General features: G+C 71.5%; 60 protein-coding genes and 1 pseudogene (1 of these 61 only partly in view). 44 read left to right on the top strand and 17 right to left on the bottom strand.

Annotation, left to right across the window (positions count from 1 at the left end; translation table 11 throughout):
- On the top strand, positions 1-537 hold the 3' portion of the coding sequence (locus F9C41_RS38875; protein ID WP_155391852.1) for a maleylpyruvate isomerase family mycothiol-dependent enzyme. 258 nt of this gene lie to the left of the window's left edge; only the last 537 of its 795 coding nucleotides appear in the window; its start codon lies beyond the left edge, outside the window; it ends in the stop codon at positions 535-537.
- 5 nt (positions 538-542) lie between these two features.
- On the opposite strand, the gene F9C41_RS38870 is transcribed toward F9C41_RS38875, so the two are convergent.
- Positions 543-917: an Mth938-like domain-containing protein gene (locus F9C41_RS38870; RefSeq protein WP_230690344.1), complete on the bottom strand. Its 375-nt coding sequence runs from the start codon at positions 915-917 to the stop codon at positions 543-545.
- A 55-nt stretch (positions 918-972) separates the two neighbouring features.
- Here F9C41_RS38870 and F9C41_RS38865 point away from each other — a divergent pair, with 55 nt between their 5' ends.
- Positions 973-1,761, top strand: a complete 789-nt coding sequence (locus F9C41_RS38865; protein WP_230690343.1) for an enoyl-CoA hydratase/isomerase family protein — start codon at positions 973-975, stop codon at positions 1,759-1,761.
- Positions 1,762-1,781: 20 nt separating this feature from the next.
- Here the strand turns inward: F9C41_RS38865 and F9C41_RS38860 are convergent, their stop codons facing one another.
- On the bottom strand, positions 1,782-2,966 hold the full coding sequence (locus F9C41_RS38860; protein ID WP_155391850.1) for a low temperature requirement protein A: 1,185 nt from the start codon (positions 2,964-2,966) through the stop codon (positions 1,782-1,784).
- A gap of 260 nt (positions 2,967-3,226) precedes the next feature.
- Between F9C41_RS38860 and F9C41_RS38855 the strand changes: the two genes are divergently transcribed.
- On the top strand, positions 3,227-3,862 hold the full coding sequence (locus F9C41_RS38855; RefSeq protein WP_155391849.1) for a DUF305 domain-containing protein: 636 nt from the start codon (positions 3,227-3,229) through the stop codon (positions 3,860-3,862).
- Positions 3,863-3,911: 49 nt separating this feature from the next.
- Here F9C41_RS38855 and F9C41_RS38850 read toward each other — a convergent pair whose 3' ends face one another.
- Genes F9C41_RS38850 through F9C41_RS38840 form a run of 3 tightly spaced genes read right to left on the bottom strand, consistent with a single transcriptional unit; the run spans position 3,912 to position 7,730 of the window.
- A complete protein-coding gene (locus F9C41_RS38850; RefSeq protein WP_230690356.1) occupies positions 3,912-5,159 on the bottom strand; it encodes an MFS transporter in 1,248 nt (415 codons plus the stop codon).
- A 41-nt stretch (positions 5,160-5,200) separates the two neighbouring features.
- The gene (locus F9C41_RS38845) at positions 5,201-6,487 is read right to left on the bottom strand and encodes a multidrug effflux MFS transporter (protein ID WP_155391847.1); all 1,287 of its coding nucleotides are present in this window, start codon (positions 6,485-6,487) and stop codon (positions 5,201-5,203) included.
- Positions 6,450-7,730: a CynX/NimT family MFS transporter gene (locus F9C41_RS38840; protein ID WP_230690355.1), complete on the bottom strand. Its 1,281-nt coding sequence runs from the start codon at positions 7,728-7,730 to the stop codon at positions 6,450-6,452. The genes F9C41_RS38845 and F9C41_RS38840 overlap by 38 nt, the downstream gene beginning before the upstream one ends.
- Positions 7,731-7,828: 98 nt before the next feature.
- On the opposite strand from F9C41_RS38840, the gene F9C41_RS38835 reads away from it, so the two are divergent.
- A complete protein-coding gene (locus tag F9C41_RS38835) occupies positions 7,829-8,488 on the top strand; it encodes a FadR/GntR family transcriptional regulator (protein WP_155391845.1) in 660 nt (219 codons plus the stop codon).
- A gap of 10 nt (positions 8,489-8,498) precedes the next feature.
- On the opposite strand, the gene F9C41_RS38830 is transcribed toward F9C41_RS38835, so the two are convergent.
- Positions 8,499-9,446, bottom strand: coding sequence for an aminoglycoside phosphotransferase family protein (locus F9C41_RS38830; protein ID WP_230690342.1), 948 nt, complete (start codon positions 9,444-9,446; stop codon positions 8,499-8,501).
- 240 nt (positions 9,447-9,686) lie between these two features.
- Between F9C41_RS38830 and F9C41_RS38825 the strand changes: the two genes are divergently transcribed.
- A complete protein-coding gene (locus F9C41_RS38825) occupies positions 9,687-10,481 on the top strand; it encodes a class I SAM-dependent methyltransferase (protein ID WP_155391844.1) in 795 nt (264 codons plus the stop codon).
- Positions 10,482-10,622: 141 nt separating this feature from the next.
- Here F9C41_RS38825 and F9C41_RS38820 read toward each other — a convergent pair whose 3' ends face one another.
- Together F9C41_RS38820 and F9C41_RS38815 are read right to left on the bottom strand one after the other, a co-directional pair.
- Positions 10,623-11,054, bottom strand: coding sequence for an OsmC family protein (locus tag F9C41_RS38820; RefSeq protein WP_120315538.1), 432 nt, complete (start codon positions 11,052-11,054; stop codon positions 10,623-10,625).
- A gap of 15 nt (positions 11,055-11,069) precedes the next feature.
- Positions 11,070-11,588 carry a P-loop nucleotide/nucleoside kinase family protein gene (locus F9C41_RS38815; RefSeq protein WP_155391843.1) on the bottom strand — a complete coding sequence of 173 codons (519 nt, stop codon included), beginning with the start codon at positions 11,586-11,588 and terminating at the stop codon, positions 11,070-11,072.
- A gap of 78 nt (positions 11,589-11,666) precedes the next feature.
- Between F9C41_RS38815 and F9C41_RS38810 the strand changes: the two genes are divergently transcribed.
- Positions 11,667-12,581, top strand: coding sequence for an SDR family oxidoreductase (locus tag F9C41_RS38810; RefSeq protein ID WP_155391842.1), 915 nt, complete (start codon positions 11,667-11,669; stop codon positions 12,579-12,581).
- 6 nt (positions 12,582-12,587) lie between these two features.
- On the opposite strand, the gene F9C41_RS38805 is transcribed toward F9C41_RS38810, so the two are convergent.
- Complete coding sequence (locus F9C41_RS38805) at positions 12,588-13,556, bottom strand: helix-turn-helix transcriptional regulator (protein ID WP_155391841.1); 969 nt, start codon at positions 13,554-13,556, stop codon at positions 12,588-12,590.
- Positions 13,557-13,569: 13 nt separating this feature from the next.
- Positions 13,570-14,157 carry an alpha/beta hydrolase gene (locus F9C41_RS38800; protein WP_155391840.1) on the bottom strand — a complete coding sequence of 196 codons (588 nt, stop codon included), beginning with the start codon at positions 14,155-14,157 and terminating at the stop codon, positions 13,570-13,572.
- Positions 14,158-14,396: 239 nt separating this feature from the next.
- On the opposite strand from F9C41_RS38800, the gene F9C41_RS38795 reads away from it, so the two are divergent.
- From F9C41_RS38795 to F9C41_RS38730, 14 genes are all read left to right on the top strand, one after another.
- Positions 14,397-14,867, top strand: coding sequence for a YybH family protein (locus tag F9C41_RS38795; RefSeq protein ID WP_196280151.1), 471 nt, complete (start codon positions 14,397-14,399; stop codon positions 14,865-14,867).
- A 149-nt stretch (positions 14,868-15,016) separates the two neighbouring features.
- Positions 15,017-16,141, top strand: coding sequence for a hypothetical protein (locus F9C41_RS38790; RefSeq protein ID WP_155391838.1), 1,125 nt, complete (start codon positions 15,017-15,019; stop codon positions 16,139-16,141).
- Between the two features lie 169 nt (positions 16,142-16,310).
- Positions 16,311-17,468, top strand: a complete 1,158-nt coding sequence (locus F9C41_RS38785) for a cellulose binding domain-containing protein (protein WP_155391837.1) — start codon at positions 16,311-16,313, stop codon at positions 17,466-17,468.
- 208 nt (positions 17,469-17,676) lie between these two features.
- Complete coding sequence (locus F9C41_RS38780) at positions 17,677-18,291, top strand: CDP-alcohol phosphatidyltransferase family protein (protein WP_407924780.1); 615 nt, start codon at positions 17,677-17,679, stop codon at positions 18,289-18,291.
- 64 nt (positions 18,292-18,355) lie between these two features.
- Complete coding sequence (locus F9C41_RS38775; RefSeq protein ID WP_155391835.1) at positions 18,356-19,267, top strand: DUF881 domain-containing protein; 912 nt, start codon at positions 18,356-18,358, stop codon at positions 19,265-19,267.
- Positions 19,264-19,596, top strand: a complete 333-nt coding sequence (locus tag F9C41_RS38770) for a small basic family protein (RefSeq protein WP_155391834.1) — start codon at positions 19,264-19,266, stop codon at positions 19,594-19,596. The genes F9C41_RS38775 and F9C41_RS38770 overlap by 4 nt, the downstream gene beginning before the upstream one ends.
- A gap of 8 nt (positions 19,597-19,604) precedes the next feature.
- A complete protein-coding gene (locus F9C41_RS38765) occupies positions 19,605-20,615 on the top strand; it encodes a DUF881 domain-containing protein (RefSeq protein WP_155391833.1) in 1,011 nt (336 codons plus the stop codon).
- A 43-nt stretch (positions 20,616-20,658) separates the two neighbouring features.
- Complete coding sequence (gcvH, locus tag F9C41_RS38760) at positions 20,659-21,036, top strand: glycine cleavage system protein GcvH (RefSeq protein WP_120315526.1); 378 nt, start codon at positions 20,659-20,661, stop codon at positions 21,034-21,036.
- A gap of 166 nt (positions 21,037-21,202) precedes the next feature.
- Positions 21,203-21,643 carry an FHA domain-containing protein gene (locus F9C41_RS38755; protein ID WP_120315525.1) on the top strand — a complete coding sequence of 147 codons (441 nt, stop codon included), beginning with the start codon at positions 21,203-21,205 and terminating at the stop codon, positions 21,641-21,643.
- On the top strand, positions 21,640-22,377 hold the full coding sequence (gene ftsR / locus F9C41_RS38750) for a transcriptional regulator FtsR (protein ID WP_230690341.1): 738 nt from the start codon (positions 21,640-21,642) through the stop codon (positions 22,375-22,377). The genes F9C41_RS38755 and ftsR overlap by 4 nt, the downstream gene beginning before the upstream one ends.
- Positions 22,378-22,513: 136 nt before the next feature.
- Positions 22,514-22,978: a bifunctional nuclease family protein gene (locus tag F9C41_RS38745; protein WP_120315524.1), complete on the top strand. Its 465-nt coding sequence runs from the start codon at positions 22,514-22,516 to the stop codon at positions 22,976-22,978.
- Between the two features lie 137 nt (positions 22,979-23,115).
- Positions 23,116-23,751: a MerR family transcriptional regulator gene (locus tag F9C41_RS38740; RefSeq protein ID WP_230690340.1), complete on the top strand. Its 636-nt coding sequence runs from the start codon at positions 23,116-23,118 to the stop codon at positions 23,749-23,751.
- Between the two features lie 63 nt (positions 23,752-23,814).
- Complete coding sequence (locus tag F9C41_RS38735) at positions 23,815-24,465, top strand: phosphatase PAP2 family protein (protein WP_155391832.1); 651 nt, start codon at positions 23,815-23,817, stop codon at positions 24,463-24,465.
- A gap of 88 nt (positions 24,466-24,553) precedes the next feature.
- On the top strand, positions 24,554-25,387 hold the full coding sequence (locus F9C41_RS38730; RefSeq protein ID WP_155391831.1) for an SDR family NAD(P)-dependent oxidoreductase: 834 nt from the start codon (positions 24,554-24,556) through the stop codon (positions 25,385-25,387).
- A 52-nt stretch (positions 25,388-25,439) separates the two neighbouring features.
- On the opposite strand, the gene F9C41_RS38725 is transcribed toward F9C41_RS38730, so the two are convergent.
- Entirely contained in the window at positions 25,440-26,366 is a 927-nt protein-coding gene (locus tag F9C41_RS38725) for a phosphotransferase enzyme family protein (RefSeq protein WP_155391830.1), read from the bottom strand.
- A gap of 171 nt (positions 26,367-26,537) precedes the next feature.
- A complete protein-coding gene (locus tag F9C41_RS38720) occupies positions 26,538-27,290 on the bottom strand; it encodes a SanA/YdcF family protein (RefSeq protein ID WP_155391829.1) in 753 nt (250 codons plus the stop codon).
- Between the two features lie 130 nt (positions 27,291-27,420).
- Here F9C41_RS38720 and F9C41_RS38715 point away from each other — a divergent pair, with 130 nt between their 5' ends.
- The 12 genes from F9C41_RS38715 to F9C41_RS38665 all read left to right on the top strand — a co-directional run bounded on the left by F9C41_RS38715 (position 27,421) and on the right by F9C41_RS38665 (position 37,056).
- The gene (locus tag F9C41_RS38715; protein WP_155391828.1) at positions 27,421-28,101 is read left to right on the top strand and encodes a phosphoheptose isomerase family protein; all 681 of its coding nucleotides are present in this window, start codon (positions 27,421-27,423) and stop codon (positions 28,099-28,101) included.
- On the top strand, positions 28,098-28,343 hold the full coding sequence (locus F9C41_RS38710; RefSeq protein ID WP_155391827.1) for a HypC/HybG/HupF family hydrogenase formation chaperone: 246 nt from the start codon (positions 28,098-28,100) through the stop codon (positions 28,341-28,343). The genes F9C41_RS38715 and F9C41_RS38710 overlap by 4 nt, the downstream gene beginning before the upstream one ends.
- Complete coding sequence (locus F9C41_RS38705) at positions 28,340-29,098, top strand: D-sedoheptulose-7-phosphate isomerase (protein ID WP_230690339.1); 759 nt, start codon at positions 28,340-28,342, stop codon at positions 29,096-29,098. The genes F9C41_RS38710 and F9C41_RS38705 overlap by 4 nt, the downstream gene beginning before the upstream one ends.
- Positions 29,061-30,116, top strand: coding sequence for an NADH-quinone oxidoreductase subunit B family protein (locus F9C41_RS38700; RefSeq protein ID WP_155391826.1), 1,056 nt, complete (start codon positions 29,061-29,063; stop codon positions 30,114-30,116). The genes F9C41_RS38705 and F9C41_RS38700 overlap by 38 nt, the downstream gene beginning before the upstream one ends.
- A gap of 70 nt (positions 30,117-30,186) precedes the next feature.
- Positions 30,187-31,959: a nickel-dependent hydrogenase large subunit gene (locus F9C41_RS38695; RefSeq protein ID WP_155391825.1), complete on the top strand. Its 1,773-nt coding sequence runs from the start codon at positions 30,187-30,189 to the stop codon at positions 31,957-31,959.
- 70 nt (positions 31,960-32,029) lie between these two features.
- Positions 32,030-32,599 (top strand): hypothetical protein, encoded by a 570-nt coding sequence (locus F9C41_RS38690; protein ID WP_155391824.1) that lies wholly within the window; start codon positions 32,030-32,032, stop codon positions 32,597-32,599.
- A gap of 67 nt (positions 32,600-32,666) precedes the next feature.
- Entirely contained in the window at positions 32,667-33,362 is a 696-nt protein-coding gene (locus tag F9C41_RS38685; protein WP_155391823.1) for a DUF5947 family protein, read from the top strand.
- Positions 33,355-34,041, top strand: coding sequence for a DUF6084 family protein (locus tag F9C41_RS38680; protein ID WP_155391822.1), 687 nt, complete (start codon positions 33,355-33,357; stop codon positions 34,039-34,041). The genes F9C41_RS38685 and F9C41_RS38680 overlap by 8 nt, the downstream gene beginning before the upstream one ends.
- A complete protein-coding gene (locus F9C41_RS38675) occupies positions 34,023-35,471 on the top strand; it encodes a hypothetical protein (RefSeq protein WP_230690338.1) in 1,449 nt (482 codons plus the stop codon). Before F9C41_RS38680 ends, F9C41_RS38675 begins: the two co-directional genes overlap by 19 nt.
- Positions 35,468-36,043, top strand: a complete 576-nt coding sequence (locus tag F9C41_RS38670; RefSeq protein ID WP_155391821.1) for a hydrogenase maturation protease — start codon at positions 35,468-35,470, stop codon at positions 36,041-36,043. Before F9C41_RS38675 ends, F9C41_RS38670 begins: the two co-directional genes overlap by 4 nt.
- A complete protein-coding gene (locus F9C41_RS42255; RefSeq protein WP_407924779.1) occupies positions 36,040-36,147 on the top strand; it encodes a DUF6893 family small protein in 108 nt (35 codons plus the stop codon). Before F9C41_RS38670 ends, F9C41_RS42255 begins: the two co-directional genes overlap by 4 nt.
- Positions 36,148-36,174: 27 nt before the next feature.
- The gene (locus F9C41_RS38665; RefSeq protein ID WP_155391820.1) at positions 36,175-37,056 is read left to right on the top strand and encodes an LLM class F420-dependent oxidoreductase; all 882 of its coding nucleotides are present in this window, start codon (positions 36,175-36,177) and stop codon (positions 37,054-37,056) included.
- 142 nt (positions 37,057-37,198) lie between these two features.
- Here F9C41_RS38665 and F9C41_RS38660 read toward each other — a convergent pair whose 3' ends face one another.
- Together F9C41_RS38660 and F9C41_RS38655 are read right to left on the bottom strand one after the other, a co-directional pair.
- Positions 37,199-37,513, bottom strand: coding sequence for a winged helix-turn-helix domain-containing protein (locus F9C41_RS38660; protein ID WP_155391819.1), 315 nt, complete (start codon positions 37,511-37,513; stop codon positions 37,199-37,201).
- Complete coding sequence (locus F9C41_RS38655; RefSeq protein ID WP_155391818.1) at positions 37,510-37,989, bottom strand: hypothetical protein; 480 nt, start codon at positions 37,987-37,989, stop codon at positions 37,510-37,512. The genes F9C41_RS38660 and F9C41_RS38655 overlap by 4 nt, the downstream gene beginning before the upstream one ends.
- A gap of 221 nt (positions 37,990-38,210) precedes the next feature.
- On the opposite strand from F9C41_RS38655, the gene F9C41_RS38650 reads away from it, so the two are divergent.
- From F9C41_RS38650 to hypE, 4 genes are read left to right on the top strand one after another with little or no spacing between them, the layout of a single operon-like run.
- Positions 38,211-38,555, top strand: coding sequence for a hydrogenase maturation nickel metallochaperone HypA (locus tag F9C41_RS38650; RefSeq protein WP_196280150.1), 345 nt, complete (start codon positions 38,211-38,213; stop codon positions 38,553-38,555).
- Positions 38,556-38,559: 4 nt separating this feature from the next.
- On the top strand, positions 38,560-38,832 hold the full coding sequence (locus tag F9C41_RS38645) for a HypC/HybG/HupF family hydrogenase formation chaperone (protein WP_155391816.1): 273 nt from the start codon (positions 38,560-38,562) through the stop codon (positions 38,830-38,832).
- An 11-nt stretch (positions 38,833-38,843) separates the two neighbouring features.
- Positions 38,844-39,971, top strand: coding sequence for a hydrogenase formation protein HypD (gene hypD / locus F9C41_RS38640; protein WP_155391815.1), 1,128 nt, complete (start codon positions 38,844-38,846; stop codon positions 39,969-39,971).
- Positions 39,968-41,101 carry a hydrogenase expression/formation protein HypE gene (gene hypE, locus F9C41_RS38635; RefSeq protein ID WP_330164810.1) on the top strand — a complete coding sequence of 378 codons (1,134 nt, stop codon included), beginning with the start codon at positions 39,968-39,970 and terminating at the stop codon, positions 41,099-41,101. The genes hypD and hypE overlap by 4 nt, the downstream gene beginning before the upstream one ends.
- Before the next feature lie 197 nt (positions 41,102-41,298).
- Here the strand turns inward: hypE and F9C41_RS38630 are convergent, their stop codons facing one another.
- From F9C41_RS38630 to F9C41_RS38620, 3 genes are all read right to left on the bottom strand, one after another.
- On the bottom strand, positions 41,299-41,964 hold the full coding sequence (locus tag F9C41_RS38630; protein ID WP_155391814.1) for a vitamin K epoxide reductase family protein: 666 nt from the start codon (positions 41,962-41,964) through the stop codon (positions 41,299-41,301).
- Positions 41,965-41,966: 2 nt separating this feature from the next.
- Positions 41,967-42,701 carry a DsbA family protein gene (locus F9C41_RS38625; RefSeq protein WP_230690337.1) on the bottom strand — a complete coding sequence of 245 codons (735 nt, stop codon included), beginning with the start codon at positions 42,699-42,701 and terminating at the stop codon, positions 41,967-41,969.
- 194 nt (positions 42,702-42,895) lie between these two features.
- On the bottom strand, positions 42,896-43,735 hold the full coding sequence (locus F9C41_RS38620; protein ID WP_155391813.1) for a carbohydrate kinase family protein: 840 nt from the start codon (positions 43,733-43,735) through the stop codon (positions 42,896-42,898).
- 374 nt (positions 43,736-44,109) lie between these two features.
- Between F9C41_RS38620 and F9C41_RS38615 the strand changes: the two genes are divergently transcribed.
- From F9C41_RS38615 to F9C41_RS38580, 8 genes and pseudogenes are all read left to right on the top strand, one after another.
- Positions 44,110-44,919, top strand: coding sequence for a hypothetical protein (locus tag F9C41_RS38615; protein ID WP_155391812.1), 810 nt, complete (start codon positions 44,110-44,112; stop codon positions 44,917-44,919).
- A 35-nt stretch (positions 44,920-44,954) separates the two neighbouring features.
- On the top strand, positions 44,955-46,031 hold the full coding sequence (locus F9C41_RS38610) for a thiamine-phosphate kinase (RefSeq protein WP_196280149.1): 1,077 nt from the start codon (positions 44,955-44,957) through the stop codon (positions 46,029-46,031).
- Entirely contained in the window at positions 46,028-46,876 is an 849-nt protein-coding gene (locus F9C41_RS38605; RefSeq protein WP_155391810.1) for a viperin family antiviral radical SAM protein, read from the top strand. Before F9C41_RS38610 ends, F9C41_RS38605 begins: the two co-directional genes overlap by 4 nt.
- Before the next feature lie 32 nt (positions 46,877-46,908).
- Complete coding sequence (locus tag F9C41_RS38600; RefSeq protein WP_155391809.1) at positions 46,909-47,937, top strand: LacI family DNA-binding transcriptional regulator; 1,029 nt, start codon at positions 46,909-46,911, stop codon at positions 47,935-47,937.
- A gap of 458 nt (positions 47,938-48,395) precedes the next feature.
- Entirely contained in the window at positions 48,396-50,207 is a 1,812-nt protein-coding gene (locus tag F9C41_RS38595) for an RICIN domain-containing protein (protein ID WP_155391923.1), read from the top strand.
- Positions 50,204-52,417, top strand: coding sequence for an RICIN domain-containing protein (locus F9C41_RS38590; RefSeq protein WP_155391808.1), 2,214 nt, complete (start codon positions 50,204-50,206; stop codon positions 52,415-52,417). The genes F9C41_RS38595 and F9C41_RS38590 overlap by 4 nt, the downstream gene beginning before the upstream one ends.
- 112 nt (positions 52,418-52,529) lie before the next feature.
- Positions 52,530-53,822 carry an ABC transporter substrate-binding protein gene (locus tag F9C41_RS38585; protein ID WP_155391807.1) on the top strand — a complete coding sequence of 431 codons (1,293 nt, stop codon included), beginning with the start codon at positions 52,530-52,532 and terminating at the stop codon, positions 53,820-53,822.
- An 81-nt stretch (positions 53,823-53,903) separates the two neighbouring features.
- A pseudogene (locus F9C41_RS38580) lies at positions 53,904-54,150 on the top strand (sugar ABC transporter permease); the annotation flags it as partial.

The following is a 54,150-nucleotide window of genomic DNA, read 5'->3' as shown; positions in this document are numbered from 1 at the left end:
ACCACGTGGATGCAGGACGGCGCGGATGCGTACACCCGGACCCTGCGGGAACGCGATGCGCAGGACGTCGCCGAGATCTTCGGTCTGCTGCAGACGCTGACCTTCTGGGCCCGCCGGGCCGCGTGCGACATCCTCGTGCACCGCGCGGACGCGGCGCTGACCACCGGCGCGGGCTACACCATCGCGCCCGACCTGGCCGCCGACGCCGTCGACGAGCTCCTGGAGATGGCCACCGATCCGCAGGTGGGCACGCGGGTGTTCACGAAGCTGCCCGAGCTGTTCGGCCCGCCGCGCACCATCCACCTGCACGCCACCGACACCGTCGAGGGCCTGGACGCCGAATGGCTCATCGAGCTCGGTCCGGACGGCGTCACCTGGCGGCACGGCCACGAGAAGGCGGACGTCGCGCTGCAGGCGCCGCTGACCGAGCTGCTACTGATCCTCTACCGCCGGCTGCCGCTCGACTTCGCGCAGGTCCACGTGCACGGCGACCGCGACCTGCTGGCAGGCTGGCTGGCGCGCGTCTCGATGGGCTGAGCGGGTCAGCAGGTTGAGTGCAGTAGCGCGGCCACCCGTACGCCCGCGTCGGCCAGCAGGTTGTAGACGCGCACCGCCTCCCGGGTCTCGGCGATGTGCACGTCGACGCCGCGTTCGGTCAGATAGGCCTCGGTCTCCGGCATCACCTGCAGCACCAGTTGCTGGCCCCGTGACAGCACCACCGAGGTCGCGCCCGCCGCGAGCAGCGGCTCGACGTCGGCGGGCTGGATGCCGGGGGAGTGCCGGGTGCCGGTGACGTTCCAGTCCCACGCGCCGCCGCCGCCGGGGTGCAGCGCCGCGTCCTTGACCCGGCCCACGCCCTCGATCTCGATCTCGCCCCACGTCAGCGACAGCACCTTCGGCGATCTCCGCTCATCCACGTTCGGCATTGTGGCACGATGCACCCGCCCGCCCTACCCGCAGAAAGGCCGCCAGGTGACCGAGCCGCCCGCCGCCGTACCGCCTCGTCTGGACCTTGAGCTGGCGGGGCACGTCGCGACGATCCGGATCGTCAACCCGGCCCGGCGCAACGCCATGACCAACGACATGTGGGCCCGGCTGCCGGAGCTGCTCGACGACCTGGCCGGCGACGCGGTCGTGCGGGTGCTGGTGCTCACCGGCGCGGGCGGCGCCTTCTGCGCCGGAGCCGACATCACCGAGGTCGACCGGCTGATCGCCGACGGCGACCGCAACCTGGCGGTGCTGGCCGAGGAGCGGCTGGCCCGGTTTCCGAAACCGACGCTGGCCTGGATCGAAGGCGACTGCGTCGGCGGCGGCTGCCAGCTCGCGGTCGCCTGCGACCTGCGTTTCGCCGCCGAAGGCAGCCGCTTCGGGGTCACCCCGGCGCGGCTGGGCATCGTCTACCCCGCGCCGACCACCCGGCGGCTGGTCGCGCTGATCGGCCCTGCCGCGGCCAAGCACCTGCTGTACTCCGCCGAGCTGATCGACGCCGACCGGGCGCTGCGGGTGGGCCTGGTCGACGAACTGCACCCGGCGGACCGGCTGGCCGACCGGGTCGCCTCGTTCGCCGCGACGCTGGCCGGCCGTTCGCTGCTGACCCAGGTCGCCGCGAAGGAGATCGTGACGATGGCCGGCGACGGCCACCACGACGACACCCGGGTGTCCTACTGGCACCGCCAGATGGCCGAGTCCGGCGAGGCCGCCGAGGGCATCGCCGCCTTCGTCGAGCGCCGCCGCCCCGCCTTCGGCTGGTCCCCGCACTGACGGCCACCGCGCGCCGCGCGTCAGTGCTCGGTGGGGACCGGGCGGGGCGATCGCTGTCGGCCGGGCCCCGCGAGCACCACGATGGACACCAGCGCCGCCAGCAGCACGGCGATCACCTGGATCGGCGCGGGCGTGAAGGGTGCCAGCAGCACCAGGGCCACGGTGACCGGGAACGCGTACACGACCAGCCCGCGGTGGTGCGGGCAGATCTGCAGCAGCCACAGGCTGAGCAGGTACACGGCGACCGGCACGGCGACGGCGTACGCCGCGACCACTCCCGACACGTGCGCGGTGTGGGTGTCGTAGTCGGCGACGACCGCCAGCCCCGCCCCGACCGCTGCGGCCGAGGCCAGGATGAAGTAGTGGCCGTACCCCCAGCGGAAGGCCGTGGCGAACGAGGTCAGCAGGTCGTGTGCGGAGCGGTCGAAGTAGAGCCACCACATCGCGAACACGATGACCAGCCCGGCCGCGGCCAGCCAGATCAGCGCAGCGGTGTAGCCGGTGCCGGACGCGGCCTCGATGGCCACCGTCGCGGCGAGCACGGATTCGCCGAGCACGATCAGTGTGAACAGGCTGTAGCGCTCGGCGATGTGGTGCGGGTGCCACTGGGTCGGCCTGCCGCGCTCGGCCCACAGCGGCACCAGCATCTCGCACACGACCAGCACGAAGAACGAAATCAGGCCCCACTCCGGCGGCAGCAGCAGCCGCAGCACCCAGCCGACCTGGACGAGCAGGATGCCGACGGCGAATCGCGTCGCGGTGGCGCGCCGGGGCGGGTCGTCGCGCCGTACACGCAGCCACTGGGTGACCATGGCCAGCCGCATCACCACGTAGCCGAGGGTGATGAGCTTCCAGTCGTCGTGCTCGAAGGCGCGGGGCACACCCGCGGCGAGGATCAGCGCGCCCGCGATCTGCACCAGGGTGGTCAGCCGGTATGCCACGTCGTCGTTGTCGTACGCGGAGGCGAACCAGCTGAAGTTGACCCAGGCCCACCAGATCGCGAAGAACACGGTCAGGAAGCCGAGCACCCCGTGCCCGACATGGTTCTCGGCGATCGCGTGGTGCAGTCCGGCGGCTGCCTGGGCGACCGCGACCACGAAACACAGGTCGAAGAACAGCTCCAGTGGGGTGGCGGCCCGATGCGGCTCGGCGGGCGAGCGCGAGATCATCGGTCGGTACAGCGCACTGCGTGTCGCGTCGGCCATGTTCGCAGGCTACCGCCGGTGGATCACGCGGCGCGGGCGGGACTGGCGAAGCCCTCGGGGCCCGGCGTTGTGCGGCGCCGGGCCCCGGTCCACACCGGAGGGGTGATGTCTATCGCATAGACATCAGAAGATGGAAGCGCTCCCATGATGCCTTACCCGCGGCGACCGGTCAAGAGGGCGAGGTTTGCGAAACGTCCAATAAGCACCTCTTGCCGGACTTAAGGTACTGAAGGGCTTTCGCTGCTGAAACGGAGAACCACATGAATCCCGCTCGTACCCTGGTTGTCGTCACCGCGGTCCTGGCTGCCGGCGTCGCGCTCGGCGGCTGCGCGACGACGCAGACGCAGACGCCGCCCGCCGCTCCGGTCGCGCCGGTCGTGCAGGCCAGCCCGACGGCCCAGTTCAACAACAGCGACATCATGTTCGCCCAGCAGTTGATCGCGCTGCGCCAGCAGGCGTTGTGGCTGGCCCAGCAGGGGGTGGAACGGGCTCAGGCGGTCGGCGTCAAGCAGCTGGCCACGCAGATCGAGGCCGAGCAGGGGCCGCAGATCCAGCAGCTGACCACCTGGCTGACCCAGTGGGGCGTGCCGGTCCCGGCGATGCCGTCCGGCACGGCGCTGCCGCCGCTGCCGTCCATGGGGCCCGGCATGCCGTCCATGCCGCCCGCACAGGAGCTGAGCCAGCTGCAGAGCCTGAGCGGCGAGCAGTTCGACCAGAAGTTCGTGGAACTGCTGATCCCCAACCACGAGGGTGCGGTCGCCTCGGCGACGGCAGAGCTCGCCAACGGCGTCAACCCGTCGGCCAAGCAGCTCGCCGAGCAGGTCAAGACCAGCCAGACGGCGGAGCTCGCGCAGCTGCGCCAGATGCTGGGGGCCACCCCGAGCCCCACCGAGTGAATCCGTGCCGCCGGGTGGCCCGCCCTCGGGGCAGGGTCACCCGGCGCGGTTAGCCTCCCGTGACGGCGTGACCGACGGGCACTGCCGGTGCCGCGCGTTCGGGGGTGCGCAGCCGGTCGACGCCCGGGACGGCGAACACCGCGTATGTCGACACCAGCAGGGCGACCACGGCGACCGCCGCGAACACGGGCATGCCGACGCCGAGCGCGAGCAGCGGCGCGACCGCGATCGCCACCGGTTGCAGCGCGAAGTTGCCGAGCGACTCCAGGGCGAAGACACGTCCCTGCACCTCGGCGGGGAACTCGCCCTGCAGGGCCGTGAACCACAGCACGAAGAAGACGCCGATCCCGGCCCACGCCACGACCTGCACCGCGCACCAGAGCGCCAGCGGCACGGGCACGGCCAGGCAGACCGGCAGCAGGGCGCAAGGGAGCAGGGCGTTCATCGCCCAGAGCCCCGGTCGCGCGGTGCGGATCCGGCCCGCCGCGGCCGACCCGACGATCATGCCGACGGAGGTGGCGGCGCTGAGCCAGCCGAAGGCGGCCGGCCCGAACCGTTCCAGGCTGACGATCGGCAGCAGCGCGAAGTTGGGGCCGAATAGGAAGAACACCTGCACGGTGCCCTGCACCATGATGACCAGCGCCCAGGGGCGCAGGCGCACCTCGCGTACGCCCGCCGCGGCCTCGCCCAGCATGGCCCGCACGCCGCGCGCGGGCTCGCCGCCGCCGCTGACCCGGGGCAGCCGCACCCACAGCAGCGTGCCCAGGCTGACCGCGAACGTGGCCAGGTCGATGAGCAGCGCGCCGCGCGGACCGACCGCGGTGACCAGCGCCGCGCCGAGCAGCGCGCCGCCCGCCGCGCCGAAGCGCTTGGTCGCGGAGTCGAGCGCGTTGGCCTTCTGCCGCAGCTCGTCGGGGATCAGCTGGGGCAGGGCCGCGCGGTGCGCCGGGTCGTACAGAGCGGAGCCGATGCCCAGCAGGCACGCCGCGACCAGCGGGAGCCACAGCGGGCCGCGCGCGCCGAAGGCGAGCAGACCGGCGACCCCGGCCACGCGCACCACGTCGGACACCGCCATCACCGCGGTGCGCGAGTAGCGGTCGGCGACGACCCCGCCGGCCAGCAGGAGCAGCACGCCGGCCACCGCCTCGGCGGCCAGGATCAGGGCGAACACCTGCGGCCCGCGGGCGGGCAGGATGAGCGCCGGCAGCGCCACGAACGACAGGGCGGTGCCCACGACGCTGGTCACCTGGCCGAGCCAGAACGCCAGGTATCGGTTGTCGCGCAGCAGCTGGGCCATGGTCGTCACCGGCGTATGGTGGCCAGCCCGACCTGCCCGGATCAAGCGAGTTTCGGCTGTCCGGGGCGGGTCAGCACGGTCGCGGTGACGACCGACAGGGCGGCGAAGCCGAACATGGCCGCGGCCATGGGCACGCCGCTGGACGCGCCGAGCGCGGCCACGATCGGTCCGGCGATCGCGCCGATCGCCGACTGCACCGCGCCCATCAGCGCGGCGGCGGTGCCCGCCATCTGCGCGTGGCCGTCCAGTGCCAGCGCGGTGCTGTTCGGGGCGACCATGCCGAGGCTGGCGATGTAGACGAACAGCATGGCGACCACGATGGTGAGGCTGTGCAGCCCCGCGCCGCCGATCATGAGAATCCCGGCGGCGACCGCGCCCGCCAGCGCCGCGAACAGCAGCGCCCGCGGCGTGCGCCGGCCGACGAGGCGGGCGTTGAGCTGCCCGACCGCGACCAGGCCGAGCGCGTTCATGCCGAAGATCAGCCCGTACGCCTGCGCGGAGACGCCGTACACCTCCTGCAGCACGAACGAGCCGCTGGACAGGTAGGCGAACAGCCCGGCGAAGGTCAGCCCCTGCGCGGCGGTGTACCCCCAGAATCGGCGGTCGGCGGCCAGCACCTTGAAGCCGCGGCCGACCTCGGCCAGGCCGCCGGTCCGGCGGCGCTCGACCGGCAGCGTCTCGGGCAGGAAGCGCCACCCGACCCCCACCATGATCAGGCCGTACAGGGCGAGCAGCGCGAACACGCCGCGCCAGCTGGTGAACTCCAGCACCGCCGCGCCGATGGTGGGCGCGACCACCGGCGCGACGCCGAAGACCAGGGTGAGCCGGGAGAAGAAGCGCGAGGCCTCGGCGCCGGAGTACAGGTCGCGCACCACGGCGCGGGAGATCGCGATGCCGATGCCGCCCGCGAAGCCCTGCACCAGCCGCAGCGCCGTCATGGTCTCGATGTTCGGCGCGACGGTGATCAGCGCGGAGGAGACGAAGAACAGCGCGGTGCCCGCGATGATGGGCCTGCGCCGGCCCCAACGGTCGGACAGCGGTCCCATCACGAACTGGCCCAGCGCGATGCCGATCAGCGCCACGGTGAGGGTGAGCTGCACGGCGGCGGGGGAGACGCGCAGGTCGGCGGCGATGGTGGGGAAGGCGGGCAGGTACATGTCGAACGACAGCGCGCCGAAGGCGGACATGCTGCCGAGGACCAGGATCAGGGTGCGTCGTTGGGCTGGCGCGGGGGTCACGGTCCTTACCCAACCATCCGGCGTCGCCGCGCCGGGCGCACTGTGACCGCGGTCATGACCCGGCCGGCACGGTCCGGCCCGCTTGGGCATCGACGGTGGTGGGCGCGTTCATCAGCCCGGCCTCGTCCTCCAGGTACCGGGGCCGCGCCGCGGCCAGCCCGGCGAAGGCCTGCACCACCGCGGCGGCGACCAGGAATCCGAGCGGCAGCTGCCAGCCGCCGGTCAGCTCGTGCAGGACGCCGACCAGCAGCGGGCCGAGCGCGGCGATCAGGTAGCCGGTGCTCTGCGCGAACGCCGACAGCGCCACCACGCCCTCGCCGGTGCGCGCCCGCATTCCGATCATCGCCAGGGCCAGCGGGAACGCCGCCTGGCCGAGCGCGAGCAGGGCCACCCAGGCCACCGCTCCGGCGTGCGGGGCCAGCGCCAGGCCGAGGTAGGAGGCGATCATGGCGGCGGACATCAGCAGCACCAGCGGCCGCAGGTCCCGCAGCTTTCCCGCCAGCGTCGGCATGAGCAGCGCGAACGGCACCCCGATCGCGGTCACGCCGGCCAGCAGCAGCCCGGCGTCGGTGGGCGTGAACGCCGCGTCGCGGAACATCTTCGCCAGCCAGCCCATGGTGGCGTACCCGGACAGCGACTGCGCGCCGAAGTAGATCGCCATCGCCCAGCCCAGCCGGGTGCGGGCGGGTCGCACCCGGGTCGCCGCCCGTCGCGTGCCGCCCGCCGACCCGGGTGTGCGCCGCAGCGCCGGGCCGAGCCAGGGCAGCACCGCGACGGCGGCCAGCAGCGCCCAGACGCCGAGCCCGGCGCGCCAGTCGCCGACGGCGTGCGCGATCGGCACCGAGGCCGCCGACGCGGTGGTGGTGCCGAGGATCAGGGTCATCGAGTAGACGCCGGTCATCAGCCCGGCCTTGTGCGGGAAGTGCTCCTTGACCAGCACCGGCAGCAGCACGTTGGCGATGGCGATGCCGGCCAGCGCGATGGCGCTGGTGAGCACGAAGGTCCACGGCGAACCGCTGACCGCCCGCAGCAGCTGCCCGACGGCCAGCAGCCCCATCGCGCCGACCAGGATGCGGGCCGGGGGCAGTCGCCGGGCCAGCCACGGGGTGAACGCGCCGAAGCCCGCGAACGCGAGCGCGGGCAGCGTGGTGATGACCCCGGCGACGGTGCCGGACAGGTGCAGGCCGGTGGTCACCTCGTCGAGCAGCGCACCGAGGCTGGTGATGGCGGCGCGCAGATTGAGCGCGACGAGCAGGATGCCGACCAGGATCAGCACGGCGGACCGAGGTGCCGGTACGGCCGGTGTCGGCGGCGTCACGCGGGGTGCGATCATCGGCGACACGATCGGCGGCGCGGCCGCGGCGGTAACTGGCGGTGGCATACCTCCGATCGTAGAATCATGGGATGAATTTCGGACCGGGGATGTAACCAATGACACTGCGCACACCGTCCCGTCAGACCCTGGTGCCCCAGGTGATCGAGCAGCTGCGCACCCAGATCGCCACCGGTGAATGGCCGGTCGGCAGCCGCATCCCCACCGAACCCGACCTGGTCGCGGCGCTGAGCGTGGGCCGCAACACGGTCCGCGAGGCGGTGCGCGCCCTGGTGCACGCCGGTGTCCTGGAGTGCCGGCAGGGCTCGGGCACCTACGTCACCGCCACCCACGAGCTCACCGGCGTGGTCGCCCGGCGGCTGGCCGCGGCCGAGGTCGCCGAGGCCGTCGAGGTGCGCCGCGCGTTCGAGGTGGAGGCGGCCCGGCTCGCCGCGGTCCGGCGTACGCCCGCCGACCTGGAGCAGCTGGACGCGCTGCTGGCCCGGCGCGAGCAGCTGTGGCGCGACGGCGACGCGGCGGCGTTCGTGGCCACCGACGCCGACCTGCACGTCGCGATCGTCGCGGCCGCGCACAACGCCATGCTCGCCGAGCTCTACGCCTCCTTCGGCGGTGCGCTGCGGGCCAGCCTCAGCCAGCAGATCGGCGAGACCCTCACCCCGGACAAGTACGTCGCCCACGACGACCTCGTCGAGGCCATCCGCGCCGCAGACCCCGACCGCGCCGCCCGCGCCGCCGGCGCCTTCCTCGAGACGGCTTAGCGCGTAGCGGTCACAGGCCGGCGATAGAGGCCAGGACCGCGGCCTCGGCCATGGCGCGGTGGCTGGGCGGGTTGCCGCGGGAGACCCACCACAGCGAGTCCTCCACCCGCCGCGCCGCGGCCCAGGCCGCCAGCCGGGCCGGGTCCTCGCCGGTGACCTCGCCGAACAGGGCGAATCGCCGCCGCAGCACGGCGGCCGGATCCGGGTGCCGGAACGGGTCGTCGATCTGCTCGATCAGCTTCCACGGGTCGTAGCCCGGATCGCCGACCATCGGCTTCGGGTCGATGACCAGCCACGGCTCGCGCCGCGCGGCCAGGATGTTGCCGGGATTGACGTCCCCGTGCACCAGCACCCGCCGCGCGGCCGTGGTGGGCAGTTCCCGCAGCAGCCGGGCGCCGAGGGCCACCAGACCGGGGTCGAACCCCGGCCGCAACCGGGCCATCCGCTGCTCGATGAGCCCGGCCCAGCGGGCGGTCACGTGGCTGAGCAGGTCGAACCCGCCCGGGTCGGCGACGGGTGCCGACCACAGCCGGTTCAGCAGCCGCGCGGCGATGAGCAGCCGCTCCTCGGCGGGCAGCGCCTCGCTGTCACCGAGCGTCGTGCCGGGGTCCGCCTGCTCCAGGAGTAGCGCGTGCCGTACGCCGTCGTGGGCGTACAGGGTGACCGCGCCGTGCCCGTGCCAGGCCCGCAGCGCTGCGGCTTCGCCCATCATCTCCGGATGCGGCCAGCTGATCTTCAGTACGGCGGGCCGCCCGTCGGGCAGTTCCGCGGGCGCCACCCACGAGCAGCTGCCGCCGGTCCACGGCGCGCCCAGCCGCAGCGCCCAGCCCTCACGCAGCTCGGCGATGAGCCCGGGCAGCGAATCCAGCCAGGCCCGGCCCTCGGCCAGGTCGCCGATCGACTCGACGACGCCCAGGGTCGGGGGCACCAGCACCTCGGTCACCTCGGGCTCCGTCACGCGGCGACACTACCGCCGCCGGCCACCGTCGCGAGGTGGACTTTCGGGCACGATCGCCGCCGGAGCGATAACGGGGACCACCGACCGGCCGACCGGGACGGCATCGCCGGCTGGCTGCGCGGCGGCCGGGCGATGGACTTCCGGTCGGTCGGTTCGCGCCGACATGGGTGCTGCTGAGAGCTGCCCTCGCCGGCTGAAACCCGGTTGCCGGGGTCGGCGGACCCGCGCACGATCATGAGCATGCAGACGGAGATCAGGCGGTACTACCAGCGCGGCGGCGAGACCTCCCGCCTCGACGCGGGAAACGGGCGCTGGGAGTTCCTGCGCACCTGGGACCTGCTCGGCAGGGTGCTGCCGCCCGGCCCGGTGTCCATCCTCGACGTCGGCGGCGCGACCGGGGTGTACGCGGGCCCGCTGGCCGCCGCCGGGCATGCCGTGCACGTCGTCGATCCGATGCCCGAGCACGTGGCGGCGGCGTCCGCGCTGCCCGGGGTGACCGCGGCAGTCGGCGACGCCCGCCGGCTCGCCGAGCCCGACGCGAGCCGGGACGTGGTGCTGCTGTTCGGTCCGCTGTACCACCTGGTCGACCGTGCCGACCGAATCGCGGCGTGGCGCGAGGCCGCCCGCGTGGTGCGTCCCGGCGGGCTGGTGCTCGCCGCGACGATCAGCCGGTACGCGACGCTGGTCGACGGCTACGCCAAGGGCTTCGTCGACGACCCGGCGTTCGCGCGGATGGTGGACGGAGCGCTCGCCACGGGCGTGCACCGCAACCCCGACGAGGTGCCGAACTGGTTCACCACCGCGTACTTCCACCAGCCCGACGAGCTGCCGGGTGAGGTGGCGGAGGCGGGTCTGGAACTGGAGCGGATCGCCGCGATCGAGGGTCCGCTGTGGACCGTGCGGCACCTGCCGGAGATCCTCGCCGACGAGCAGCGGACCGCGCGGGCGCTGACGCTGATGCGCGAGGTCGAGGGTGTGCCCCACCTGTGGGGCGCCAGCTCTCATCTGCTCACGGTCGCCCGCCGCGCGCGTTGACGGGGCCCGGCGGCTGGTGACAGCCGGGGATGGCATGGCCCGGGTCGGGGACCGGCGGACTGGCCGCGGACCCCGACCCGGAGACAGGTCTGGTGTGTCGACCCGGTGCGAGCGCTGGTCGGCGGCCGCGCCGGGAACGGGTCAGGCCTGCAGTGTGGCGTTGAGCGTGATCTCGGCGCCGGGCGACAGCAGGCGGGAGATCGGGCAGCCGGCCTTGGCGGCCTCGGCCAGCTTCTGGAACTGGGCCTCGTCGATGCCGGGCACGTCGCCGGTGGTCACCAGGTCGATCCGGGTCACCGTCATGCCGGCGTCGGTCTTGTCCAGGTGGACGTTGGCGTTGGTCACCACTGCGTTGGGCGGGAAGCCCGCGTCCGACAGCTGCTTGGAGAACGCCATCGAGAAGCAGCCGGAGTGCGCGGCGGCGATGAGCTCCTCGGGATTGGTGCCCTCACCCTCCTCGAAACGGGACTTGAACGAATAGTTGCCCTGCAGGCCACCCTTGCCGGTCGCGATGGTGCCGGACCCCTCGGTGAGCGTTCCCTGCCAGCGGGCTGTTGCGGTGCGAATAGGCATGGGGCCGACGCTAGCTCACGCGGGCGTGCGTTGCGCGCGAATGCCCCCCAATATGAGAGTCACGAGCTCGGGCGTGTCGTGGGCGGCGGTGTCGACCAGCAGCCGGGGCTCGCGCCACGGCGTGAACTCGCGCGTGCGCACGTCGTCCCAGCTGGGCTGGAAGGCCTGATCGTGCTCGGGTCCGCGCTGCTCGACGCGGCGGCGGTGCTCCGCCGGATCGGTGCAGATCACCTCGATGGCGTACATCACTGTGCCGTGCCGCGCGGCAAGGTCCCGCCACCCGGCGCGGGCCTGCTCGACCGCGTTGACCGCGTCGACCACCACGGTCGCGCCCAGCGCCAGGTGGGCGTCGGCGAGCGCGTCCGCCACCACGTACGCGGCCAGACCGGTGGGCTGGGCCGGGTCGACGCCGGCCCGCCACAGGGCCGACTCGATGGCGTCCACCCGCAGCCAGGTCGCGCCCAGCGCGGCCGCGACCGGCCGGCTCAGCGTGGTCTTGCCGGCACCGGGCAGTCCGGAGAAGACGATCAGCACCGGACCAGTGTCCCCTCGGCGCGGAATCGCCGGGAAAACCTGACGGAACCTGTCAGGGTTCGCCGCGACGATGGACCCATGCAGCAGAACCTTCACGGCAAGATCGCCCTGGTGGCGGGGGCGACCCGCGGGTGCGGGCGGGCCATCGCGGTCGAACTCGGCCGAGCCGGAGCCACCGTCTACGTCACCGGTCGCAGCACGCGCGCCCAGCGGTCCGAGATGGACCGGCCGGAGACCATCGAGGACACCGCCGACCTGGTCACCGCGGCCGGCGGCGAGGGCATCGCGGTGCGCGTCGACCACCTCGTGCCCGACGAGGTCAGGGCACTGGTGGCGCGGATCGACGCCGCGCACGGTCGACTCGACATCCTGGTCAACGACGTGTGGGGCGGCGACGACTACGCCGAGTGGGGCAAGCCGCTCTGGGAGCAGTCCCTCGACGGCGGCCTGCGCATGCTCGGACTCGGCCTGCACACCCACATCATCACCAGCCATGCCGCGCTGCCGCTGCTGGTCCGGCATCCGGGCGGGCTGGTCGTCGAGGTCACCGACGGCACCGACGAGTACAACCGGAAGTACCGCAACTCCTTCTTCTACGACCTGACCAAGACGTCGGTGTCGCGCATCGCGCTGGCCCAGTCCGCCGAAATCCAGCCGTACGGCGGGACCGCACTCGTGGTCACGCCCGGTTTCCTGCGCTCGGAGGCGATGCTCGACCACTTCGGCGTCACCGAGCAGAACTGGGCGGACGGCGCGGCGAAGGCACCGCACTTCATCCTGTCCGAGACCCCGACATACCTGGGCCGGGGCGTGGCCGCGCTGGCCGCCGACCCCGAGCGTGCCCGGTGGACGGGCAGTTCGCTGTCCAGCGCCGCGCTCGCGCACGAGTACGGCCTCACCGACCTGGACGGTTCGGTCCCCGACATCTGGCGTTACTTCGCCGAGCACGGCTCGGCCGAGAACGGCCCGATCGACCCGACCGGCTACCGCTGACGCGGGTCAGGCGTTGCGGGCCGCGATCGCGGCGCCGACCGCGGCGAACTCGGCCCGCAACTGCTCCGGAGCCAGGATCTCGACGTCCGCGCCCAGTGGCAGCAGCTGGGTCAGTGCGACCCGGGGCGACTCGACGGCCAGCTCCACCTCGCACCAGCCCTGGTCGTCGGGCGGGCCGGTGTGCAGGACGGCCTCGTCGCGGGCGGCGTCGGTGACGAAGGGCAGGCGGCGCAGACCGTGCGGGCTGACCCGCAGCCGGACCCGGTCGCGGATCAGGGTGCGGTCGAACGAGGCCGCCGAGGCCGCCCACCACTGCGCGAGCTGGAACTCCGCCGGCCGCGCGAACGTCTCGCCGCCCGGCTCGACGGCGGTGACCCGGCCGAGCCGGTAGGTGCGCACCGCATCGGCGTCGGGGACGCGGGCCACGAGATACCAGACCCCGGCCTTGAGGACCAGCCCGTACGGCTCCAGCACGCGGCGCACCGAGCCGTCGGCACGCCGGTAGCGCACCGTGACGCGGCGCTGCTCCCAGACCGCCTCGGCGATGCTCATCAGGTGCGGCAGCTCCTCGCCGCGGTGGAACCAGCCGGGCGCGTCCAGGTGGAAGCGCTGGGCGATGGTCCGGGCCCGGTCGCGCAGCGGTTCGGGCAGCGTGGCGAGCACCTTGGCCTGCGCGGCCAGCAGCACCGAGCCGAGCCCCAGCTCGGCGAGCGCCGCCGGGGCCGCCCCGGCGAACAGCGCGGCGGCCTCGGCGCCGGTGAGCCCGTCCAGCCGGGTGCGCCAGCCCTCCAGCAGCCGGATGCCGCCGGCGCGGCCGGGCTCGGTCCACAGCGGCACCCCGGCGGCCTGCAGCGCGGCGACGTCGCGGTACACGGTGCGCACCGAGACCTCGAACAGCTGCGCCAGTTCCGCGGCCCGCGCCGAACGCCGCTGCTGCAGCGTGAGCAGCAGCGAGACGAGTCGTGATGCCTTCACCGGCGCAAGCCGGTCACAGGCCGCCCACGAACTCGTGCAGGCGGCGGGTGACGCGGACCAGGTTCTCCGCGCTGCGGACCGGGTCGTCGGGGTTCTCCAGCGAGTGGTCGGCGCCGGGCAGTTCCAGGCACGGCAGACCGAGGTCGTCGGCCAGTCGCGGGTCCCAGGAGAAGTCCCCGCCGCCGCCGACCAGCTGGGTGGGGGCGGTGGTCGCGCCGAGCGCGTCGACCACCGAGGCGTGGAACATCAGCGGGGTGAACCAGATCGCGGGCAGGTGGCGTTCGGCGGCGACCGGCGCGGCCAGGGTGCCCAGCGACTTGCCGACCAGCATGATCCGTTTCGCGGACTCGGCCTCGACGGCGGCGACGGCCTGCGTGACGACCCAGGCGGCGCGCTCGTCGAGATCCGGGGTGGCCGGCGGCTGCCACCATAGCTCCTGCACGCTCCAGCCGTGGTGGGCGAGCACGATGCGGGCCAGGTGCAGCAGCGGTCTGGCGGGCGTGTAGCCGCCACCGGGCAGGATGATCGCGATCCGGTCGGGGTCGCCGTGGTGCCGATCGGTCGTGCGCGGCCAGGGATTCGGGGTCGCCGGGCGGGTCATGCGCCGATAGTAGGTCGGTTCACGTTCGGGTGACGCCCGCACCGACTCGGGGCGAGGCCGGCGCTAGGGTCCCGGCGGCCTACACCGGTCGTGTGCCGTGCCGGGTCCCGATTTCGCGCCGAGGTGGCCGCCGACCGTGCCGGGTTGTCGGGCTGATCGTCCAAGGTGCGTATATCGATCGCCTTCTTATGATCGTGGTCGATGTGAGCGACTGTCTCACCTGGACTGCTGGAGGAAACGTGCGCAAGTGGTATGCGGCGGCAATGGCGGCGCTGGGCCTGGCGGTGCTGCTGGCGGTGCCCGGCGCCGCGGGCGCGGGCAAGGGTGACACGGCGCGCGGCTGCGAACGGAGTTTCGACGCCGCGGTGGCGGACTTCGACGCGGTGTTCCTGGCCAAGGACCTGCCCAAGGTCATGTCGTACTACCACGACGAGGCGGTGCAGATCGGCTCCAACGGGGCGTACCGCAAGGACAAGGCCGCCATCCAGGCCAACTTCACCGGGCTGTTCACCTATGCCTTCACGGCGACGTTCCCGGAGGTGAAGAAGGTCGTCGACGGCTGCCGCGGTGCGACGCTGGTGGTCGACTTCACCCTCGCCATCCCGTCGGTGGGCTTCAAGCAGCACTTCTACAACGCGCTCACCTTCGTCCGCGAGCGCGGCCAGTGGAAGATCATCCTGGATGTCAGCTCGCCGCTGCCGGTGGTCTGACCGGGCGTCCCCGCCGCCACCGCCGACCGTTCGCCGGTCGGCGGTGGCGGGTCAGCTTGGTGACGTAACCCTCCCAGGGCTGGCGCCCGAGGGTCTCCACGCGGCATGGTGGCGGTCCGCGGTCGGGTGACGAGGGGGTGCGCGCGGCGATGCCGGTCGGAGAGCACGTGGTGGCACGGGCGCGCGAGCACATCGCGGCCGGGACGCTGTCGGCCGCGCACGACCTGCTGTCCGCGGCGCTGGGCACGGTGCCCGCCGACCCCGCCCAGGCCACCGCGGTCGTCGCCGAGGCGGTGGTGCTGCAGACCGGGGTGCTGCTCGGGCTCGGCGAGCCGTACGCCGCCCGGGGCTGGGCCGCCTACGGCTTCGCGGCGTCGCGGACGCTCTACGGCGAGCGCGACCGGCGCACCCTGCACGCGCTCGGGCTGCTGGCCGCGGTGCTGGCGAGGGTGGGCGTGCACGCCCGCGCGGTGCAGCGCTACCTCGACCTGATCGCGGCGTACTCCGAGCTCGACGGCGCGGACTCGGACCGGGTGCTGGCCGCGCGCGGCGACCTGGCCACCGTCGAGCACGCGCAGGGCCACTGCGTGACGGCGCGGCTGCGCCTGGCCACGGTCATCGACGAGCACCGGCGCTCGCACGGCGCGGCGCATCCGGTCGGCCTGCGCATGCAGCTGCGCCTGGCCGCGATGTGGCGCGACTGCGGCGGCTTCAACGACGCGCACGAGCTGCTGGCCGAGGCGCGCGAGTACGCCACGGGGCTGGACCCCGCCGACCCGGTGCACACGATGATCACCGCGGCCGGGCGCGCCGTCGCCGATCCGCGGCACCGGTGCGGCGTCGGCCTGATCCCGGACGCCCCGATCTCCCCGGTCGAGCTCGCCGGAGGAGCCGAGCGCCGGTCACCCGCCTCGCTTGCGGACGCGCTCCCGGACCCCGTGCCACAGCAGCGGCCAGGACCGGCCCCGGCGGACTCCTGGGCGCAGCCGGAGCCGGAGGAGCAGGCCCCTGCGCTGTGGGACCACCTGACCCCGGCCGGGTACGAGCCGCCGTCGGTGCTCGCCGCGCCGGCGTTCAGCACGACCGTGTACCTGCCGCCGTACCTGAACGAGCCGGCCGTGGCGCCCGCCGCGCCGGAACGCGTCGGGCGGCATGCCGCGGCACCGGTCGCGCGGCGGCTGCCGCAGCACACGCTGGTGCTGGTGGCGGCGTGTGTCGGCATCGTCGCGGTGGCACTGCTGTTCGTGCTGTTGGTCAGCTCGGTTTCGCGGTAGCCGCCGCGCCCTCTAATATCGACGGTGGGCTCTGACGGCCCCCGGGAGCCGGGCCGCACCCTGATCTCGTCGACTGCGCCGTGCCGCATCGACGTTCTGTCTCGTACCAGCGTGGGGTCTCCGCGTGGGCGGCGGGTGTCTTCGCGCGTCCCAGTGAGGGGATTCGCTCATGTCCAGGCCCACCGTGAGGGCGGCGCTGATGGCGCTGCTGGGCACACTCGTGGCCGCGACGGCCGTCGTCGTCGCAGCTCCCACCGGCAGCGCCGCCGCCGCCCCGACCCGCATCATGGCGCTCGGCGACTCGATCACCGGCTCGCCCGGCTGCTGGCGGGCGACGCTGTGGAACCGGCTGCAGAGCACCGGCTACACCAACATCGACATGGTCGGCACGCTGCCGGCGCAGGGCTGCGGGGTCGCGCACGACGGCGACAACGAAGGCCACGGCGGTTTCCTGGCGACCAACGTGGCCAACCAGAACCAGCTCGTCGGCTGGCTGTCGGCGACCCTGCCCGACGTCGTGCTGATGCACTTCGGCACCAACGACGTGTGGTCCAACCTGCCCAACACGCAGATCCTGACGGCCTTCAGCAAGCTGGTCGACCAGATGCGGGCCAGCAACCCGGCCATGAAGATCCTGGTGGCGAAGATCATTCCGATGAACCCGTCCAGCTGCACCGAGTGTGCGGCGCGGGTGGTGTCGTTCAACAACGCCATCCCGTCCTGGGCGGCGGGCAAGACCACCGCGCAGTCGCCGATCACCGTCGTCGACCAGTGGACCGGCTTCAGCACGGCCACCGACACCTACGACGGCGTGCACCCCAACGCGGCCGGCGACCAGAAGATGTCGGACCGCTGGTACCCGGCGCTGACCGCGGCGCTCAGCGGCGTGACGCCGTCGAACCCGCCGTCCCCGTCGGCGTCGGCGTCCCCGTCGGCCTCGCCGAGGCCGTCGGCCCCGCCCTCGCCGTCGGTGTCGCCGAGCCCGTCGCGCCCGCCGTCGCCGTCCCCGTCGGGCGGCACGAGCAGGTCCTGCTCGGTGACGTACGTGATCATCGGGCAGTGGCCGGGCGGCTTCCAGGGTGAGCTCCGGGTTGTCAACAACGGCACGGTGCCGATCAGCGGCTGGTCGGTGCGGTTCACCTTCCCCAACGGCCAGGTGATCTCGCAGAGCTGGAACGGGCAGTACACCCAGAGCGGCTCGACCGTGACCGCGCTCAACGTCAGCTGGAACGGCCTGCTGTCGCCCGGCGCGGGCACGGCGACCGGCTTCCTCGCCAGTTACCAGGGCACCAACGGCACCCCGGTGCCGGTCTGCACCGCGCTCTGATAAAAAGGACAAAAAGGGCGTACCCGTACTGCGGGTGCGCCCTTTTCCCGCACCGTCGCCGACGCCTGCGGCCGTGTCGGCAGCCGCCCGCGGCAACGTGGTACAACTGGGGGTCGTGAATCGGCGGATCATGTCCGGAGATTCGGGCGAATGCGGCCGGCCTGTGCCGGCTGTCGCTTTTGTGGCCGGCGGCGGAGGGGAGGCCTCGGTGGCTCAGCAGCCGCTGGGCGATGCTCGCGTGCCATCGCGCGACCGCGTCCTCACCATCCCCAATCTGATCAGCTTCGCCCGCCTGCTCGGCGTGCCGATCTTCCTCTACCTCTTCCTGGTCGCCGACGAGGTCGGCTGGGCCGTGGTCGTGCTCGGCCTGGGCGGCACCACCGACTGGATCGACGGCTACCTGGCCCGCCGGCTCGGCCAGGTGAGCCGGGTCGGCGAGCTGCTGGACCCGGCCGCCGACCGCCTCTACATCCTGGCCACGCTGCTCGCGTTCACCGTGCGCGACATCGTGCCCTGGCAGTTCACGGTCGCGCTGCTGGCCCGCGACGTGCTGCTGATGCTGACCTTCCCGGTGCTGCGCAAGCTCGGCTACGGCCCGCTGCCGGTGCACTACCTCGGCAAGACGGCCACCTTCATCCTGCTGATGGGCTTCCCGGTCCTGCTGCTGGCCTGGGCCGTGCCGACGGGCGCGGTGCACGACATCGCCTACGCCAGCGGCTGGGCGCTGTGCTGGTGGGGCATCGTGCTGTACTGGATCGCGGGCATCTTCTACCTGGTGCAGTTCGCCGCCGTGGTGCGCCGTTCCCGCGAGGTGGCGGCATGAGCGAGCGCAGTGAGCGCAGCGGCGGGCTCCGCGATGCCGCCGGCGAGCGCGGCGAGGATAGGGCATGAGCACCGGCCCCGATCGGGAGCCGGAGCGGCCGGTGTCGACGCCGCCGTCGGGGCAGCGGGTCTGGCAGACGGACATGCTGACCGACCTGTTCCAGGACCCGCTCGACGGCGGATACACCGATGCCGCTCGCGCCCGCCGTGAGCGCGGCCCGCTGCCGTCGGCGACGCGGTGGACGCGCCGCGGGTTCACCGTGGTCGCCTGCGTGGTCATCGGCGTGCTGCTCGCGGTGGCCTACCTGCAGGTCGTCGCGCGGGCGCCGGCCCGGGCCACCACCCGCACCGAACTGATCAAGGACATCAACCGGCGCACCACGGACACCGACAAGCTCGACCAGCGCGCCGAGAGCCTCCAGGACGAGGTCAACGGGCTGCGGGAGCAGGCGCTGGACGACACCGCCATCGGCCGCCTGCGCGAGCTGGAGGCCGCGACGGGGCTGCGCAAGGTCTCCGGCGACGGCGTGGTGGTCACCCTCTCCGACGGGCCCAACGCGGGCACCGAGCGGCTGGCCCGAATCCTCGACCTGGACCTGCAGCTGGTGACGAACGCGCTGTGGGCGTCGGGCGCCGAGGCGATCTCGGTCAACGGCCGCCGGCTGACCTCGGTGACGCCGATCCGCACCGCCGGTTCGGCGATCCTGATCGGCAACGCGCACATCATCGGCCCGTACCAGGTGGCCGCGATCGGGCCGTCCGACATGGCGGACAAGTTCAACGACACCGGGACCGCGGACACCTACCGCAAGCTGCGCGACGACAAACGTCTGGAGCTCGGCTTCGACGTCGACGAAAAGAACGACCTGGAGCTGCCGGCGGCGGTGATGCCGCGGCTGCAGTTCGCCCACGTGCCGCAGCCGTCGCCCTCGGGCACACCGAAACCCTCAACCTCGCCCTCGGGAGGTGGCAAGTGATCGCAGTACTGGCGTTGATCGCCGGAGTGGTGCTGGGCGTCGTGCTCAACCCCACCGTCCCGGACGCGCTGCAGCCCTACCTGCCGATCGCCGTCGTGGCCGCGCTGGACGCGGTCTTCGGCGGCGTGCGCGCCAAGCTCGACGGGATCTTCGACGACAAGCAGTTCGTGATCTCGTTCGTCTCCAACGTCCTGGTCGCGGGCTTCATCGTGTACCTCGGTGACAAGCTGGGGGTGGGCGTCCAGTTGTCCACCGGCGTGGTCGTCGTCCTCGGCGTGCGGATCTTCGGCAACGTGGCGGCGATCCGGCGCCGGTTGTTCAAGGCGTAGGTGCAGCGGTGAGCGACGAGAAGACGCAACCAATCGGCCCCGGGCCGGGCGACGAGCCGACCGTGCCCCTGGCGGGCGAGGCCGGCGACACTCCCACCGCCAAGATCCCGGAGGCCGGGACCTCGGCGGGCAGGTCAGCCAAGCCCTCGACAGGCAGGTCAGCCAAGCCCGCGGCGGACAAGGCGGTGGTCGACGAGTCCCCGGCGGCCGAGATCTCCGACCCCGCGGTGCCGGGCGCGGCGCACGAGGCCGGCTCCGCGGTGTCGGGTGACCAGGCTCCCGCCGAGCGGCCCGAGCCGGATACGGACTCCCCGAGCGACGGCGTGCGCAAGCGGATCAGCGGCGCGGGCGCCCTGATCGGCCTGCTGCTGGTGCTGCTCGGCTTCACGCTGGCGGTCCAGCTCAAGAGCAACTCGGCGGACGAGGGCTACAACTCGCTGCGCGAGGAGGACCTCTACGTCATCCTCGCCGACCTCGACTCGCGCGCGGACCGGCTGCGCCAGGACATCGCCGAGCTCGAGGCGACCCGCCGCGAGCTCGCCTCGGGCGCGTCCAGCCGGGAGCAGGTCCTCAAGGAGGCCCAGGAGCGCGCCGACGACATCGGCATCCTGGCGGGCACGCTCAAGGCCCAGGGCACGGGCATCACGCTGCGTTTCTCCGACGGCGCCGGGCCGATCACCGCGAACCACCTGCTCAACGCGGTGCAGGAGCTGCGCGGGGCGGGGGCCGAGGCGATCCAGGTCGACGGGAACGGCGGTTCCGTGCGGGTGATCGCGTCGACCCACTTCGTCGACGTGGGCGGTGGTGGCATCGAGGTCGACGGCGTACGCCTGACCGGGCCGTACACGGTGACCGCGATCGGCCCGGAAGACCTGAACAAGGCCATGGAGTTCCGCGGCGGGGTGGTTGACGACGTGACCGGCGACGGCGGTAACGTGATCGTCAGTGATCCGCATCCGGTCGACATCACCGCGGTGCGGGGCACGCCGAACCTGGAGTACGCGAAGCCCGTCTCCTGACGGGCAGAGGCCACACGACGGCCTGGAGCGAAAGGGCACGACCGTGATTCCTGAGGACCTGAAGTACACCGCCGAGCATGAGTGGGTCACCACGAAGGGCGGGTCGGTCCGGGTCGGTATCACCCACTTCGCGCAGGACGCGCTGGGCGACATCGTGTACGTGCAGCTGCCGGAGACCGGCCAGGTCGTCGCGGCGGGCGAGTCCTTCGGCGAGGTCGAGTCCACCAAGAGCGTGTCGGAGATCTACGCCCCGCTCAGCGGCACGGTGACCGCGCGCAACGAGACCCTCGTCGACTCGCCCGACCTCATCAACACCGACCCCTACGGCGAGGGCTGGCTCGTCGAAATCGAGATCGCCGATCCGTCCGCGCTGGATGCGCTTCTCGACGCGGCAGCGTACCGTGAGCTGACCCAGAGCTGAACCTTCATTCAGGGGCGTGAATCGGGACCAGCGAGTCCGGTTGACCCTTCATTTCCAGGGTCGCTAGGCTCGCCCCCTAAGCTCGCCGCTGACGTCGAGTAACGCCCTACCCGGTGCCCATAGCAGTTCCACGGATACGTGGCCGATATGACCGTGAGGTGGTCCGATGACGCGACCAGACGACGAGTTCCCCCAGCTCGACGTCACGTCGACCCTGCACCTCGGCTCCTTGGAGGAGGCGCTGGAAGGGCCGGAGTCTGACGTAGTCCCGGGGCGGGTCTCGGGACAGCTGCCGCCGGGCATGGCCCTGCTGGTGGTGCGTCGTGGCCCGAACGCGGGCGCCCGATTCCTGCTCGACCACGATGTGACGACCAGTGGCCGTCATCCCGACAGCGACATCTTCCTCGACGACGTGACGGTCTCGCGCCGGCACGCCGAGTTCCACCGGGACGGGTCCACCTTCACCGTGCGCGACGTGGGCAGCCTCAACGGCACGTACGTCAACCGGGAGCGGGTCGAGTCGGCCACGCTCAACAACGGCGACGAGGTGCAGGTCGGCAAGTTCCGCCTGCTTTACGTGGCCGGCCCGCGCGCCGAGGAGGCATGACAGCTGCGGTGCCGGCGTCGGCCGGCGGCGGGAACGGGGCGGCGCGGGCACAGGCGCTGATGAGCATCGGCGAGGTGCTCGGGCTGCTGCGTTCCGACTTTCCGGACATCACCATCTCGAAGTTGCGGTTCCTCGAGACGGAGGGTCTGGTGGAGCCGCAGCGGACGTCGTCCGGCTACCGCAAATACAGCCGCGACGATGTAGCGCGGCTGCGATTCATCCTTGCCGCGCAGCGTGACCAGTATCTGCCCCTGCGCGTCATCCGCGAGCAGTTGTCCGAAGGCGCCCACCTGACCCAGGTGCGCCCGACCCTGGTCGCGGTCGGCGACGACCACCGGCCCGAGGCCGTGGCGGAGCCCGTCGACGAGCGCCTGCGCCGCCAGGAGCTGTGCCACCGCGCCGGGATCACCGAGGCGCTGCTGGCCGACCTGGAGCGGCACGGGCTGGTCACCGCCCGGGCAGGGGAGTGGTTCGACGGCGACGCCCTGGCGGTCGCCGAGGTGGCCGGCCAGCTCGCCGAGTACGGCGTCGAGCCCCGGCACCTGCGCGCGTACCGGGTCGCGGCGGACCGGGAGGCCGGACTCTACGCACAGCTGGTGGCCCCGCTGATGCGCCAGCAGGACCCCACGGCCCGCGCGCGGGCGGCCGAGGCGATGCGTGAGCTGACCGTTCTGTCGCAGCGCCTGCACGTGGCGCTGCTGCGTTCCGGGCTCAACGACGCGCTCGGCGGCTGACGGCGGTCGTACGAGCCGAGGGTGCACGTGGGCGTGTAGCGTGCAGTAGAAGAGGCTGAGAGGCAGTGTCACAAGGTTCGCCGCGAGGCGGACCCGAAGGACACCGGCCCCAGGCAGACGCGACGGAGGCGAGACGGTGCGCGAGCTGAGCGTGATCGGGGTAAGGGTCGAACTGCCCACCAACCAGCCGATCGTCCTGCTGCGTGAGGTGGAGGGGGACCGCTACCTGCCGATCTGGATCGGCGCGGTGGAGGCGACGGCGATCGCCTACGAGCAGCAGGGCGTGAAGCCGGCCCGGCCGCTCACCCACGATCTTCTCCGGGACCTGCTGCAGGCGCTGTCGGCGCCGCTGAAGGCCGTGGAGATCGTCGAACTGAAGGACAGCATCTTCTACGCCGACCTGCTCATCGGCGACTCGGTGCGGGTGTCCGCGCGGCCCAGTGACGCGATCGCCCTGGCGTTGCGGGTGGGCGCCCCGGTGCGCTGTGCCGAGAAGGTCCTCGACGAGGCCGGCATCATCATCCCGGACGAGCAGGAGGACGAGGTCGAGAAGTTCCGGGAGTTCCTGGAGCAGGTCCGGCCGGAGGACTTCGCGAGCTAGCGGGCACCGCTAACGACCCAGTCACTGAAAAGTGACGCTCCGGGACTCGAATGTGGCGTGTCGCAGCGTTGCCTCCCCGCCGGTCGGCACCATCCGCTATAGGCTGGCCAGGTCGACACTCGGCGGGAGGTAGTCGCATGAACCAGCTCCATGATCCGCAGTCGCCTGGCAGTGACCCAGGTCGTCCCGGCGGTGCGGCCGCGTTGCGCGGCGGCGTGGCGGAGGATGCCGACTCGGACGTGCAGGGCGGTTCGCTCGGCTATCGGGGCGTTACGGCCTGCCACGCGGTCGGCATCAGCTACCGGCAGCTGGACTACTGGGCCCGCACCGGGCTGGTGGTGCCGAGCATCCGGGACGCGTCCGGCTCGGGCACCCAGCGGCTCTACTCGTTCCGCGACCTGGTCGTGCTGAAGGTGGTCAAACGCCTGCTGGACGCCGGGGTGTCGCTGCAGAACATCCGCCGCGCCATCGAGACGCTGCGCGCTTACGATGCCGACGACCTGGCCACCATCACGCTCATCTCCGACGGCACCTCGGTGTACGACTGCCGCTCGCCGGAGGAGGTCGTGGACCTGCTGCAGGGCGGGCAGGGCGTGTTCGGCATAGCCATCGGCGGCGCGTTCAAGGAGATCCAGGGCTCGCTGTCGCACCTGCCCGCCGAACGCGGCACCGAGGTCGAGGAGGCGACGGTCACCCCGTTCGCGCCGGCCGTGCTGCCACTCGGCGTCACCGACGAGCTGGCCGCGCGCCGGGCCCGCCGCCGCGCGGGCTGAGGTCGCGGCCCACCGGGGGACCCCCGGGTGACCGGCGTCACCGCCGGGCGGTAAGAAATCACCATGCTGGTGCACATCGACGCGCGCCGCCGTTGGCTGTGGACGGCCGCTGCCGCCGTGGCGGGGTACGCCCTGCTGACCGTCGCGGTCGAGGCCACCTGGCCCCCGCTGGTCGAGCAGGATGCCGTCGTCAGCGCGGCCGCGCACCGGCTCGCGCTGGAGTATCCGATGTGGCGGGCGGTGATGGCCGCGGTCACCCGCACCGGTGACACCGTGGTGCTGCTGTCGGTGCTCGCATTCACGCTCGGGCTCCTGCTGCGCCGCCGGCTGCTGGCGCAGCTGGCTTTCGTGTGCGCCGCCGTGGTGGCCAGCGCGGCGCTGCGCCTGACCGTGCACGCGCTCGTGGCCCGGCGCCGGCCCGACGACATGCTGGCCTGGGCGGCCGGCTGGTCCTATCCGTCCGGACACACCAGCCACTTCGCGACCGCGGCGTTGCTGCTGCTCGTGCTGGTCTGGCCCCGGCTGCGGGCACGCTGGCAGCGGCTCGGGCTGGTGGCGGTGGTCGGCGGCTGGGCGGTGCTGGTGGGGGCGAGCCGGGTGGCGCTGGTGGTCCACTGGCCCTCCGATGTGCTCGGCGGGTGGCTGGTCGCGCTGGTCGGCGTACCGCTCGCGATCGTGACTCACGCAACGTGGCGCAATCATTCCCGTCCGTAATCTTACATTGCCGGGCATTTATATCCGCTGCCAGTCTGGTCACCCGAACGGTCCGCAGCGGGCCGTCAGAACGCGAGGGGTGGCACCGATGGCACGACGCTGGCTGGTGACGGGATGCTCGACCGGGCTGGGCCGGGCGCTGGTGGAGCGGCTGGCGCGGGCGGGTGAGCGGGTGGTGGCCACCGCCCGCCGGCCCGAGACGCTGGCCGACCTGGCCGACCGGCACCCGGACACGGTGCTCGTGCAGGCTCTGGACGTGTGTGACCCGGTCGCCTGTGCGGCCGTGGTGGACGCCGCGGCGCAGCGCTTCGGCGGCGTCGACGTGCTCGTCAACAACGCCGGATACGGGCAGTGCGGCGCGGTGGAGGAGGTCTCCGACGGCGAGCTGGAGGCGCAGTTCGCGACCAACGTCTTCGGGCCGTGGCGGCTGGCCCGCCTCGTGCTGCCGCTGTGGCGGGCGCAGGGCGGCGGGCACGCGGTGTTCGTCTCCTCGGTCGCCGGCGCGGTGCCGTTCCCGGGACTGGCGGCGTACACGACGAGCAAGTTCGCGCTGGAGGGCCTGGCCGAGTCACTGGCGCAGGAGTCCGCGCACCTGGGGGTGAAGGTCACCATCGTGCAACCCGGCGGCTTCAGCACCCTGTACGGCACGTCGGCGGCCCTGCCCAGGCAGCGCGTGGACGCCTACGCGCCGGTCGCCGGACCGATGATCGCCGGGCTGCGGGCGATGCACGGCAACCCGGAGCTCAACCCGCCGGAGCTGTTCGCCGAGGCGGTGCACCGCCTGGCCGGGCTCGCCGAGCCGCCGCTGCGGCTGCCGATCGGCGAGGACGCCGGGCAGTTCCTCACCATGGCCCTGGCTGCCCGCATGAAGGAGTTCGAGGACGTCACCGCGGCCCGGCTGCACGTCTCCGCGGGCCTTTGAGCCGGGCGAAGCCCGTCGTCGTCAGGTCGCCAGCTTCGAGATCAATACCATCTCACAGCTGTCGGTCGGCGAGTTCCCGCAGCTCGGACAGGGTTCGGTCCAGCCAGCCTTCGGCCTTAGACTCCGCGCCGCGCCAGGCGGGTTTCGCGATCAGATGGAACCGGAGACGGGCGATCAGGGCGATGGCGTCGATCCACGGCTCGGCTGCCAGGTCCGCAGGGGTGACCGGCCGCAGTTCGGTGTAGCCGGCGAGGAAGTGCTCCCAGTTCTTCACACCGAAGGGGAAGTCCGACGCGGTGTGGCCCTTCCCGGCGAGGTCGAAGTCGAACACCACGAGATCAGGTTCGGCGTCAGTTCCGTCGACGACCAGGACGTTGTCCATGGTCGCATCGCCGTGACAGACACCCCAGGTCGGCGGGTTGTCCGTCAACCCGATGCGGGCTGCGGCGGCGATCCGCGTCACCGAGTCCCGGTCGGCCCCCGACAGCAGCGGGACCACCTGAGCCAGGGGCTCCTCCAGCATCGTGGCCAGATCACGGGGTCGGCGGCGGTGCGTGGAGACGAACGAGTCGCCCGAGGCATGGATCCGGGCCATCAGGCGCCCGTGCGCCCGGTGCAGACCGGGAGCGAATGGCGGTTCAGGACGGCGCCCGGCGATCTGCTCCAGCAGAACGAGCGGACGAGGCCCCTCCGGGGCCTGCCACACCCCACTCATCGCGCCGTCTATACGCCGCGTCACCGGCGCGACCGGTATGCCCTCATCGGCCAGATGCGTGATCAGGTCGCATTCCCACGCGACCTCCTCCGGAGTTCGCCAGCCATGCCGGTAGACCTTCAGGATGTGGCCCGGGTCCACCCGGTAGACGTCGTTGGCCAGGGACCGGTGCAGCACCACCTGCCCGACCGGCACACCCCACTCCCGCTCGACCAACCTGCCGAGGACCTCGGGGCGGGCAAGAGACCGCAGCACGTCAGACATGCGTCCAGTATCCGAGTTGCGACAACCGCATTCCGGGCGGCGTTTCTCCGCCGGCCCGCACGACCCACTCGGTATCGGTCAGGTCCGCCCGAGCGGCGGGTATCTGCTCCACGGGGACACCACATCGTGACCAAACCAGACCCGCACCAGGCCAGCCTTAGGAAGCACGACCTAGTCGCGCAGGGCGTCCTCGACGCCGGTCTCGTGGCGGCCCAGGAACACCGGGTCGCGGCCGGTGACCACGTCCAGCATGGCCTTGACGCAGGCGCCCTGCTCGCGGACGACCGCCTTGGTCCAGAAGGTGCCGAAGCGCCGGGCGGTGTCGTCGCCCACCCCGGTGGCCTCGATGCCGGCGTCGCGGCACAGCGCCACGGCCCGGTCGATGTGGTAGCTCTGCGTGATCACGATCAGCTGCCGCACCCCGAACACGCGGACGGCCCGCTGGCAGGAGTCGTACGTGTCGAACCCGGCGTGGTCGGCGACCACCTTGCGGTCCGGCACGCCGCGTTCGATCAGCCACTGGCGCATGGCGTCCGGCTCGTCGTAGGTCCACCGGCCGTGGTCGCCGGAGACCAGCACCGCGCGCACCTTGCCGGTTTCGTAGAGGCGGCGCGCGATGTCCAGCCGCGCCTCCAGGAATCCGGAGGGCGAGCCGTTGTCGTGCACCTGCGCGCCCAGCACCAGGGCGACCGGGGCCTCGGGTACGTCGTCGATCGCGTACACGTGCCCGGAGGCCTGCCAGCGCACCCAGCCGATGCTGCCCACGAGCGCCAGCAGGGCGGCGAGCACGCTCAGCAGCACGACGCGGCGGGTGACCCGCCACCAGCGCCGGCGACCGCGTGCGGGAGTCCGGGCGTCGGCCGGGCCGGGCTCCGCCGCGGCGTCCTCGGGCGCGGACTCGGGTTGCTCCTGGTCGGACGTCATGCGCCGCATCATCGCGTACCCCCGCCACGCCGCGCCACCCGCGCCCGGGGAGGGTAGGGCGATTCGCGGCTCTTGTGGTGATAAGGCCGCTATGGTGAGTCAGGACGGAACCTAGCCACGGGGGGCAGGTATGACCGCGGCCGCGGTGCTCACCACGGCGCTCGCGCAGCGGCGCGAGCGGCCCGGTGTGGACCTGGCCGGGTCTGCTCCGGACCTGGTGGCAGCGGCCGCGGCGATGGCCCGGCGGTTCCGGGCGGGCGGCGTGCTGCACGCCTTCGGGCACGACGACGCCGACGCCCATCACATCGCGGTCGAATTCGTGCACCCGGTGATCGTCGGCAAACGCGCCCTGCCCGCGATCGCCCACCGCGCGGACCGCGCCGCCTTCCGGCTAAGCCACGCGGCGCCGGGCGACCTCGCGCTGGCCGTGTGCGACGCACCGGCGCGACGGGACGGCGAGCCGCCGCGTGGTGCGGTATCTGCTGCGCTCTGCAGTTTCGGGGAAACTGCGCTCAAGCGATCGGCCGAAGGCGCAGATTCCCCGAAACTGCAGGACGAGAAGCGGCCGGACGAGAAGCGGCCGGGCGAGGCGGGGCCGGTCGCCGCGGCACTGGCCGCTGCGGGCGAGCGCGGGCTGCTCACGGTGGCGCTGGCCGGGCGGTTCTGGGCCGGGCCGCCGGTGGACCACCTGCTCACCCTGCCCGCCGACGACCCGCTCGTGCTGCGCGAGCTGCAGGTCTCGGCATACCACCTGCTCTGGGAACTGACCCACGCGCTGCTGGAACACGGCCCGGACGGGCCCACGCCATGAGGCACGCCCTTCCGGCGGAGCTGCGGGCCGTGGGCGACCGGGCCGGCGAGTCCTGTGTGACCTGCTCGGACACCGCCGTCCCGGCGACCGTGGTGCTGCTGCTGGCCGGCGGGCTGGCGCTGGCCGACGCGGGCGCGGGGCCGGAGGAGATCAGTGTCGCGCTGGTGAGCGCGCGGCCCGGTGACACGGTGCTGGTGCACGCCGGCGAGGCCATCCGGGTGCTGCCGGAGGTGGCCGGGTGAGCACTGCCGGCCGGGCCGCCCCGGCGCACCTGGGCGCCCTGTACCCGTTCCTGTACGCCCAACCGGCGCCGACCGTGGACGCGTTAACGGCGGAACTGGTCGTCTCCACCGCGGGCAAGCTGCGCGAGGCCGCGCTGCTGCGCGCCCAGGTGCTCACCGAGCAGGGCGAGGCGCTGGCGGCCTGCGCCCGGGACCTGGCGGTCGCGCTGGACACGGGCGGGCGGCTGTTCGCGTTCGGCAACGGCGGCAGCGCGACCGACGCCCAGGCCTGCGCCGACCTGTTCGCGGCCCCGCCGGCCGGCTACGGCGCGCCTTCGCTTTCGGCGTACGCGCTCAGCGCCGACGTGGCCGTGCTCAGCGCGCTGGCCAACGACGTCGGCGTGGAGGCGGTGTTCGCCCGCCAGGTGGCCGCGCACGCCCGGCCCGGTGACGTGGCCGTGGGTTTCTCGACCAGCGGGAACTCGCCGAACCTGATCGCCGGGTTCGACCGGGCGCGCCGCTGCGGGATGGTCACCGTCGGGTTCAGCGGGGGCGGCGGGGGACGGCTGGCCGAGCCGGGCGTCGTCGACCACCTATTCGTCGTGCGGTCGCCGTCGGTGCACCGCATCCAGGAAGCGCAGACCACCGCCTGCCACGTGCTGTGGGAGCTGACCGTGGCGGAGTTGGGGGTGGTCGGCGCGGACAGCCGCCCGTCGGCGGCACAGGGGGTGTTCGCAGATGACCGCAACACAGGCGCAGCCTGCGCAGGCCGATGAGCAGCCGATCCACATTCTCTGGATCAACGCCGGGCTCAGCTGCGACGGCGACTCGGTCGCGCTGACCGCCGCGACCCAGCCCAGCATCGAGGAGATCGCGCTCGGCGCGCTGCCGGGCCTGCCGAAGATCGCGGTGCACTGGCCGCTGATCGACTTCGAGTGCGGGCCCGAGGGCGGCGCAGACGACTTCATGGCCTGGTTCCACAAGGCTGACCGGGGCGAGTTGGAGCCCTTCGTTCTCGTCGTCGAGGGTTCGATTCCGAACGAGTCGATCAAGGAGGAGGGCTACTGGGCCGCCTTCGGCACTGACCCGGCCACCGGGCAGCCGATCACGACCAGCGAGTGGCTGGACCGGCTCGCGCCCAAGGCCCTCGCGGTGCTCGCGGTGGGCACCTGCGCCACGTACGGCGGCATCCATGCCATGTCGGGCAACCCGACCGGGGCCATGGGCGTGCCCGACTACCTGGGCTGGGACTGGCGCTCGACCGCGGGCATCCCGATCGTGTGCGTGCCGGGCTGCCCGATCCAGCCGGACAACCTCGCCGAGACCATCACCTACCTGCTCTACCAGGCGGCCGGGCAGGCGCCGATGATCCCGCTGGACGACAAGCTGCGCCCGCAGTGGCTGTTCGGGATGACCGTGCACGAGGGCTGCGACCGGGGCGGCTACTACGAGCAGGGCCAGTTCGCCACGCACTACGGCACGCCCGAGTGCATCGTGAAGATCGGCTGCTGGGGGCCGGTCGTCAAGTGCAACGTGCCCAAACGCGGCTGGATGAACGGCATCGGCGGCTGCCCCAACGTCGGCGGCATCTGCATCGGCTGCACCATGCCGGGCTTCCCGGACAAGTTCATGCCGTTCATGGACGAGCCGCCCGGCGCGACCGTCTCCTCGGCCGGCAGCGGCGTTTACGGCGCGATGATCCGCCGCCTGCGCAACATCACCGGCAAGACCGTGGACAAGGAGCCCAAGTGGCGCCACCGCGGCACCGAACTCACCACCGGCTACCACCGCTGACCAGCGGCAGGGAGCCCGCACCGGCGGGCGACCCGTGACACAGCCTGACCAGAAAGGCGTGACAACGAGCATGGCGACGCAGGCGGCCGCGGAGGGCCTAGTCGAGATGTCGTGGGATCCGATCACCCGGATCGTCGGCAGCCTCGGCATCTACACAAAGATCGACTGGAAGGCGAAGCGGGTCGTCGAGTGCTACAGCACCTCGTCGGTGTTCCGCGGGTACAGCATCTTCATGAAGGGCAAAGACCCGCGCGACGCCCACTTCATCACCAGCCGGATCTGCGGCATCTGCGGGGATAACCACGCCACCTGCTCGATCTACAACCAGAATATGGCGTACGGCGTGCAGCCGCCGCACCTGGGCGAGTGGATCGTCAACCTCGGCGAGGCCGCCGAGTTCATGTTCGACCACAACATCTTCCAGGAGAACCTCGTCGGGGTCGACTACTGCGAGCGCATGGTCCGGGAGACCAACCCGAGTGTGTGGGAGAAGGCCAAGAACACGCCCGCGCCGCACGCCGCCCAGCACGGCTACAAGACCATCGCCGAGATCATGAGCTCGCTGAACCCGCTGGAGGGCGAGTTCTACCGCGAGGCGCTGCAGGTCAGCCGGTCTACCCGAGAGATGTTCTGCCTGATGGAGGGCAGGCACGTGCACCCGTCCACGCTGTATCCGGGCGGCGTCGGCACGGTCGCCACGGTGCAGCTGTTCACCGACTACCTGTCCCGGCTGATGCGCTACGTCGAGTTCATGAAGCGGGTCGTGCCCATGCACGACGACCTGTTCGACTTCTTCTACGACGCGCTGCCCGGCTACGAGGAGGTCGGCCGGCGGCGGGTGCTGCTGGGCTGCTGGGGCGCGTTCAACGACCCCGACCACTGCGACTTCTCCTACGGGCGGATGAGCGAGTGGGGCAAGAAGATGTTCGTGACGCCGGGCGTCATCGTCGACGGCAAACTGATCACGAACGACCTGGTCGACATCAACCTCGGCATCCGCATCCTGCTCGGCAGCTCCTACTACGACGACTGGCAGGGCCAGGAGGTCTTCGTCAAGCGGGACCCGCTGGGCAACCCGGTCGACGTGCGCCACCCGTGGAACCAGCACACCCTGCCCCGGCCGCAGAAGCGCGACTTCGACGGGGCGTACTCGTGGGTCATGTCGCCGCGCTGGTTCGACGGCAGCGACCACCTGGCCCTGGACACCGGCGGCGGCCCGATCGCCCGGCTCTGGTCCACCGCGCTGTCCGGCCTGGTCGACATCGGCTACGTCCGGGCGACCGGGCACAGCGTCGTGATCAACCTACCGAAGACGCTGACCAAGCCGGAAGCCACCTTCGAGTGGAAGATCCCGAAGTGGAGCAACGCGCTGGAGCGCAACCGCGCCCGCACCTACTTCCAGGCGTACGCGGCCGCGGTCGCGCTGCACGCCTGCGAGAAGGCGCTGGGTGAGGTACGGGCCGGGCGCACCCAGACCTGGGAGCCGTTCAAGGTGCCCAAGGACGCCAACAGCGTCGGCTTCACCGAGGCCGTGCGCGGAGTGCTGTCGCACCACATGGTCATCCGCGACGGGAAGATCGCCAACTACCACCCATACCCGCCGACGCCGTGGAACGGCAGCGTGCGCGACCGCTTCGGGACGCCCGGCCCCTACGAGGACGCGGTGCAGAACACCCCGATCTTCGAGGAGAACTCGCAGGAGAACTTCAAGGGCATCGACATCATGCGCGCGGTGCGCAGCTTCGACCCGTGCCTGCCCTGCGGCGTGCACATGTACACCGGCAACGGTTCGGTGCTCAAGAAGCTGCACACCCCGCACGCCTTCGCCTCCGGTGCGGTGTGATCCCCATGAGCGAGCGGAGCGAGCGAATCATGGGCACAGGGTGCCTCATGACGACGCCGGAGGCGGCGGCATGAGTGACCAGCACATGGACCGAGTTCTGGTATTGGACCCGCACACGGTGGGCGTACGCGTCGAAGGACTGCTCGGGGAGGTGGAGAGCGCGGGCGGCCCGGTGGCCCGCGCCGCCGCCGACGGGGTGGTCCGCGAGCTGCTGCACCTCAACGAGGCCGGGCTGGCCCGGCTGCTCGACGGCCTGGTCACCGTGCCCGGCGTCACCGAGGAACTGCGCGTGCTCGCCGAGGACGAGCTGGTCGGCGGCCTGCTGGCGCTGTACGGCCTGCACCCGGTCCCGATCGAGGAACGGGTGCTGGTCGCGCTGGACCGGGCCCGTAGGCGGCTCGGCCGCGAGTTCACCCTGGTCGACATCGACGCCGCGGGCACTGCGCGCATCGCGACCGCTGGGGGTGGCTGCGGCAGCGGCTGCGGCAGCACCGCCGAGCCGGTGAGCGACACGGTCTCCCGGCTGGTGCAGCAGGCCGCGCCGGAGATCGTCGAGGTGGTGCTGGAGGAGGCCGCGCCGGAGCCGAAGCTGCTGCAGATCGGCCACCGGCCGAAGGCGCCGACCGGCGCGCCCGTATGACCGCGCGCCGCGATCCGATCACGCGCCCGGCGGCTCGTCACCCCGCCGGGCGCCGTGAGCACCGGTCATGACCGCCGGTCTGCGGCGGTATCTGACCGCGCCCGCGCCGCCTGCCGCCGCTGCGCCGGCGGCGCAGGAACGCTGTGAACTGTGCGCGGCCGCCATTCCGGCTGACCATGACCATCTGGCGGACCTGTCGGGCCGGTCGCTGCCGTGCGTGTGCCGGCCGTGCTACCTGCTGTTCGTGCCCGCGGACCCGCCGTCGGGGTCCGCTGCGCACCAGGAGCAGGGGCCGCGCCGCTTCGCCGCGGTGCCGCGCGAGCACCTGGCGCTGCCGGACTTCCCGCTGTCCGACCTGGACTGGGCCGCGCTGGACGTGCCGGTTCGGCTGACGTTCGTGATCGTCGACAGCGCGCTCGGACGGCCGGTGGCGCTGTACCCGAGCCCGGCCGGGGCGACCGAGTCGCAGCTGCCGCCCGAGGCGTGGGTGAAAGTGCTGGCCCGGCACCCGTACACGGCGCAACTGCCGGCCGACGTGGTGGCGCTGCTGCTGCACCGGTCCCCGGACGGCCCCGAGGCGTACGTGGTGCCGGTCGACGTCTGCTACCGCCTGGTCGGCCTCGTGCGTCTGCACTGGCGCGGCTTCGACGGCGGCGAGCAGGCCTGGGCGGCCATCGAGGGCTGGCTGACCCAGGTGCGCGAGAACGCCCAGGAACAGGTGCGCGAGCACGCCGGCACGCCCGTGGGGTCGGCGCATGGCTGAGCTGACGTTCGCCTGCGTGGACGCGCAGGCGCTGCCGTGGGCCGCCGGGCCGACGCTGCGCTTCCGGCTGCGGATCACCGCGCCGGAGGGGGTGCGCGTGCACGCGCTCGTGCTCAGCTGCCAGCTGCGCATCGACCCGCGCGCCCGCACCTACTCCGACGCCGAGGCGCCGGGCCTGGACTACGTGTTCGGTGCGCCCGCGCGCTGGGCGACCAGCATGCAGGCGCTGCACTTCGCCACCGTCGGCGTGACCGTGCCCGGGTTCACCGGCACGACCGAATTCGACCTCATGGTGCCGTGCACGTACGACCTCGAACCCGGGCTGGGCAAGTATCTGCACGCGCTCGCCGAGGGCACGGTCCCGATGACGTTCCTGTTCAGCGGCACGCTGTTCGAGGCGCCGGCGGGCGGGGCCGGGGTGCAGGTGGGGCGGGTGCCGTGGGACCGGGAGGCGGCGTACGCGCTGCCGGTGGCCGTCTGGCGCGAGCTGATGGACCTGTACTTCCCGGACACGGCGTGGCTGCGGCTGCGCCGGGACACCGTCGACGCGCTGCTGCGCCACCAGGCCCGCCACGCCGTGCCCACGGCCGACGAGCTGCTGACAACCCTGCTGGCGGCACAGGCCGCGGCCGAGGACGACCCGTCGAAGGAGGACGGCCTGTGCCCGACACCGCGCTGAGCGACCCGTTCGAGCAGGCCCGCGCGGTCGCCGACGCGGTGCTCTACGAGGGCTACCTGCTCTACCCGTATCGCGCCTCCGCCGCGAAGAACCAGCTGCGCTGGCAGTTCGGCGTGCTGGTGCCGCCCGCGTACGCCGACGACGCGCTCGGCGAGTACACCTGGTGCCAGACCCAGCTGCTGGCCGAGCCGCGCCCCGGCGCACGCCTGCACTGGCGGCTGCGCTTCCTGCAGGCCCAGTCCCGCACCGTCGAGACCGACTCCGCCGACGGCTGGCACCCGGTCCCGTCCGCCGAGGTCGACGGCGTCGTCCACCTTCCCTTCGACGAGACCGTCGAGCAGTCCGTCGACCTCGTCCTCACCCCCGCCGACCTGGTCGGCGCTCCCGACCACCGGCACACCTTCGACATCCCCGGCAGCACCGACACCGAGCAGCTCTGCCCATCCGTCCGAGTCCACCGCGAACGCCACCCCCTCCACGGCGAACTGCGCCTGCACGCCCAACTACTTCCCGGCCCCTACGGCGTCCTCCGCCTGACCGCGACCGTCACCAACCACACCGAGGCAAGGAAGGGCATCGTCGGCTCGCGTCAGCCGGAGCGGGCGAGCGGGCTGGACCGGCCGGAGGCGCTGCGCCACTCGCTGATCGCGGCGCACAGCGTGTTCGCGTTGACCGCGGGCAACTTCGTGTCCCTGCTCGACCCGCCGGAGTGGGCGAAGACCGCGGTGCAGGAGTGCCGCAACGTGCGCACCTGGCCGGTCATGCTGGGCCCGGAGGGCAGCCGCGAGGTGATGCTGTCCGCGCCGGTGATCCTGTACGACCACCCGGTGGTCGCCCCCGAGAGCCCCGGCGACATGTTCGACGCCCTGGAGATCGACGAGCTGCTCGTGCTGCGCACGCTCACCCTCACCGACGAGGAGAAGCGCCAGGTGCGGGCCACCGATCCGCGCGGCGGCGCGCTGCTGGGCCGGGCCGAGACGCTGCCGCCGGAGGTGTTCGAGCGGCTGCACGGGGCGATCCGGCAGCTGCGCCCGGTGCCCGCGGCCGAGCCGGTCGATGTGTTCGGCACCGATCGACCGTGGTGGGACCCGGGCGCGGACTCCTCCGTCGACCCGTCGACCGACACCGTGGTCATCGACGGAATACCGGTCGGGCAGGGGAGCCGGGTGCGCCTGCACCCGGGCGGCCGCCGCAGCGACGCCCAGGACATGTTCCTCGTCGACCGGGTCGCCACCGTGCAGGCGGTGCTGCTCGACGTGGACGGCTCGACGCACCTGGCCGTGACGCTGGACGACGATCCGGCGGCAGATCTGCAGATCCTGCAGGGCCGGTTCCGCTACTTCGCCCCTGAGGAGGTCACGGTGGTGTCCGCGAACGAGCGGACGACTGCGGCCGGGGCCGCATCGGCGAGGAGCGAGGAGCGGGCATGACCGTACGGCGCAAGGTGCTGGTCGCCGGGCTGGGGAACATCTTCCTCGGCGACGACGGGTTCGGTGTCGAGGTGGCCTCGCGGCTGCTGGCCGGGCCGTGCCCGACCTGGCTGCGGGTGGCCGACTACGGCATCCGCGGCGTCCATCTGGCGTACGACCTGATGGCCGGTTACGACGCGACCATCCTGATCGACGTCGACTGCCGGGGTGACGCGCCGGGCACGGTGCGGCTGCTGGAGATCAGCGCGGCCGACCGGGCGGCCGGGCGGGCCGACGACGGCCCGGTGCTGCTCGACCCGCACGGCATGCAGCCGCAGCGCGTGCTGGACCTGCTCGACAGCTGCGGCAGCGCCCCCGGCCGGGTGCTGCTGGTCGGCTGCGAGCCGGCCGATCTGAGCGAGCGGATGGGGCTGAGCCCGCCGGTCGAGGCCGCCGTGGAGCCCGCGATGGCGCTGGTGCGGCAGTTGTGGGAGGCGGGGCAGGCGGCGCTGACCGGCGCGCTGCCGTTGCCGGCGGGGCTGCTCGCCGCGCCGCCGGTCGAAGAGGATCGAGAGACAGGGGTACGGGTATGACGGTCAAGAAGATGATGGCGGGGCTGGTGCTGGCCGGCGTAGCGGCGGTGCTGGTGCGGACGTTTCCGGACGTGAAGCGGTATCTCAAGATCCGCAGTATGTGATCCGGCGGTTTCAGGTGAGGAGGTGCCGTGTCACGGCATGATCGATGGGGTCGGATCGGCGTCTGGAGCTCGGCGTGGACCGAGGCGCTGCGCTCCGGCGGTGAGACGCTGACCGGCGAGTTCGCCGACGCGGCCGGCGAACTGGACGAGCTGGGCTACGGCACGCTCTGGCTCGGCGGCGGCCCGCCGGCCACGTACGCGCGGCCGCTGCTGCAGGCGACCTCCCGGATGACGGTGGCCACGGGCATCCTCAGCATCTGGGAGCACGGGCCCGCCGAGGTCGCCGCGCAACGGGCCGAACTGGAGCGCGACTTCCCCGGCCGCTTCGTGCTGGGACTCGGGGTGAGCCACAGCCGGCTCGCCGAGGACTACGCACACCCGTACACGGCGATGACGGAGTACCTGTCCGCGCTGGACTCCGCACCCGAACCGGTGCCGGTGCGGGACCGGGTGCTGGCCGCGCTCGGCCCGCGCATGCTGGCGCTGGCCCGCGACCGGGCCGCGGGCGCGCACCCCTATCTCGTCACGCCTGAGCACACCGCCCAGGCCCGGGAGATCCTCGGCGCGGACGCCGTGCTCGCGCCAGAGTTCAAGGCGGTGCTCGACACCGACCGGGCTCGCGCCCGCGCGGCGGCCCGCGGTCATCTCGCCCTCTACCTGCAGCTGCCCAACTACACCAGCAACCTGCTGCGGTTGGGCTTCACGGAGGACGACTTCGGTGCGGGCGGCAGCGACCGGTTGCTCGACGCGGTGTTCGCGATGGGCGATGAGACGGCCGTCGCCCGCCGCGCCGCCGCCTATCTGGACGCGGGCGCCGATCACCTGGCGGTGCAGGTGGTGACCGGCGAGCCCGGCCTGCCGCGGGAGCAGTGGCGGCGCCTGGCCGCCGCGCTTCCGCTGGAGGCCTGACCCGGCCTCGGGGGGGGGGCCCCCCCCCCCCGCGGGGGGGGGGCCCCCCCGCGCCGGCGCCCCCCGGGGGGGGGGGGGGGGGCCCCCCCCCCCCCCGGCGCCCCCCCCCCCCCCGCGCGGGGGGCCCACGCCGACGGGCAAGTCAGCCGCTGGGCAGGATCGTCGCGCCCGCCCGCGCCACGATCTCCTCCAGGGCCGCCACGTGCTGGGCGAACGCGACCCGTCCGGCCGGGGTCAGCGCGGCCGAGGTGCGCGGACGCTTGCCCACGAAGCCCTTGCGGATCTCCACGTAGCCGGCCTCTTCCAGTGTCGTGAGCTGCTTGGACAGCGCCGAATCGGACAGTCCGGCGCTGTCGCGGATGAACTTGAACTCGGCCCATTCCGACGCCGCGAGCAGCGCGACGATGGCCAGCCGGGTCGGGGCGTGGATCAGTTCGTCGAACCGGGCGACCGTCATCGCGACCCGCGTGCGCGCCGGTCGAGCATGCCGCGTCGTAGCGCCCGGGTGAGCAGCGGGCCGCCGGCGACCAGCAGGACGGCGCTGGCCAGGGTGCCCCACGTCGCCGGGTAGCCGACTCCGGCGGCCTGCAGACTGAAGGCCAGCCCGAGCGAGATCGCGACGGTCAGCGCGACGAAGCCGAGGATGAGCCCGATCCCGCGCGCGCCCAGCAGGGCGTTGCTCAGCTTGACGTGCAGCGATCCGCGGACTACCCACCCGGTCCCGGTGAGCAGGCCGACGACGAACACCGCCACGCCGGCGCCGAGCGCGACGGGGTCGGCGGACTCCACGGCGGCGGTCAGCGCGAGGGTGAGGCCGCCCAGCAGCCACCAGTACCAGTCGGGGATCGACAGCGCGTCGATGACCTGTTCCTGCTGCTCCCGTATCCGAGCCAGCGCCTGCGCCGCCTCGTCGGGACGGATCTGCTCCGCCATGGTGCCCTCCTTCGGAAAGTATTTTCCTACAAGGAAAGTACGCCCGTCTTTCCCATCTGGAAAGAACTTTCCTGATTGTTGGCACAGCGCTGTCCGAAGTAGCGCGACGCCCCGTCGTGAGCGGGCCGCCTCGGCCCGAGCGTGTGGGGCAAGCAGCTGCGCTCGCGTTCGTTTCCCCGGCGGGCCGACCGGCGTTGGGTATGCGGGACAAAGGAGATAAAATGCATGAAATCGGACTCTGCGAGAGCATCCTCGGCGCGGTGACGCAGCGCGCCGACGGCCGGCAGGTCAACCGGGTGAAGGTGCGCATCGGGGTGCGCCACGGCGTCGCCGAGCCCGCCCTCAAGCAGGGCTTCGCGCTGGTCGCGACGGGCACCACGGCCGACGGCGCGGAGATCGACATGGTCGCCGTGCCGGCGCACGTGTCGTGTTCGGCCTGCGGCCGGGCCGAGCAGTCCATGGACATGCTGCCCGTATGCGCCTTCTGCGGCAGCGCGGACGTGGTGGTCACCGGCGGCGACGACCTCATCCTCGAGGAACTCCACCTCGTCGATCTGCGGGCCTGAGCGTATGTGCCTGGGTATCCCCGGCGAGGTCGTCGAGATCATGACCGACCGGCCGGACCTGGCGCAGGTCGACGTCAGCGGCGTACGCCGCGCCATCAACATCGGGCTGTTCGAGCCCGGTGAGATCAGCGAGGGCGACTGGGTGCTGATCCACGTCGGCTTCGCCTTATCCAAGATCGACGAGGCCGAGGCGACGGCCGCGATGGACTTCCTGAAGAGCCTCGGGGACGCGTACGCCGACGAGCTGACCGCCCTGCGAAGCTCCACCATCGACTGAGCGAGGCGACAATGCGTTTTGTGGACGAGTTCCGCGACGCCGAACAGGCCCGAGCACTGGCGGCCCGGATCGCCGCCCGGTGCGAACCGGGCCGGGTGTACAAGTTCATGGAGGTGTGCGGCGGACACACGCACACCATCTACCAGCACGGCCTGGAGGACTACCTGCCCGAGCGGGTCGAGCTGGTGCACGGGCCGGGCTGCCCGGTCTGCGTCATCCCGATGGGGCGCGTCGACGACGCGATCGCCATCGCCAAGCGCCCCGAGGTCATCCTGACCTCGTTCGGCGACATGATGCGGGTGCCCGGCGGTGACGGGTCGTTCCTGGACGCCAAGGCTGCCGGGGCCGACATCCGCATGGTGTACTCACCGCTGGACGCACTGAAGATCGCCCGGCAGCACCCGGACCGCCAGGTCGTCTTCATGGCCATCGGCTTCGAGACGACCGCGCCGTCGACCGCGGTCACCGTGCTGCGGGCCAAGGCGGAGGGGCTGACCAACTTCTCCGTCTTCTGCAACCACGTCACCATCCTCCCGGCCATCAAGGCCATCCTGGACTCGCCCGACCAGCGCCTCGACGGCTTCCTCGGTCCCGGGCACGTGTCCACGGTGATCGGCTGCGAGCCCTACCGGTTCATCGCGGAGCAGTACGCCAAGCCGCTGGTCGTGGCCGGGTTCGAGCCGCTGGACATCCTGCACTCGATCGACATGCTGCTCGCCCAGCTCGCCGAGGGACGCTGCGAGATCGAGAACCAGTACAGCCGGGTCGTCCCCTGGGACGGCAACCCGACCGCGCTGAAGGTGCTCGGCGACGTGCTCGAACTGCGCCCGTTCTTCGAGTGGCGCGGCCTGGGCTTCATCTCCCACAGCGCGCTGCGGCTGACCGAGGCGTACGCCGACTTCGACGCCGAGCGGCGCTTCGACGTGCCCGGCGTGCGGGTCGCCGACCCGCAGTCCTGCCAGTGCGGCGAGGTGCTCAAGGGCGTGCTCAAGCCGTGGGAGTGCAAGGTGTTCGGCACCGCCTGCACGCCGGAGACCCCGATCGGCACCTGCATGGTGTCGCCCGAGGGCGCCTGCGCGGCGTACTACAACTTCGGCCGGTTCCGCCGCCAGCGGCTGCTCCAGGTGACGGCCCGGTGAGCGGCGACCTCACGCTGGACGGCCCGGTCACCGAGGCCGGCGCGGCGGCCGCGGCGGGCGTCAGCGAGCAGGCCGTCATGGACCGCGTCGCGCGGGCCCGCCGGGCCCGCGCCCGGGTCCGCGAGGAACGCCTCACCATGGCCCACGGAGCGGGCGGCAAGGCCACGCAGAGCCTGGTCGAGGCGGTGTTCCTGGAGGCGTTCCACAACCCGCAGCTGGCCGCGCTCGACGACGCGGCGGCGCTGACCGTGGCGGGCACCCGGCTGGCCTTCACCACCGACTCGTACGTGGTGTCGCCGCTGTTCTTCCCCGGCGGCGACATCGGCGAGCTGGCCGTCAACGGCACCGTCAACGACCTGGCGGTCTCCGGCGCGCGCCCACTGTTCCTGTCGGCCGGGTTCATCCTGGAGGAAGGCTTCCCGGTCGCCGACCTCACCCGCATCGCCACCTCGATGGCCGCCGCCGCGCGCGCCGCCGACGTGCGCATCGTCGCCGGGGACACCAAGGTCGTGCAGCGTGGCCAGGCCGACGGCTGCTACATCACCACCGCCGGGGTCGGCCTGCGCGAGCGCGACCACGAACTCGGTGTCAGCCGGGCCCGGCCGGGTGACCTGGTGCTGGTGTCCGGGCCGGTCGGCGATCACGGGATGACCGTCCTGATCGCCCGCGGCGACCTGGACCTGGAGGTCGACCTGCGCTCGGACACCGCGCCGCTGCACGGGGCGACCGCCGCGCTGCTCGACGCGTGCGGCGCGGGCGTGCGGGCGATGCGCGACGCGACCCGCGGCGGGGTCGCCACGGTCCTCAACGAGATCGCCCGCGCGGCGCAGGTGAGCATCGTCGTCGACGAGGCGGCGGTGCCGGTGCGTCCCGGCGTACGCGGGGCGGCGGAGCTGCTCGGCATCGACCCGCTCTACGTCGCCTGCGAGGGGCGGTTCGTGGCGGTGGTCGCCCCGGAGTCGGCCGACGCCGCGCTGGCCGCGCTGCGCAGGCACCCGCTCGGCGAGCAGGCCGCGATCATCGGCCAGGTCGACGACGACCCCGCCCACCTGGTCCTCCTGCGCACCCGCTTCGGCGGCACCCGCATCATGGACCTGCTCGTCGGGGATCCGCTGCCCCGCATCTGCTGACGCCGCCGGTGGGCCGCGGTCCGGGTCACCGGCCGCGGCACGGTCACCGGCCCCGATCCGGCTGCGGCTCCCGTAACGGGAAGATCGCCGTGTCCGGGAAGAACCCGGGGCCCCCTCCCAAGGTCGGACCCGGAACGGCGATCTCCTTCCGCAGCCGACCGCCGCGACGGGGAGGAGGGTCGCGGCGACCGGGAGGTTCAGGCGAGCATGATCTGCCACTGGCTCCAGAACGCCTGGGCGATCAGCACCACCGTGACCAGCAGCCACAGCGCCGGGCCGACCGCGTGCACGTCCACGGCCAGGTCCACCGCGCCGCGCAGACGCGCCGGCACGCGCAGGTGCCCGTGGTGCAGGTTGTACAGCGTCGTGTACCAGAACAGCAGCACCACCGCGACCCACACCACCATGCAGTACGGGCACAGCGCGCCGATCCGGTACAACGACTGGAACATCAGCCAGTGCACGAACACCAGCGCGAACGTCGCCCCGCCCTGCAGCCCCAGCCACACCCAGCGCGGCAGCCGCACCCCGGCCAGCAGCAGCACGCCCAGCGTCACGACGACCGGGAACGTGCCCAGGCCCAGCAGCGGGTTCGGGAAGCCGAACGCCGACGCCTGCTCGGTCACCATCACCGAGCCGCACGACAGCACCGGGTTGATGCTGCACGAGGGCGTGTACGACGGATCGGTCAGCAGGTGGATCTTCTCCACGGCCAGGGTGAACGCCGCCGCCGTGCCGAGCGCGCCGGTGACGGTCAGGATCCAGCCGATGGCGCGGTCGACGGTGGTCCGTCGCGGGGCCGGGTGCTCGTCGGCGCCGGTCTGCTCGGCGTGGCTCGCGCCGCGCTCCTCGATCGTGGTCATGCTCACCCCGCCAGCGCCGCGTCGACCACGGCCTTCAGGTTGTCGTAGGTGGGCGTCTGCTCGAACAGCTGGCCGTTGACGAAGAACGTCGGCGTGCCCCGCGCCCCGGCGGCCGCGCCGTCGGCCCGGTCGGTCTCGATCCGGTCGAGCACCGGCTGCGACGCGACGTCCGCGCGGTACTTCGTCATGTCCAGCCCCAGTTCCTGGGCGTAGCCGTCGAACGTCTTGGCGTGGTCGGTCTGCTGCCCGCCCCAGCTCTGCTGGGTGCTGAACAACTTGTTGTACATCGCCTCGAACTTGCCCTGCGTGGCGGCGGCCTCTGCGGCGGCGGCCGCGTTCATGGCGTTCGGGTGCATGTCGAGCGGGAATTCCCGCACCACGTAGGTGATCTTCCCGGCGTACTCCTTGCGCAGCTGCTCGACGGCCGGGTAGGCCCGCCCGCAGGACGGGCACTCGAAGTCGAGGAACTCGACGATGGTCACCTTGCCGTCGGCCGCGGTGGAGATCCGGTGCGAATCGGCGCGCACCAGGTTCGCGGCGGCGGCGTCCGGCTCGGCCGCGCCCTTCATGGCGAAGAACACGGCCCCGCCGACGATCAGCGCGACCGCCGCCAGCACGCCGATGGTGAACTTGAGGTTGGTGCTCATACCGCCGGTGGCCGGCGCCTTGAGATTCTTGCGTCCCTTGCCGCCGGTCTTGGCCGGCCGCCGCGAGGCAGGGCGGGTCGTCGCGGGCATCGCGTCACCTTTCCACAGGAATGATGTGGGGGATTCGTAGATCACCGCTGGTGGGGGCGGCCCAGCTGTCTGGGGACTCTATCCATGACGGCTGGGCGATTCCTGTGAGAACACCGCGAATCACCTGTGTCGTGTCGCGCCGCCGTTCCAGGCCTGTTCGCCGCGGGCGGGTCGGCACGGGCCCGCGACGGAGCCTAGGCCGCTGCGGTCACCTCTGCTCGGATCCGGTCCAGCGTCGCCGTCAAGGCGTCTCCGTTGACGCCGAACTGGGTGACCTTCGCGCTGGCGGCGCGTACGGCGTGGGTGAGGCAGTCCTGCCGGGGCAGGCCGTGCGCCCGCAGCGAGAGGTAGACCCCGGCCAGGATCTCGCCGGCATGCGTGGTGTCGACCGGCTGCTCCTGCGGTGCGTGGACGCGCAGCAGGCGCCCGTCCTTACGGTAGCCGGCACCCCCGGGACCGAACTTCACGACCGTCGGCACCTGCGGGTAGTCGTGTGAGCTGAAGAGCAGGCGCTGCTCCTCCTCGTTCATGAAGATCAGGTCTGCGCCGTGGCACACCTGGCGGCACAGCGCGCCGTCCTGCGCGGCGAAGTGCTCGAACATGTCCACGGAGATGGTGGCTCGCGGCAGGACGCGGCGCAGGTGCAGCAGCCAGGCGAGTTGCTGCTCGGGTGGCGCCGTCGCCAGGTGGACGTGTCGCGTGAGCTGGTAGGCCGGCGGGAAACTGTCCGGAACGGCCTCGGTGGCGATGCCGAAGTCCACACTGAACGTGCGTCGCCCGTCCGGGTACTGGTCGATGTAGAACCTCGGCGAACGACCGCGGGCGACCCGGACGCCGAGGAGGTTCACGCCGAGACTCCGGATCGGCGCCAGGCTCAGGTCGTCGCCGACCGTCGCCACCACGCCCACCTGCGTGGCGTCGAGCACGGCCGCACCGCGCGCGCAGGCGTACGCGGCTCCGCCGGGCGACACGGCGCTGCCGTGCGGAGTGCGGTCCTCATTCAAGCCGATGTGCCCAACGATGACCAGCTTCATGAGTCAGTCCCTGCAATGCGGCGGAATCGGCTTGCGAAACAGGTGACGCGTCGCCGGTTGCGACGTCGAATATACGCATGGCATGACATGCCGGTCGTAAGCCATGCCAGGCCCGGGTAAGGGTCCACCGTCGGTGACGGATACGCGGTCGTGTTCATGAGCGACTCTCGTGCGGTAGGCCGTCGGCCGGTCGCCCGAAAGTTGATAGACGTCACTCGACGCCGACGGTAACGTGTTCGGCACCCAGGGTGCGCATCGTGGCGGACTGAGTGGGCGCGAGGTGTCACCGGTGAGTCATCGAAATAGACGATCCCGCCCTTGCCGGTCCGTCGACCCGGCATTCCTTTATTGCTCGCACGTCCAGTGGAGACGGCATGGAAATCGCGGTTGCGGTGGCGGGCATCATCGGTGCAGTGGTGGCCCTGGTGACACTCGGGGTGAACGTGAGTCAATACCGCCTGCAGCGGACGTCGATAGCGGCGCCCGGCAGCAAGGTCGAGTCCCGTGAGGCACACAAGATTCTGGACGAGATCGACGAGGATCCGGTGCGCACGATCGCGGCGGATCACATCTTCATCCAGTCGGACAAGTCCGGTGTCGGATACATGGTCACGCAGCCGATTGCCGTATACCTCGACATGCACAGCGCCAGTTGTGTGCCGGCCAAGCGAGCCGTGCTCGCCAGGTCGCTGGCCGACTTCATCGAGGAGGGCCTCGGACCCGATCTCAAAGGCGTTCTGATCGCGACACCGCGGGAGGGCAACCTCCTGGTGGGATCGAGTGTCGCCGAGCTGCTCGGACTCGATTTCCTTATGATTCGTACCGGCCGCGCCCCGCGCTTCGGATATCCGATCGAGGGCACATTCCTCCCGGGCGCGACCGCCGTCATCGTCGACGATCTCTGCATGGAGGGGTCGTTCCTGGCGACGTGTGTCAACCATCTGCGGGCCTACGGGCTGAACGTGTCGGATGTCTTCTGCCTGTTCGAGCGGATGGACGGCGACGCCAGCGAGGGGTTGGCCGCGGTCGCCGTGGAACTGCATGCCAAGTACCAGATCGATGACGATGAGCTGAAGCAGCTCAAGGGCGTCGGCCGGCTGCGTCCGCCGGCTCCTGCGAGCCGCCTGCCGTCAGCTGCGGGCGGCGCGGACCCACGGGCCGCCCGCCCGGCCGCGGACGAATGACTGATCGACGTGTCTCCATCCAGAAAGGCTTGCACATGACGTCCAGGGACTTCGAGGTCGATCTCCGCTCGCTCGGTGAGAAGGGATTCCTGTCCGGGCTGCTGGGTGACCTGTTCGTCGATCCCCGGCTGATCGGCGGATTCGGGCACGACGCCTCCGTCATCGCGATGCCGGACTCTCCGTTCGACCTGATCCAGAAGATCGACCGCGCGTCGCGTCCGGTCGCCCTCTCCCTAGGGCTGGCCGGCTACGAGACCTGGGGGAGGATGGCTGTCACGGCCAACTGCAGCGACATCCTGGCCTCGGGCGGCCGTCCGCTGTCCGTCATGATCGCGATCATGGTGCCGGGCGAGGAGACCGCGGCCAACGTCAGGGACATCGTCTTCGGGGCCGCTGCGGAATGCCGTCGTCATGGTGTCGTGTTCGCGGGCGGCGACACGAAGGAAGCCGCCGACGCGCATGTCGTCGGCACGGCGATCGGGACCGTGGGCGCCGACCGCTTTCTGCCGCGCAACACGGCCCGACCGGGCGACCGGGTGTTCTGTGCCGGCCGGGTGGGTGGCTTCGCGGGCTCCTATTTCCTGATCCGTGACGTCCATCAGGGCGAGGCTCGGCCGGAGGCCGAGGGCTACATCGAGTACCTGAGCACTCCCACTGCGCAATGGCGCACCGCCGGCGTGGTGAACGCGGGCGGTTACGCCCGGTGCGGCATGGACGCCAGTGACGGCCTGCTGGACGTGCTGCAGACGTTCGCGGCGGCGGGTGTGCGCATCGAGATCGAGCTCGATGCGGTGCCGTACCACACCTATGCCGTCGAGTGCGCGAAAGCCACCTCCATCCCGCTGACCCAGCTGATGTTCGGTGGCGGTGACTGGAACATCCTCTACTGCGTGCCGGACTCGCGCGCCGACGAACTCGTCCGGGTGGCCGAGGCCGAAGGCCTGCCGCTGTTTCAGATCGGTCGGGTCACCGAGGGGGAAGGCGTCGTGGCGGTGGATCGCGACGGCGTCGAGTTCGCGCTCCGTGGCGTGGTGAACGAGCACTTCAAGAACCGCATCGAGGATGCGGGGAGCTTCATGGACCACATAGAGAAGGACAACTTCCTTGTATGAGTGAGTTCGTGGTCAATCTCCATGTCACCGAGCGGTGCAACTACGGATGCACGTTCTGCTTCGGCAAGTGGGGGCTGGATGCAGCGAAAACGGAGATCTTCGAGGATGCGGGCGCGGGTGAGGCCGTCATCCGGGACCTGTTCGCCCATTTCGGCGGCCGGCCGGACGGCATCCGCTTCAATTTCGTCGGCGGCGAACCGGCGCTGCTCAAGCGGCTGCCGGAACTGGTGGCGCTCTGCCGGGAGCTCGGCGCCCGGGTCTCCTACGTCAGCAACGGCCTGATGCTCCGGCGGTTCGACGTGGCCTGGACCGCGGCCAACGTCGACCTCGTGGGCATCAGCGTCGACTCGCTGGTGGACGAGACCAACCGGCGCATCGGCCGCCTGGACAAGCACCAGGGGATGCTGGACCGGGCGTCGCTCTACGGCTACGTGTCGCGCCTGCGTGAGATCGCCGCCGCCCGGATAAAGGTCAATACTGTGGTCTGCCTGGCGAACCACGACGAGGACCTCTCCCCGCTCATCGACGCGGTCCGGCCGGACCGGTGGAAGATATTCCAGGTCCTTCCGGTGTACGGCGAGCGGGAGGCCGTGACCCCCGCCCAGTTCAGCGATTTCCTGGATCGCCACCAGCGCTTCGGCAAGGTCATCGTCAGCGAGGACAACGACGAGATGACCGGCTCGTACGTGATGGTCGACCCCATGGGCCGGTTCTTCTGGCACGTCGAGGGCCGGCCGGGTTACCGCTACTCCCGGCCCATCTCCGAGGTCGGGGTCGCGGCGGCTTTCGCCGCGGCCGGCATCTCCTGGGAGAAGTACAGCCGCCGTTATCGTCAGCCGGAATGACGGCTGCCGGGTGTCGGGTATCGTGTGCGCCCATGCCTAGGACGGTCGGCGTACGCGCCACGGTGCGCGACATCGCCGCGGAGACGGGCCTGTCCATCGCGACGGTGTCCCGGGTGCTCAACGGCGCGGCCAACGTCGCGCCGCACACGCGCGACCTGGTGTTGCAGGCGGTGCACCGGCGGGGTGACAAGGCCCCGCTGCGCCGCGGCGAGCTGCCCCCGGCCGCCGGCGCGGTCTACGTGCGCTGCCCGTACGTGCTCACCGACTACTTCGGGCTGATCGTCAGCTCGATCGCGGAGACCATCGAGCTGCACGGCAGGCAGATGGTGCTCAACGCGGGCGAGGCGGCGCAGTCGGCGGCGGTGCTGCCGACACTGGCCGACCGGCCGGACGTCGCCGGGGCGATCCTGATCCTGCCGCCCGAGTCGCCCGACGACCTGGTGCGGTTGCGTGACCAGCAGTTCCCGTTCGTGGTGATCGACCCGCGGACGCCCGCCCCGAAGGACATCGTGACCGTGTCCGCGGCGCACTTCGCCGGGGCGCGGCGGCTGATGTCGCATCTGGTGGAGCTCGGCCACCGCCGGGTCGGCATCATCGGCGGCCCGCCGGAGTGGCTGGCCAACGATGCCCGCATGGCCGGGTATGTCGCACCCCTGGCGGACGCCGGGGTGCTGCCCACTGCCGAGCTGGTGCGGCATGTCAACGAGCCGAACACGGACAACGGCTACCGGGCGGCGGGCGAGCTGCTCGATCTGCCCGACCGGCCGACGGCGCTGGTCGCGTTCAACGACAAGATGGCCGTCGGCGCGCTGGCCGCCGCGCACGAGCGCGGGCTGCGCGTGCCGCAGGACCTGTCGATCGCGGGCTTCGACGACATCGACGTGAGCCGGGCGACTACGCCGATGCTGACCACGGTGCGCCAGCCGCTGCAGGAGATGGGCCGGATGGCGGTGACGATGCTGATGCGCCTGCTGGACCGGCACACCCTGGAGGCCGTGCACGTCTCGCTCGGCACCGAGTTGGTCATCCGCGACTCCACCTCCGCCGCGCCGATCCGCTGACGCGCGCCGTCCGTCGAACGTTATAGGAAGTTGTCCTTCCTTTTCTCTGCAGGCAGCGGCAGTTTCATTTTGTTTCAACAGAAACGGGCCGGATCCTGCCGTCTTTCTCGGACATACCTAGCTCTTGACAGGCCTGAATGCCTTATGTTTCAGTGCTGCCAACAGGACGTCAATCATTCTGTTACATCGGTTACATCGACGGCCCTGTGTACCAGGAACAGCCCGGACCGGGTTGGCGGCAGCCCCACCGCCGCCCGGTCCTCCACAGCCCCCACGCGAGGCGTCACGACGCGCCACCTCTCACGCGGCGCGCCCGGCGGACCCCGCGTCCTGTCCTGTCATGGCCTCGCCATGGCTAGTCGAAAGGAGGGTCCCGCGTGTTCCGTCCCCGGTCAGGCTGGACCACCGCCATCGCGGTCACCGCCACTGCGGCGACCGCGTTCCTGGTGACCGGCTCGATGATCGCCCCCTCGGCCTACGCGGCCGGCGAGAGCGTCAGCGTCTGGCTCACCACCACGTCCGACTCCGGTGGCCGCACGGTCACCCGCGGCCTGCAGCAGCAGGCCAACATCGCCTTCGGCCCCGCCGGCGGCAGCGCCAACCACACGATCACCGTCAACGAGGGCACCACCTACCAGCAGTTCGAGGGCGGTGGCGCGTCCATCACGGACACCACGGCCTACCTGCTGCGCGGCGGCCCGATCAGCGCGGCCACCCGCGACCAGGTGATGAGCAAGCTGTTCTCGCCGACGGCGGGCATCGGCCTGTCGTTCGTGCGCAACCCGATCGGCGCGTCCGACCTGTCCCGGCCGGGCCACGTCTCGCTCGACGACACCTGCTGCAACCTCAACGACTTCGGCAGCAACGGCTACGACACCAACGTCCGGCTGCTGACCCAGCAGGCCAAGAACCTGAACCCGGCCCTGCGGGTCAAGGGCGTGCCGTGGAGCGCGCCGGGCTGGATGAAGGACAACGGCCGGATGGACCAGATGGGCTGGCTCAAGGCCGAGTACTACCCGATGTACGCCCAGTACCTGGTCAAGTACATCCAGAGCTACCAGGCCATCGGCGTGCCGGTGAACTACATCTCGGTGCAGAACGAGCCCAACTGCTGCCAGTCCGGCAACCCGACGGCGATGAACTACCCGGGCATGAGCTGGAACACCTCCGGGCTGACCGAGTTCACCAAGAACCACGTCTACCCGGCGTTCCGCGCCGCGGGCATCACCACCAAGGTGCTCATCCACGACTGGAACTACGGCGACTACGCCAGCATGAGCGCGGGCACGCTGGCCGACACGGGCATCCGCAACGACCCGCTGTTCGGCGGCATCGCCTGGCACGGCTACTTCGGCGACCCGTCGGTCGGCACCCAGGTGCACAACCAGTACCCGGCGGTGAAGCAGTTCAGCACCGAGCACTCCGGCGGCACCTGGATCGGCAACCAGCACAACGAGGACATGGCCGACATCGTCAACTACACCCGTAACTGGAGCGGCAGCCTGGTCAAGTGGAGCCTGGCGCTCAACCAGAACATGGGCCCGCACAACGGCGGCTGCGACGTCTGCACCGGCCTGATCACCGTGCAGGAGGGCGGCTCGCGGGCCGGGCAGGTCGACTACACCATCGAGTACTACACCACCGGTCACCTGACCAAGTTCGTCAAGCCGGGCGCGTTCCGCATCGACTCGACGGCCAACGGCACGGTCCAGAACGTCGCGTGGAAGAACCCGGACGGGTCCAAGGCCCTGATCGCGCACAACGGCGGCACCTCGGCGCAGTCGGTGCGGGTCAACTGGGGCAACCAGTCCTTCGTGTACACGCTTCCGGCGCGTACCACCGCGACCTTCACCTGGTCGGGCACCCCCGGCAGCAACCCCGGCGGCGGCACCAGCCCGATCACGGGTCTGGGCGGCAAGTGCATCGACGTGGCCGGCTCGGCCACCGCCAACGGCACCGCGATCCAACTCTACACCTGCAACGGCACCGGCGCGCAGTCCTGGACCCGCGACTCCAGCGGCCGGCTCAGCTCGCTGGGCAAGTGCCTGGACATCGCCGGACCCAGCGCGGCCAACGGCACGCTGACCCACCTGTGGGACTGCCACACCGGCACCTCCCAGAAGTGGACCTACAACAGCGGCACCCAGCAGTTCGTGAACCAGTTCTCCGGCACCTGCCTGGACGTGAAGGACAACAGCTCCGCCGACGGCGCGCGGCTGCAGATCTGGTCCTGCACCACCGGCGCGAACCAGAAGTGGACGTACTCATGAAGCGGCGGCTCATCGTCACGACGCTGACGGCGTCACTGCTCGCCGGAATCGGCGCGGTGGCCGTGGTCGTGCTCGGCAGCACCACGGCGCAGGCCGCGGTGGTCTCCGGGACCACGTACACGGTGGTCAACAAGGGCAACGGCAAGTGCGTCGACGCGCGGGCCGCGGCCAGCGCCAACGGCACCGCGGTGCAGCAGTACGCCTGCAACGGCACCGCCGCGCAGCAGTGGCGCTTCGACGCCACCAGCGGCGGCTACTTCCGGGTCGGCACCGCCCCGGCCGTGAACCAGGTCTGGGACGTCTCCAACGTGTCGACCGCCGACAACGCCGCGATCCACCTGTGGCTCTACGGCGGCGGCAACAACCAGCAGTGGCAGGCGGTGCAGGAGGCCGACGGGGCATACCACTTCGTCAGCCGGCTCAGCGGCAAGTGCCTGGACGTGCCGGCGGCCTCGACCGCCGACAGCGTGCAGCTGGTGCAGTACACCTGCAACGGATCGGGAGCGCAGTCATTCTTCCTCAACCCGGTCGGCGGGCCGCAGCCCTCGCCCAGCACCGTGCCGCCTAACCCCGGCAACCCCGACCTCGGCCCGAACGTGCGCATCTTCGACCCGTCGATGTCGGCCTCGACCATCCAGTCCCAGCTCAACAGCGTGTTCTCGGGGCAGGAGACGAACCAGTTCGGCACCCAGCGGTACGCGCTGATGTTCAAGCCGGGCAGCTACAACGTCAACGTCAACGTCGGCTTCTACACCCAGGTCCTGGGTCTGGGCTTCTCGCCGGACGCGGTGAACATCAACGGGTCGGTGCACGTGGAGGCCGACTGGTTCCCGCCGAACAACGCGACCCAGAACTTCTGGCGCGGGGCGGAGAACCTGTCGGTGACCCCGAACGGCGGCACCGACCGCTGGGCCGTGTCGCAGGCCGCGCCGTACCGCCGCATGCACGTGCGCGGCAACCTGCTGCTCGACGACGGCGGCTGGGCCAGCGGCGGCTGGTTCTCCGACGTGAAGATCGACGGGCAGGTCAACTCGGGCAGCCAGCAGCAGTGGATCTCGCGCAACTCGCAGTTCGGCAGCTGGGCCGGGTCCAACTGGAACATGGTCTTCGTCGGCACGCAGGGCGCCCCGGGCAACACGTTCCCGAGCCCGCCCTACACCAACGTCGGCGCGACGCCGGTGGTCCGGGAGAAGCCGTTCCTGTACGTCGACAGCGCGGGCGCGTACCAGGTGTTCGTGCCCGGCCTGCGCAGCAACAGCACCGGCACCACCTGGGCGACCGGCACCCCCGCCGGGACGTCCCTGCCGATCAGCCAGTTCCACATCGTGAAGGCCGGCGCGACTGCGGCCTCCATCAACGCGGCCCTGGCCGCGGGGCAGAACCTGCTGTTCACGCCCGGCGTCTACCACGTCAACGACACCATCCGGATCACCCGGCCCGACACCGTCGTGCTGGGCCTGGGCTTGGCCACCATCATCCCGGACAACGGGGTCATGGCGATGTCGGTCGCCGACGTGGACGGCGTCAAGCTCGCCGGCATCCTCATCGACGCCGGTACGACCAACTCGGCGACGCTCATGCAGGTCGGCCCGGCCGGCTCCAGCGCGAGCCACGCCGCCAACCCGACCTCGCTGCACGACGTGTTCTTCCGCATCGGCGGAGCGGGCGTCGGCAAGGCCACGACGAGCCTGGTCATCAACAGCCACAACGTGATCGGCGACCACACCTGGATCTGGCGCGCCGACCACGGCTCCGGCGTCGGGTGGAGCACCAACACCGCCGACACCGGGCTGGTCGTCAACGGCAACAACATCACGTTCTACGGCCTGTTCGTCGAGCACTACCAGAAGTACCAGGTGATCTGGAACGGCAACGGCGGCCGGACCTACTTCTTCCAGAACGAGCTGCCCTACGACCCGCCGAACCAGGCGGCCTGGATGAACGGGTCCACCCGCGGCTACGCGGCGTACAAGGTGGCCAACACGGTCACCAGCCACGAAGCCTGGGGCCTGGGCAGTTACGCCTTCTTCAACGTCAACCCGGCCGTGGTGGCCGAGCGGGCGTTCGAGGTGCCCACGACGGGCACGCGCTTCCACAACATGGTGACCGTCTCGCTCGGCGGCACCGGAACCATCAACCGCGTCATCAACAACACCGGCGGGACGGCGAACTCCGCCAACAACGTCGTCAACCTCGTCAGCGGCCCGTAAGGCCGACGGCGCGACCAAGCACCCCGGCCGTCCGGCGCAAGCACTGCCCGGACGGCCGGGATGACAGGCAAATCAGCACCACTCACATATCCCAAGCTCTGGAGGAAAGTCCATGAGTGCAGCAACATCCGGCGCCCGTCGCCGCCTGCTCACGATCGCGGGCCCGCTGCTCGCGACCGCGCTCGTGCTGGGCACCGCGGCCTGTGGTGGCAGTGATGACCCGGCGAAGCCGGGTGAGAAGGTCAAGCTCACGATCGCGACGTTCGGTGAGTTCGGGTACAAGGACTTGTACAAGGAGTACATGGCCGCGAATCCGAATGTGGAGATCGTGGAGCGGATCACGAAGGCTGAGGATCACCACAAGAACCTGGCCGCGCACCTGGCCACCAACACCGGCGCCGCGGACATCGAGGCGATCGAGGAGGGCTGGGCGGGTCAGTTCACGGCCAACCCGGGCAAGTTCTACAACTGGACCGACTACGGTGCCAACGACATCAAGTCGCAGTGGCCGGCGTGGAAGTGGCAGCAGGGTTCCTCGGCCAAGGGCGAGGTCGTCGGCCTCGGGACAGACGTCGGCGGCATGGCGATGTGCTACCGCCGCGACATCTTCGAGAAGGCGGGCCTGCCCACCGACCGTGAGGCCGTGTCGAAGCTTTGGCCGACGTGGGAGGAGTACATCGCCACGGGCGTGAAGTTCAAGAACGCCAACATCAAGGGCTCCTCCTGGATGGACGGCCCGACGATCATCTACCGTTCGATCCTGGGTCAGCAGCCGGTGGGTATCTACGACGCCGACAAGGTCGTCGTGGAGACCAACCCGGGTGTGAAGAAGGCCTGGGACCTGACGATCGATGCGATCAACAAGGGCCTGTCGGCGAAGATCGCGCCGTGGTCGGCGGACTGGAACGCCGGCATGGCCAAGGGCAGTTTCGTGACCCTGGCCTGCCCGTCGTGGATGATGGCCTACATCCAGTCGCAGGCGAAGGACTCTTCGGGTAAGTGGGACATTGCTGCGGTTCCTGGCGGTGGCGGTAACTGGGGTGGTTCGTTCCTGACGCTGCCCAAGCAGGGTAAGAACGTGCAGGAGGCCGCGAAGCTGGCCAAGTGGCTGGTGGCTCCGGAGCAGCAGGCGAAGGTGTTCCGCGCTCTCGGCAACTTCCCGTCGACCGTCTCCCTCTACGAGGACGCGGTGATCAAGGACTTCAAGAACCCGTTCTTCAACAACGCGCCTGTCGGTCAGATCTTCTCGAACTCGGTGAAGACGATGGTGCCGCAGTACATGGGTCCGAAGTCTGGTGATATCAACACGGCGATTCAGAATGGTCTGACCCGTGTGGAGCAGGGCAAGCAGAAGCCTGACGAGGCCTGGACGCAGTCCGTCAAGGACGTCAACGCACTCCTGTGACCCGCACCGGGTCCGGCCGCGGTGCGTTGACCGCCGCGGCCGGACCCGGTCCACTCCACTTGAAGGGATCGCTGGCCGGACATGAAAGCCCTGCTCTACCGCCTGGACGTGAAGGGCTCGCCCTACCTGTACATCGTCCCGTTCTTCCTCCTCTTCGCCGCGTTCGGGATCTTCCCGCTGGCGTACACCGCGTGGGTCTCCCTGCACGAGTGGAGCCTGTTGTCGGAGACGCACACGTTCCTGGGGTTGCAGAACTACCGGGATCTGTTCGCGGACGAGTATTTCTGGAACGCGTTGCGGAACACCGCCCAGATCTGGGTGCTGTCGA

This window comes from Catellatospora paridis (assembly GCF_009720365.1).
Taxonomy (GTDB): Bacteria; Actinomycetota; Actinomycetes; order Mycobacteriales; family Micromonosporaceae; genus Catellatospora; species Catellatospora paridis.
Note: the sequence above shows the minus strand (reverse complement) of the source record. Positions and strands in the feature narration are given on the sequence as shown.

What these genes read in the sequence shown, in the direction of transcription:
- F9C41_RS38845 (WP_155391847.1), bottom strand. Translation starts at nt 6,487, where the DNA reads ATGCCCAAGCGGGCCGGACCGTGCCGGCCGGGTCATGACCGCGGTCAC.
- F9C41_RS38700 (WP_155391826.1), top strand. Translation starts at nt 29,061, where the DNA reads ATGACCGCAACACAGGCGCAGCCTGCGCAGGCCGATGAGCAGCCGATC.
- F9C41_RS38810 (WP_155391842.1), top strand. Translation starts at nt 11,667, where the DNA reads ATGCAGCAGAACCTTCACGGCAAGATCGCCCTGGTGGCGGGGGCGACC.
- F9C41_RS38620 (WP_155391813.1), bottom strand. Translation starts at nt 43,735, where the DNA reads ATGAAGCTGGTCATCGTTGGGCACATCGGCTTGAATGAGGACCGCACT.
- F9C41_RS38855 (WP_155391849.1), top strand. Translation starts at nt 3,227, where the DNA reads ATGAATCCCGCTCGTACCCTGGTTGTCGTCACCGCGGTCCTGGCTGCC.
- F9C41_RS38605 (WP_155391810.1), top strand. Translation starts at nt 46,028, where the DNA reads ATGAGTGAGTTCGTGGTCAATCTCCATGTCACCGAGCGGTGCAACTAC.
- F9C41_RS38860 (WP_155391850.1), bottom strand. Translation starts at nt 2,966, where the DNA reads ATGGCCGACGCGACACGCAGTGCGCTGTACCGACCGATGATCTCGCGC.
- F9C41_RS38735 (WP_155391832.1), top strand. Translation starts at nt 23,815, where the DNA reads ATGCTGGTGCACATCGACGCGCGCCGCCGTTGGCTGTGGACGGCCGCT.
- F9C41_RS38650 (WP_196280150.1), top strand. Translation starts at nt 38,211, where the DNA reads ATGCATGAAATCGGACTCTGCGAGAGCATCCTCGGCGCGGTGACGCAG.
- F9C41_RS38655 (WP_155391818.1), bottom strand. Translation starts at nt 37,989, where the DNA reads ATGGCGGAGCAGATCCGTCCCGACGAGGCGGCGCAGGCGCTGGCTCGG.
- F9C41_RS38790 (WP_155391838.1), top strand. Translation starts at nt 15,017, where the DNA reads ATGCCGGTCGGAGAGCACGTGGTGGCACGGGCGCGCGAGCACATCGCG.
- F9C41_RS38840 (WP_230690355.1), bottom strand. Translation starts at nt 7,730, where the DNA reads ATGATCGCACCCCGCGTGACGCCGCCGACACCGGCCGTACCGGCACCT.
- F9C41_RS38685 (WP_155391823.1), top strand. Translation starts at nt 32,667, where the DNA reads ATGACCGCCGGTCTGCGGCGGTATCTGACCGCGCCCGCGCCGCCTGCC.
- F9C41_RS38630 (WP_155391814.1), bottom strand. Translation starts at nt 41,964, where the DNA reads ATGACCACGATCGAGGAGCGCGGCGCGAGCCACGCCGAGCAGACCGGC.
- hypD (WP_155391815.1), top strand. Translation starts at nt 38,844, where the DNA reads ATGCGTTTTGTGGACGAGTTCCGCGACGCCGAACAGGCCCGAGCACTG.
- F9C41_RS38610 (WP_196280149.1), top strand. Translation starts at nt 44,955, where the DNA reads ATGACGTCCAGGGACTTCGAGGTCGATCTCCGCTCGCTCGGTGAGAAG.
- F9C41_RS38695 (WP_155391825.1), top strand. Translation starts at nt 30,187, where the DNA reads ATGGCGACGCAGGCGGCCGCGGAGGGCCTAGTCGAGATGTCGTGGGAT.
- F9C41_RS38660 (WP_155391819.1), bottom strand. Translation starts at nt 37,513, where the DNA reads ATGACGGTCGCCCGGTTCGACGAACTGATCCACGCCCCGACCCGGCTG.
- F9C41_RS38615 (WP_155391812.1), top strand. Translation starts at nt 44,110, where the DNA reads ATGGAAATCGCGGTTGCGGTGGCGGGCATCATCGGTGCAGTGGTGGCC.
- F9C41_RS38590 (WP_155391808.1), top strand. Translation starts at nt 50,204, where the DNA reads ATGAAGCGGCGGCTCATCGTCACGACGCTGACGGCGTCACTGCTCGCC.
- F9C41_RS38725 (WP_155391830.1), bottom strand. Translation starts at nt 26,366, where the DNA reads ATGTCTGACGTGCTGCGGTCTCTTGCCCGCCCCGAGGTCCTCGGCAGG.
- F9C41_RS38775 (WP_155391835.1), top strand. Translation starts at nt 18,356, where the DNA reads ATGAGCACCGGCCCCGATCGGGAGCCGGAGCGGCCGGTGTCGACGCCG.
- F9C41_RS38820 (WP_120315538.1), bottom strand. Translation starts at nt 11,054, where the DNA reads ATGCCTATTCGCACCGCAACAGCCCGCTGGCAGGGAACGCTCACCGAG.
- F9C41_RS38710 (WP_155391827.1), top strand. Translation starts at nt 28,098, where the DNA reads ATGAGGCACGCCCTTCCGGCGGAGCTGCGGGCCGTGGGCGACCGGGCC.
- F9C41_RS38625 (WP_230690337.1), bottom strand. Translation starts at nt 42,701, where the DNA reads ATGCCCGCGACGACCCGCCCTGCCTCGCGGCGGCCGGCCAAGACCGGC.
- F9C41_RS38670 (WP_155391821.1), top strand. Translation starts at nt 35,468, where the DNA reads ATGACCGTACGGCGCAAGGTGCTGGTCGCCGGGCTGGGGAACATCTTC.
- F9C41_RS38730 (WP_155391831.1), top strand. Translation starts at nt 24,554, where the DNA reads ATGGCACGACGCTGGCTGGTGACGGGATGCTCGACCGGGCTGGGCCGG.
- F9C41_RS38715 (WP_155391828.1), top strand. Translation starts at nt 27,421, where the DNA reads ATGACCGCGGCCGCGGTGCTCACCACGGCGCTCGCGCAGCGGCGCGAG.
- F9C41_RS38645 (WP_155391816.1), top strand. Translation starts at nt 38,560, where the DNA reads ATGTGCCTGGGTATCCCCGGCGAGGTCGTCGAGATCATGACCGACCGG.
- F9C41_RS38755 (WP_120315525.1), top strand. Translation starts at nt 21,203, where the DNA reads ATGACGCGACCAGACGACGAGTTCCCCCAGCTCGACGTCACGTCGACC.
- F9C41_RS38850 (WP_230690356.1), bottom strand. Translation starts at nt 5,159, where the DNA reads ATGGCCCAGCTGCTGCGCGACAACCGATACCTGGCGTTCTGGCTCGGC.
- F9C41_RS38740 (WP_230690340.1), top strand. Translation starts at nt 23,116, where the DNA reads ATGAACCAGCTCCATGATCCGCAGTCGCCTGGCAGTGACCCAGGTCGT.
- F9C41_RS38835 (WP_155391845.1), top strand. Translation starts at nt 7,829, where the DNA reads ATGACACTGCGCACACCGTCCCGTCAGACCCTGGTGCCCCAGGTGATC.
- F9C41_RS42255 (WP_407924779.1), top strand. Translation starts at nt 36,040, where the DNA reads ATGACGGTCAAGAAGATGATGGCGGGGCTGGTGCTGGCCGGCGTAGCG.
- F9C41_RS38800 (WP_155391840.1), bottom strand. Translation starts at nt 14,157, where the DNA reads ATGACCCGCCCGGCGACCCCGAATCCCTGGCCGCGCACGACCGATCGG.
- F9C41_RS38680 (WP_155391822.1), top strand. Translation starts at nt 33,355, where the DNA reads ATGGCTGAGCTGACGTTCGCCTGCGTGGACGCGCAGGCGCTGCCGTGG.
- F9C41_RS38595 (WP_155391923.1), top strand. Translation starts at nt 48,396, where the DNA reads ATGATCGCCCCCTCGGCCTACGCGGCCGGCGAGAGCGTCAGCGTCTGG.
- F9C41_RS38720 (WP_155391829.1), bottom strand. Translation starts at nt 27,290, where the DNA reads ATGACGTCCGACCAGGAGCAACCCGAGTCCGCGCCCGAGGACGCCGCG.
- F9C41_RS38585 (WP_155391807.1), top strand. Translation starts at nt 52,530, where the DNA reads ATGAGTGCAGCAACATCCGGCGCCCGTCGCCGCCTGCTCACGATCGCG.
- F9C41_RS38785 (WP_155391837.1), top strand. Translation starts at nt 16,311, where the DNA reads ATGTCCAGGCCCACCGTGAGGGCGGCGCTGATGGCGCTGCTGGGCACA.
- F9C41_RS38690 (WP_155391824.1), top strand. Translation starts at nt 32,030, where the DNA reads ATGAGTGACCAGCACATGGACCGAGTTCTGGTATTGGACCCGCACACG.
- F9C41_RS38825 (WP_155391844.1), top strand. Translation starts at nt 9,687, where the DNA reads ATGCAGACGGAGATCAGGCGGTACTACCAGCGCGGCGGCGAGACCTCC.
- ftsR (WP_230690341.1), top strand. Translation starts at nt 21,640, where the DNA reads ATGACAGCTGCGGTGCCGGCGTCGGCCGGCGGCGGGAACGGGGCGGCG.
- F9C41_RS38600 (WP_155391809.1), top strand. Translation starts at nt 46,909, where the DNA reads ATGCCTAGGACGGTCGGCGTACGCGCCACGGTGCGCGACATCGCCGCG.